Consider the following 55,590-nt stretch of genomic DNA (forward strand, 5'->3'; position numbering starts at 1 on the left):
ACCGCTTCACGCAGGCGCTCGGCGGTCACCTCCTCCATCGGAAGGTGCCTGGCCACACCCAGGGACTGGAGCATGTCCGCGTTGCCGAACTGGTCGACGGCCTGCGGGACCGCGACCATCGGGGTGGCGGTGGCCAGCCCCTCCTGACTGCCGCCCGCCCCGGCATGGGTGATGAAGGCGTCCGCCTGCCTCAGGACCGCCAGCTGGGGGACCCAGGAGCGCACGTCGACGCCGGCCGGGATCTCGCCGAGCTCCGAGGGGTCGACGAACGCGCCGATCTGGAGCACGACATGCCAGCCCGGCAGGTCCCCGAAGGCGGCGATGCACGCCTTGTAGAAGTCGGGCTGCTTGGTGAAGGCCGAGCCCAAGGAGACCAGGAGCACCTTCTCCGCGTCCGCCGGACGCTGCCACTCCCCCTGGTCGGCCCGGTCGCCCTGGCAGGCACCGACGAAGGTGAAGACGGACTCGTCGACCCGCTCGGCATGCGGCTGGAGCGCCCCGGGGATGAGCGCAAGGGCCCTGCGGGGGCGGGCGATGAGCCGGTCGGGGTGCGTGTCGACATCGTGCTCGGCGAGCCATTTCTCGAAGCGGGCGTAGTACGCCTTGCCCCGCTCCGAGGCCTTGAGCTCGGCGAACATGGGCTCGGCGACCTCCTCCTCGTACCCCTCCCACGGGACGAGATTCGGCCAGAGTCCCACGGCGGGCACATTCCACCGGTGTGCGAGGACCGGAGCCGGGTAGGCGGTGATGTCGTGGAGGACAAGATCCGGACGGTCGTCGTCGAAGGCCGCCGCGAGCTGGGGCAGCGCCTGGATCGCGTCACGGAGGAAGGGTTCGACGTTGTCGATGAGTTCGGTGCCCCACGCGTCCGGGTCGTCGTCGGTCGGAAGCGTGGAGGTGTAGACGACGGGCGTGGCGCCGGTCGCGGCGACCTTCTCGGCGAAGGAGGCGGGGATGGCGTAACTGACGCGGTGCCCGCGGGCGACGAGCTCGCGGATCACTTCGAGGCTCGGGTTCACATGGCCGTGGGCGGCGATGGAGAACATGGCGATATGGGCGGGGCGCGGAGTGGCGGTCATGGCTTCACAGTAAACGAGACGAGACGTCTCGTCCAGTCATATAGGTGGGCGTCGCCTCGCGGCGTGCGGCTCAGCGACGCTGATAGCGGGCGAGAACCAGGTTCCCGTCCTCCACCAGACGCTTGCGCAGCTCCTCGGTGTCGATCGCGCCGCTGTAGTACTCCTGGTACGCCGGGGTGGCCACCTTGTCCTTCCATTCCGGGTAGCCGCGCACGGATTGCGCAGGCGCGGGCTGCAAATATTCGGCCACGGCGGCTCCGGTCGCCCAGCCGTCCTTCGCGGTGCGCAGGGAGGGGTCCGCGAGCGCGGCCGTGCCGGTCGGCAGCATCCAGTCGCCGCGCGCCAGGCGGACCATGCTGTCCGGCTGGAGGAAGAAGTCGAGGAACCGCGCCGCCTCCTTCTTGTACGGACTGTCCTCGGCGATCGACAGCGTCTGCGGACTGACGCCCTGCGCGAGCCCGTCCTTCCCGGCGGGCGCCGGAAGCACGATCCACTCGAAGCCCTCGGGTGCCTGCTGGGTGATCTGCTGGCGGTACGAGAAGCCGAGCGGGACCATCGCGTACTTGCCGCCGAAGAAGCCCGGCAGGGCGTCGGAGCCGCCGGTGCCGAGGGTGGAGCGCGAGGCGCTGACGTCGGTGTTCACCTGGTCGTGGATGGTGCCGGGGACGACGCCGTCCTCCTCGGTGAAGCCGATGGTCACCCTGCCGTCGGATTCCCGGTGGAAGAGCTGCCCGCCCGCCGAGAGCCCCAGGTTGAGGCTGACGGAGACCGGCTCCTTGAGGGGCCAGGCGACCGCGTACCTCCCCTTGCCCATCGTGGCTGTCAGTTCCCTGGTGATCCGCCGGAACTCCTCCCAGCTCCAGGGCTTCTCCGGCGTCGGGATCCGGACACCGGAGGACTCCAGGATCCGCTTGTTCGCCATGATCATGCGGGGCTCCTGGAGGAAGGGAACGCCGTAGATCCCGTCGCCGAAGGTCGTGGTCTGCCAGCTCCGCGCGGGAATGTCGGCCTTGAGCCGCTCGGGCAGGAGGGTGCGGAGATCGGCGAGATAGCCGCCGTAGGCGAAGTCGGCCAGGTCGTCGGAGGCGTCGTGGATGATGTCGGGCGCCTCCCCGCCCTCGAAGGAGGTGAGGAGCTGGTCGTGGACGGAGTCCCAGCTGCCCTGGACGTAGTCGACCTGGACGCCGGGATGGGCCGCGTTCCACTCCTTCACCAGTTCCTTGTTGGCGTCGACGGACTCCTTCTGCCAGGCCAGCGACTGGAAGCGGAGCCGGATCGGGCCGTCGTCGGGGTCGCCCCCGGCGGAGCATCCGGTGAGCAGCAGCGCCAGCGCGGCCGCGGCCGCCGTGAACACCCGTACGCGCATCAGGACTTCACCGCCCCGGTCAGCATCCCGCCGGTGATGCGCTTCTGGATGATCGCGAAGATGACGAGCGAGGGGATCGTCGCGAGGAACGCGGCCGCGGCGAGCGGTCCGAGATCGGCGACGCCCTCCGCGCCGAGGAAGTGGGTGAGGACGACCGGCAAGGTCTGCTTCTCCGGGGTCTTGAGCAGGACGAGCGCGAAGAAGAACTCGTTCCATGCGGTGATGAAGGCGAAGAGCGCGGTGGCGACGATGCCGGGGGCGAGCAGCGGGGCCGTGACCGAGACGAGCGTACGGAGCTTCCCGGCGCCGTCGACGGCCGCGGCCTCCTCCAGTTCGGCAGGGACGGCCCGTACGTACCCGACGAGCATCCACAGCGCGAACGGCAGCGACCAGACCACGTACACCATGACCAGGCCGAAGAGGCTGTTGATCAGGTGCAGGTTCTTCAGGACCAGGAAGAGCGGGATGATCACCAGTACGAAGGGGAAGGCCTGGCTGATCACGACCCAGCCGGTGGCGGCGGTGGAGAGCCGGCCGCGGTGGCGGGCCATCACATAGGCCATGGGCGTGGCGATGACGACGGCGATCAGTGCCGCGAAGAGCGCGGCGATCAGGCTGTTGCCCGCGGCCTGCAGCAGCGGCTGCTCCTCGAACGCCTGCCGGAAGTTGGCGAGGGTCGGGTCCTTCGGGATCCAGGTCGGGTGCAGCGAGCCCAGTTCCGTCGCCGGCTTGAAGGCGGTGGAGATCAGCCAGAGGAACGGGAAGGCGAGGAAGACCAGATACGCGAGCAGAGCCAGATACTGGCCGAACCTCGCGGGCCTGCTGGTGCGGAGCGTGCTCACCGGTCCTGGTCCCCCTTCAGCCGTCCGACGAGATAGAGGGCGAGGAGCACGGAGATGACGGCGACCATCACACAGCCCATCGCGGCGGCGTATCCGAACTGCCCGTAGCGGAACGCCTCTTCGTAGGCGAAGAGTATGGGGAGCCGGGTGCGGCCGCCGGGTCCGCCGTTGGTCAGCACGTAGACCAGGGCGAAGGAGTTGAAGTTCCAGATGAAGTTGAGGGCCGTGATCGCGAGGGCGACCGGCTTGAGCGCGGGCCAGGTGACGGTACGGAAGCGGCGCCAGGCGCCCGCGCCGTCGAGGGCGGCGGCCTCGTGGAGTTCATGCGGGGTGTTCTGCAGTCCGGCGAGCAGGGCGACCGTGGTCTGGGGCATCCCGGCCCAGATGCCGACGAGGATCACGGCCGGCAGGGCGGTGGCGAGCCCGGTGAGCCAGTCCTGGCCCTCTCCGAGGCCGAGATCGCGGATGGTCTCGTTGAGGATGCCCGCGTCGGGGTTGTAGACGAGCCGCCACATGATGCCGACGACGACCTCGGGCATGGCCCAGGGGATGATCGCGAGCGCCCTGGCCAGCCAGCGGAAGCGCAGGTTCTGGTTGAGCAGGAGCGCGAGACCGAGGGCGAGCAGGAACTGCGGGAGGGTGACGCCGACGGCCCACAGCAGGCCGATCCGGAACGAGTCCCAGAAGAGCGTGTCGTGCAGCAGGTCCTGGAAGTTGAGCGTGCCGACCCACTGGGTGGCCTGGGTGCGGCCGGACTGGGCGTCGGTGAACGCGAGGGCGATGCCGTAGAGCAGCGGGCCGACGCTGAGGATCAGGATGGGGATCAGCGCGGGCAGCACCAGGAACCAGGCGCTGTGGTCCCGCCCGTGACCTGGTCTCCGGCCGGTGGTCCCGGGACCGCCGGACCGCTTCGTCGCGGTCGCCAGCACACTCACAGATTCGACCCCTTATGCGCCTTTTGCCACGCCGCCTCGGCCTCCGTCATGGTCTTGACGGTCCGTCGGTTCGTCAAGGCCACCTGCAGGGATGCAAGACTTTGGCTGATTCGCACAGGCAGGTGGGAGAGAGCGATGGACGAGGCGCGGGCACGGGAGATCCTGGCCGCCGCGGGGCTGCCGTCAGGCGGCGAGGCGGGCGTCGGCGCGGGCCTCGCGGGCCGCGGCGAGGCGGGCGTCGGTGCGGCGGGCCGCGGCGAGGCGGGCGTCGGTGCGGCGGGCGTCGGTGCTGTGCGCGATCCGGGGGCGGCGCTGCTGGCGCTCGGGGAGAACGCGGTCTTCGCCGTGGGCGATCTCGTGGTGAAGATCGGCCGGGAGGCGGAGCTGCTCCCCCGGGCCGAGCGGGAGCTGGCGCTCGCGGCATGGCTGGCGGAGGCGGGCATTCCGGCCGTACGGGCGGCGGAGCCCGAGCCGCGGCTGGTGGAGGGGCATCCGGTCACCCTCTGGCACCGGCTTCCGGAAGCCGTCCGGCCGGCCGAGCCGCGCGATCTGGCGCCGCTGCTACGACGGATCCACGCCCTGCCCGAGCCAGCCGGCCTCACGCTTCCGCGCCGGGAACTGCTCGGCGGGGTCGAACGGTGGCTGCGGCTGGCCGGCGACGCGATCGACCCGGCCGACGCGGCCTTCCTGCGCGAGCGGCGGGACTCCTTCGCCCCGGCGGCGGCCGCCCTCACCCCGCACCTCGCCCCCGGTCCGATCCACGGGGACGCGCTGCCCCGTAACGTCCACGTCGGCCCCGAAGGGCCGGTCCTGGTCGACCTGGAGACCTTCTCCTCCGATCTGCGCGAGCACGACCTGGTGGTGCTCGCGCTCTCCCGGGACCGGTACGGACTCGACCCGGCCGCGTACGACGCGTTCACCGAGGCGTACGGCTGGGACGTGCGGGAGTGGGACGGGTGCGCGGTGCTGCGCAGTGCCCGGGAGACGGCGAGCTGCGCCTGGGTGGCCCAGCACGCTCCGACGAACCCCAAGGCACTGGCCGAATTCGAGCGCCGCGTGGCCTCGCTGCGGGAAGGTGACCCTGAGGTGCGGTGGTACCCCTTCTGACGGCTTGGCGGGGCGCGCCGCTCGAATTCCCTCTCACGATCGGGGTGTTGTGATGCGTGTGGAACTGTCCGAGGTGACGCTCGACGTCGAGGTGAGCGGCCAGGGTCCGGCCGTCCTGCTGGTGCACGGCTTTCCCGACAGCCACCATCTCTGGCGCCATCAGGTGCCGGCCCTGACCGCGGCCGGGTACACGTGCGTCGCTCCGACGCTGCGCGGCTTCGGCGCCTCGGGCCGGCCGGAGGGCGGCGTGGAGGCGTACCACCCGGGCAGGCACGTCGGCGATCTGCTCGAACTCCTCGCCCGGCTGGAGATCGACCGGGTCCATCTCGTCGGGCACGACTGGGGCTCGGGCATCGTGCAGGGTCTCGCCCAGGGTGCGCCCGAGCGGGTCGCGAGTCTGAGCATCCTGTCGGTCGGCCACCTGGCGTCCGTCCTCGCCGCGGGCTCCGAACAGAAGCAGCGGTCCTGGTACATGCTCCTGTTCCAGTTCCCGGGGCTGGCCGAGGAGTGGCTCGCGCGGGACGACTTCGCCAACCTCCGGGAGATGCTGGGCGAGCACCCCGACGCGGAGACGATCATCGAAGCGCTGCGGGCGCCCGGCGCGCTGACGGCCGCGCTGAACATCTACCGGGCGGGCATCCCCGCCGAGGTCCAGTTCGGCCCGGCCCTGCCTCTTCCGCCGCTGCCCGGCCCCGTGCTGGGCGTGTGGTCCCCCGGCGACCGCTTCATGACCGAGCAGTCCATGACCGGCACCGGGAAGCACGTGGACGGCACCTGGCGCTACGAGCGCGTCGAGGACGCGGGTCACTGGCTCCAGCTGGACCAGCCCGAGCGGATCAACTCGCTGCTCCTGGACTTCCTGGCGGAGAACCCGATCGGCTGACCGCAACCGCTCGGACGCCGAACAAAGCGTCGGCGTCGGGGGGGCGCCCTCGGGGAGTCGTCGGCCGGGCGGTCGTCAGCCGACGACCGTGGCCGGCTCGCGCAGCGGCCAGGTCGGGTCGACGACCGCCTCCGGGCTGCCCTTGCGGCGCAGGAAGTCCTGGAAGTCCTCCGCCCAGACGCGGTACCAGCCGATCTGACGCTCATGGAGCTCCGCCGGGGTCAGCTCGGCCACCGACCTGTGCCGCTCGGCTATCGCGACCGCCACCCGCACGGCGGCCAGCGCGTCGGCCGCCGCCTGGTGGGCCGCTTCGAGGACGACGCCGTACTCCGCGCAGACCGCCTCCAGGGTCCGCTTCCCGCGGCGGTAGCGGTCGACGGCCCGGTCGATGGTGTACGGGTCGACGACCGGACCTATCGGCGCGCCGCCCAGCCGCTCGCTCAGCGAGGGGAGCCCGTGGCGCCGCAGCTCGGCGGAGAGCAGTGTCAGGTCGAAGGACGCGTTGTACGCCACGACCGGGACCCCCCGCGACCAGTACCCCGTCAACGTCTCGGCGATCTCGTCGGCGACCTCGCGCACCGGCCGCCCCTCGGCGGCCGCCCGCTCGCTGCTGATGCCGTGGATCGCGGACGCCTGTGCCGGGATACGGATCCCCGGGTCGGCGAGCCAGTCCCGCTGCCTCGCGACGCGCCCGCCGTGGACGCCGACGATCGACGCCGTCACGATCCGCGCCTCCAGCGGTTCGGTGCCGGTCGTCTCCAGGTCGAATCCGACCAGCTCTTCCCCGTGCCAAGCCATCGGGCCTCCTTACGTGATCTCCCCCGTGGTGCTGAACACCCTCGCACGAGCCACTGACAACGGCCCTCGGGCAAGGGGCGCCGGGTCTCAGGAGACCGGCCGGGAGTCGAGCCAGACCGACTCGAACTCATCCCGATACGTAGCGAAAAGTCCGTAATCGCCATCGCGTGGCTGCGGTCCCGAGCGCACCACGTTCCGGCCACCCCCGCGCAGCACGAGGACCGGCGCCTCCATCCCCCGCGCCTTGCGCAGATAGGACTGGACGACCCCGACGCCGTCCGGCCCGTCCCCGTCCACCAGGTAGGCGGTGAAGCGAGGCGTCTCGTCGAAGACATGGATCTGGAAGGCGCCCGGATCGCGCAGCTTGGAGCGCACCCGCCGCATATGGAGGATGTTCATCTCCACGGAGCGGCTCAGCTCGCCCTTCTTCAGGCCCAGTTCGCGCTCACGCCGCTTCACGGCGCTGCTCGCCGGGTTCAGGAACAGCAGCCGTATCCGGCAGCCCGACTCGGCCAGCCGCACGAGCCGCCGGCCGGAGAAGTTCTGCACCAGCAGATTCAGGCCTATGCCGGTGGCGTCGAGGCGCCGCGCCCCGCCGAAGAGGTCCTCGGCCGGCAGCTGCCGCTGCAGCCGCACCCGGTCGGGATGGACGGAGACCACGTCCGCGTACCGGTCCCCGACCAGGTCCTCGACGGCGTCGACCGGAAGCCGGTCGGCGGACGGCACAGCCGCCCCGCTGCCGAGGATCTCCAGGAGCCGGGCCGAGGCCCGCTCGGACTGGGCGAGCACGGTGAGCGAGAGGGCCCGGTTGCGGGAGACGACGTTGCGCGTCACCTCCAGCTCGTCCAGGGCGAGCTCGACCTCCCGCCGGTCGTCGAAGTACGGCTCGAAGCACGGCCAGTGCTGCACCATCAGCTCCCGCAACTGCGGGAGCGTGAGGAAGCTCAGCACGTTGTCGTCTGCCGGGTCGAGGAGGTAGCCCTTGCGCCGCGAGACCTCGCGGACGGCGACGGCGCGCTGCACCCACTCCTGTCCCGCCGGGCCGGCCGCGGCCACCACCCAGTCCTCGCCGTGCACCGGTTCGTACACCGGCCGCAGCACTGCGGCCACCACCGCCCGCAGCCGCTGCTCGACGAGATTCAGCCAGATGTAGGCCCTGCCCGCCCGCTGGGCACGGGTGCGCACCTCGCTCCAGGCATCGGCGCCCCAGTCGAGCTCCGCCCCGATCTCCATCGGCCTGGCGACGGAGACCGCTCCTGGCGGGACTTCCACGGGGTCGGGGGAGCCCCCCTCGTGACCCGCGTCACCTGGGGGCAGCTCCAGACCTCCCGAGCTCACCCGCGCACCGCCTTCTACTTCTGGACGCCGTTCCGACCGTCTGTCGACGATCAAGGAAGGGTACTCCGCGAGCGGGAGGCGGTGCAGCAGGATCGGCAGGCTGCTTGCTCAACTCCCCTGATTCGGAGCGCCGTTCTGGTCGGCGAGATCGGCCGGAGTGAGCGGATTCATAGCGGTAACGTCCCTGGGTGCGAGCTGGAAGCCCTGCCAGTGGACCGGCATCGGCTGCTGGTCCTCGTCCCGGGCGATGTGGTGGAACCCGATGTTGACCCAGACGGCGGGGTCGGTCAGCGTCTCGCCGTTGACCCACCTGTCCACGCTGTCGGGTGCGTTCGGCCCGCAGTCGAGGATGTTGTTGCTGGCGAACTGCTCACAGGCACGGGTCTGGGTGAAGTAGATGTCGTGCTTGGTGAAGCCGCGCCCGGCGTGGATGTTGGAGGGGCCGGGCACGATCTCGTACGAGCGGGCGTGGCCGTCCTTGTTCTTGCCGGTGGCGCTGACCACCCGCCACCAGCGCATGTTCTTCGCGTCGCCCGCGAGCTCCTTGGTCACCGGGGTGCGCGTGGTCTTCACGGTCGGTCCGCCGCCGCCGGCCGCCGGGGCCGTGACCTTGGAGTCGTACTGCTCGATCCGGTCCTTGACGCTGCCGTCGAGACCGAAGTCGAGCCGCCAGAAGACGTTGTGGGCATGGCTGGTGGCGTAGGAGCGGGCGCCGGGGCCGATGGGCCAGCCACGGCCGTCCGTGGCGTTGTAGTCGCCCGGCGCCAGACTGCCGGTGGCGCCGACGTTGGCGGCGATCGTGCCGTCGGAGGAGAACCGCCACTCGGTGATGTACTCGTACCAGGCCACCTTGTTGACGGTGTAGACGAGCAGGTCCTTGCCCTGGGCCTGCCAGACCTTCGTGCCCTCGTCGTTGGCCATCCGGTAGGCGTGGCCGCGTGCCCGGGTGGTGGTGCACAGGCCGTTGACCTTGCCGACCTCCGGGACCTTCACGGCGGTGATCGTGCCGCCGGGGCACTCGGCCGGCTTCAGGTTCTGCAGCCCCCAGCCGAAGCCGGCGCCGGTGAGGTCGTCGTACTCGGCGTTGCCGTCGTCGTAGGGGACGTGGATCTGCGCGAGCTTGGCGCTGTTGAGGACGCGGATCGGGGCGGCCGCGCTCTTGGGCTGGTAGGTGACCTTGTCCAGGACGAGCCCGGAGTCGGTGTCGTAGCGCCAGCACATGCGCCAGGTGGTGCCGCCGTCGAGGGTCTGCTCGACCCGGTAGGCGGCGGAGCAGTCGGGGCGGGGCGGGGCGGGTGCCGCCGTGGCGGAGCTCACCGGGCCCGCGGCCGCCGTGGCGGTGCCGAGGAGCGCGGCGGAGGCGAGGACGGCGCCGTGCTTGCGGGCGCGCGAGAGGAACGGGTGGGGCATCGGTCGAGAACTCCCTCGTTGGGGGTCACCCCGGCCGAAGGCCGGGGGAGCGTCGGTGGTCAGCCGACGCGCGTGACGGTCCTGGCGCTGAGATCGACGATGAGGTTCCGGGTGTCGATCCACGAGCCGTTGAGGATCTTGGTGACGAGCCGGACGCAGCGGTGCTCGCCGCACGCGGCGAGCGGGGCGGGCACCTTCGCCTCGCGGTAGGTGCGGTAGACGTCGCCGTTGAACCAGAGCTGGTCGGTCGAGGTCAGCTCCTTGCCGGTGGCGTCCTTGTAGTCCTCGCGGACCCCCTTGCCGTGCGGGCCGGCGAGGATCAGCTCCAGGGCCTCGCGCAGCTCCTCGGGGTGCGCCGAGGGCTGCACCCCGCGCTGCACGCCGGCGTGCTCGACCTTTCCCGTCTCCAGGTTGACGGTCCGGGTGATCAGCTCGTTCCGTCCGTAGTCGTAGAAGCGGACCTCGGCGCGGCGCGGCGAGCCGGGTTCGTCGATCTCCTCGGGCAGCGGATCGGCCAGCTCGGTGGCCAGGTGCTGTGGCCCCCTGCCCCCTTCGACGTCGCGCTGCGCGGAGGCGGCCGGCGGGGTCAGCGCCAGGGCCTCGGCCCGCTTCAGCTCGTCGTCGGTGAGCGGGTCGGTGCCGACTCCCTTCGCCCCCTCGGGCGGTGCGGTGGCCAGGGTCGCGGGCTCCGGCGCCGTACCGGCGGCGTCCGCCGACCCCGGCGGTGCGGACGCGGCGGCACGCCCCCCGGCCAGGTCGTTCCCGCGCGTGCCCTCGGCCCCCGCGTTCCCCGGCAGGGTGATCCCGACCATGACGGCGGTTCCCGTCACCGCCATGGCCGCGCCCGCCACCACTTTCCCCAGATGGCGGCGCACTATTTCGTACACACTTCCCCCTCTGTATCCCCCTTGTGACTGGTCACCCGGTAGGACGGGCCGAAGTCCTAGGAGGTTGCCCCCTTTTCGGGCAGGATCTGGCCGGAGTGCACCCCAACACCCGGATCAGAATGGAAGAGTCTTATCTATGCAGGTCTGGCCGGGACAGGCGTATCCCCTGGGCGCCACCTACGACGGCGCTGGAACCAATTTCGCGGTCTTCTCCGAGGCCGCCCACAGAATCGAGCTGTGTCTGCTCCACGACGACGGCTCGGAGACGGCGGTGGAGCTGCGCGAGACGGACGCCTTCGTCCGGCACGCCTATCTGCCGGGAGTGATGCCGGGTCAGCGGTACGGGTTCCGGGTCCACGGCCCGTACGCGCCGGAGCTCGGGCAGCGCTGCAACTCGGCGAAGCTGCTCCTGGACCCCTATGCCCGTGCGGTCTCGGGCTCGATCGACTGGGGCGAGGCGGTGTACGGCTACCACTTCGGGCGGCCGGACTCGCGCAACGACCTGGACTCGGCGCCGCACACGATGACCTCGGTCGTGGTCAATCCGTACTTCGACTGGGGCGACGACCGGCGCCCCCGCACCGACTACCACCGCACGGTGATCTACGAGGCCCATGTGAAGGGCCTGACGATGCTCCACCCGGAGCTGCCGGAGGAGCTGCGCGGCACGTACGCGGGGCTCGCGCACCCGGCGGTCATCGGCCATCTCAAGGAACTGGGTGTCACGGCGCTGGAGTTGATGCCGGTGCACCAGTTCGTCAACGACCACCGGCTGGTGGACGCGGGCCTCTCGAACTACTGGGGCTACAACACCATCGGCTTCTTCGCCCCGCACAACGCCTATGCCTCCTGGGGCGACCGGGGCCAGCAGGTGCTGGAGTTCAAGTCGGCGGTACGGGCCCTGCACCAGGCGGGGATCGAGGTCATCCTCGACGTGGTCTACAACCACACGGCCGAGGGCAACCACCTCGGCCCGACGCTCTCCTTCCGGGGCCTGGACAACCCCTCGTACTACCGGCTGGCGAACGACCGCCGGTACTACACGGACACCACCGGCACCGGGAACTCGCTGCTCATGCGGTCCCCGCACGTGCTCCAGCTGATCATGGACAGCCTGCGGTACTGGGTGACCGAGATGCATGTCGACGGCTTCCGCTTCGACCTGGCGGCGACGCTCGCCCGGCAGTTCCACGAGGTGGACCGGCTGTCCTCGTTCTTCGACCTGGTTCAGCAGGACCCGGTGGTCAGCCAGGTGAAGCTGATCGCCGAGCCGTGGGACGTGGGCGAAGGCGGCTACCAGGTGGGCAATTTCCCGCCGTTGTGGACCGAGTGGAACGGCAAGTACCGGGACTGCGTACGGGACCTGTGGCGCGGGGAGCCCCGGACGCTCGCGGAGTTCGCGTCCCGGCTGACCGGCTCGTCCGACCTCTACCAGGACGACGGGCGACGGCCGCTCGCCTCCGTCAACTTCGTCACCTGCCACGACGGCTTCACACTGCGCGATCTCGTCTCGTACAACCAGAAGCACAACGAGGCCAACGGGGAGGGCAATCGGGACGGCGAGGGCTACAACCGGTCGTGGAACTGCGGCGCCGAGGGCGAGACCGACGACATCGGCACCACCGAGCTGCGCAACCGGCAGATGCGGAACTTCCTCGCGACGCTGATGCTGTCGCAGGGCGTACCGATGCTCAGCCACGGCGACGAGTTCGGGCGGACGCAGGGCGGGAACAACAACGCGTACTGCCAGGACAACGAGGTGTCCTGGGTGCGCTGGCCGGAGCCGGGAGCCGCAGAGGAGGGCACCCTGCTGGAGTTCACCCGTGCTATGGCCCGGCTGCGACGGGACCATCCGGTCTTCCGACGCCGCCGCTTCTTCCACGGGCGACCGGTGGAGGGCACGCACGACGAGCTCACGGACATCGCCTGGTTCACCCCGGAGGGCGAGGAGATGACCGCGCGGGACTGGCAGGCCACGCATGCCCAGGCGCTGTCGGTCTTCCTGAACGGCAACGCGATCTCGGAGCCGGGGCCGCAGGGTGAACGGATCGCGGACGACTCGTTCCTGCTGATGTTCAACGCGTCGTCGCAGGAGCTGGAGTTCGAGGTCCCTGTCAACCACGGCCAGACATGGCGGGTGGTGGTGGACACGTCCCACCCGGAGGGCATCCCACCCCAGGAGGGCCCGAAGGTGGCGGCGGGCGAGCGCGTGGCGTTGGCGCCGCTGAGCCTGACTGTCCTGAAACGCCCGGCGTAGGGGGCCGCTCCGGGGGTGGTGACCAGCCACTTCCGGAGCGCGGCCCTCACGAGGACGGCGGCGCCACCTTCCCACGAAGGGGGCGCCGCCGTCAGGGGCTGGAGATCAGGTCCCGGGACGTCCGCGTCGGGGCCCCGCCGCGGACCGTCCAGGAGAGCACCGCGCACAGCACCGCGGCCCCCACCGCCACGGCGAACGCCGCCTCGACCCCGTGCGTGTCCGCGAGCCGCCCCGACAGGGCGAGCGCCAGCGCCTGCCCGCCCACGACACCGCTGGTCAGGAACGCCATGGACTCGGCCAGTCGGGACGCCGGGACGGTCCGCTCGGTGAGACCGAAGACGGTGATCAGATGCGGCGCGTACGCGGCACCGAGGACGATCACGACCCCGTACAGCGCGACCAGCGAGTCGACGAAGAGGAGCGGGACGGACAGGACCACGAGCGCGGCCGTCGAGACCCGCCATCGCGTCGCCGGCCCGATCCGAGCGGGGACGGCCGCCATGGAGAGCCCGACCGCGGCGCTCATCACCCCCATCGCCGCATAGACGAGCCCCGCCTGGGCCGGCGCCCCTAGCCTCTCGGTCAGCGCGGTGATCCCGGCCTGCGAGGCCCCGAACATGGCGCCCTGAAGCACCATCGCGATCCGCAGCGCGTACGCGGACCCCGGCAGCCGACCCCGTTCGGCGGCAGCCGTCCGGGTGGTGGCGGCCTTCGTGCCGCCCTCGGCCACGAGGGCCGACGGGTGCAGCGCGAAGGCCGCGCCGCAGGTGACGAGGAGCGCCGCCGCGAGGAGCAGGGCCGCGGCCGGGTGGGCCAGCGCCGCGGCGACACCGACGAGGGCCGGGCCGAGGACGAACGAGACCTCGTCGAGGGTTCCTTCGAAGGACAGCACGGTCCCCACCGTCCGGTCGTCCGCGCCGGAGCGCCGGGCCAGGGCCACCGAGCGCGTCCGGGCGAGCGGCCCGATCTGCGGGACACTCGCCCCGGCGAGCGCGCCGAGGGCCATCAGCCAGCCGGTCGCCGCGTGAGCGAGCGCGGCGAGGACGAGCGCGACGACGGCCACCGCGTTGGCGAGGGACGCGGCAAGGACCACCCCGCGCTGCCCGCGCCGGTCCGCGAGCCGGCCGATGACCGGTCCTGCCACGGTCTGCCCCGCCGCGAGCGCCCCTCCGGCGAGCCCCGCCGTGGTCAGTGATCCGCTCGTCTCGGAGACCAGGAGAAGGCTGCCGAGCTGGCACATGGCGGTGGGCAGCCGCCCCAGGAAGGAGACGACCGGCAGCCCCGGTCCGAGCAGTGACAGGGTGTCGCGATACATACGGAGCATCGGCCGAACGTAACGCGATGCACACGAACGGACGCATGAGGCGATGACACAGAAGCCTCCTCGCCGGGTACGTACGTTCGCATGATGCCCTCGCCCACCGCCCCGACGGTCCCCACCGCCACCTATCGGCTCCAACTCCAGCCGGAGTTCCCCTTCTCGGCAGCCGAGCGGGCTGTCCCGTACCTCGCCGGCCTCGGGGTGTCCCACCTCCATCTCTCCCCCGTCCTGGAGTCCGTGCCCGGCTCCACGCACGGCTACGACGTGACCGACCACCGCACGATCCGCCGGGAGCTGGGCGGCGAGGAGGGACTGCGGGCTCTCGCGGCGGCCGCCCGGGCACACGGCCTCGGTCTGGTCGTGGATCTGGTGCCCAATCACATGGCCGCGTCCCCCGCCCACAACCACGCACTCCAGGCGGTGCTGCGCGAGGGCCCGGACTCGCCGTACGCCCGCTGGTTCGACATCGACTGGGAGGCGGGCGACGGCCGGGTCCTGCTGCCCGTCCTGCCGGCCCGACTGCCGGACATCCGGGAACAGCTGCGGGTGGCCGACGGCGCGCTACACCTGGACGGTCAGGCGTTCCCGCTCCGTGCGGGCACCGAGGAGCTGCCGCTGCCCGAGCTGCTCGACGCCCAGTGGTATCGCCTGGCCTGGTGGCGGCTGGCCCGCACCGAGCTCAACTACCGCCGCTTCTTCACCATCTCGGAGCTGATCGGGGTTCGGGTGGAGGACCCCGAGGTGTTCGGCGACACCCACGGCAAGATCGTGGAGCTGGTGCGGGACGGGGTGATCGAGGGGCTGCGGATCGACCATCCCGACGGGCTCGCCGACCCGGAGGGCTATCTGGAGCGGCTGCACGAGGCCACGGGCGGCCGGTGCTGGACGGTGGTGGAGAAGATCCTCACCGGTACGGAGCCGCTGCCGCCGGGCTGGCCCGTGGCCGGGACCACCGGCTATGACGCCCTGCGGTATGTGGACGGGGTCTTCGTGGACGGCGCGGGCGCCGACGAACTCCTCGATGTGTACCGTGAGTTCGCCGGGCGGGCCGGGGACCGGGGAGGCATCTGGGAGGCGACGGCCCGCCGTGCCGCGTACAAGGTCGTGACGCACGAGCTGTCCGCGGAGACGACTGCCCTGACCCGGATCGCGGGGCGGATCTGCGCCGCCGACCCGCAGCTGCGCGACCACGCGCCGTGGGCGCTGCGGACCGCGATCCGTGAACTGCTGGTCCGCGTACCGGTCTACCGCACGTATCGGACCGGCGGAGAGGCGGTCCTCACCCCGGACGCGGCGCGCGGGGCGAAGGCGGCCTTCGCGGTGCCCGAGGAGGCCACGGCCGTCGACACCGTACGGGACCTGGCGCTCGGGCGGCTCGGCGACGGCCCCGAACACGCGGCGTTCCGGGCGAGGTTCGCGCAGACGTCCTCCGCCCTGCGGGCCAAGTCCGTGGAGGACACCGCCTTCTACCGCTACACCCCGCTGCTGTCGGCGAACGAGGTGGGCGGGGATCCCGGTCGTCCGGCCGTCGCGCCGGAGGAGTTCCACGCGTACTGCATGCGGCTGGCCCGGGACTGGCCCTCCACCGGGACGGTGCTCACCACGCACGACACGAAGCGCAGCGCAGACGTCCGGGCGGGGATCGCGATCCTTTCCCAATGCCCTTCGGTCTGGGCCGCGTTGCTGGAGGAGGTGGCGGGCGTGCCGGCACCCGATCCGCACCTGGCGTGGACGGCGTGGCAGACGGCGTTCGGCTTCGGCGCCCCGGATCCGGACCGGCTCGGTCCCGCGGTGCTGAAGTCCGTACGGGAGGCGGGGCTGCACACCAGCTGGACGGAGCCCGACGCGGTGTACGAGCGGGCCGTGACCGACTTCGTGGCGGCGGGGCCCGGCCGGATTCCGCTGCGGGCGGCGTCGGAGGCGGCGTTCGCCCTGGAGCCGCACATCCGGGCGCAGATGCTGGGCGCGACGCTGGTGCAGCTGACGATGCCGGGTGTGCCGGAGCTGTATCAGGGGACGGAGCGGGAGTATCGGGCGCTGGTCGACCCGGACAACCGGCGGCCGTTCGCGATCGGGCCAGACGACGACAAGACGGCGCTGGTCAGGGCGGCGCTGCGGCTGCGGCGCGGGCATCCGGAACTCTTCGGCGCGGCCGGGAGCTACATGCCGCTGCCCGCGTCGGGCGCCGCGGCCGCGCACTGCCTGGCGTTCGCCCGGGGCGAGGGGGCCACACCGGAGGCGATCACGGCGGTCACCCGACTCCCGCTGCGCCTCGCGGAGGCGGGCGGCTGGCAGGAAACGGAACTGCCTCTGCCGCCGGGCCCGTGGTTCGACCTCCTGGACGGGGCACGGGAGTTCCGGGGCGGCACGGTGAAACTGACCGACCTCTTCGCCGACCGCCCGGTGGCCCTCCTCACCCCGGAGCGCCGCCGCCCGTGAAGCCGGGTTTCCGCGGGGGGCGCCGTAGTGGGCATCCGTTCCGCCGGGGCGGGTGCGCACCCCCGTTATGCCCAGGAACCCGTGCCTGCGGTGCCCACGGGTGCGGCGCCGTCGTCGGGGTTGCGTGTGCGCTAGCCGCCCGGGCGTACCAGGAGGTTCCGTGGGGATCGGGTGATCACGCCCGTGCGTTCGGGGCGGAAGCCCTCCGCCAGGCGGAGGTGCGGCATGGCGTGGAACAGGGCCCGTAGGGCGTACTCGGCCTCCAGGCTTGCGAGGAGGACCGCGGGGCAGGCGCCCCGGCCGTAGGTGAGCTGGTCGGCGTCGTCGCGCAGCGGGTCGTAGCGGTCGGGGTCGCGGAAGCGTTCCGGGTCGCGGCTCGCGGCTCCGATCAGGAGGGCGACGGGCTCCCCCGCCGGGATCGTGCCGCCGCTGACCCGTACCTCGGCGCCCGTGCGCCGGACGGCGATCTGCACCGGCGGGTCGCGCCGCAGCGACTCGGCCCAGGCGCGGGCGATCTGCCCGGCCGGGGCGTCCAGGAGGGCCAGCGCGTGTTCCCGGTCGACGAGCACGTTGGCGAGGAAGTTGGCGAGGGCCTTCTCCCGTACCGCGATCTGGCCCGTGCACTGACCGGCGAGCGCGGAGGCGGCGCGGCCGCGGACCAGGCGCATCATGTCCCGGTAGGGCACCCCGACGGCGGCGGCGACCGTGCCGGCGGGCAGCCAGTGGCAGAAGTCCGCGACCAGGTCGGCCTGGCGACGGTCGGCGATGCGCCGGGCGAGGACGAAGGCGGTACGGGAGGCGACACTCCGGAGCTCGCTCTCGTCGACGTCGACGTGCGTCTCCGCGCACGGCGGGTCGCCGGGCCGGTGGCCGTGCGTGAAGCGGGCGTCGGTGAGGGCCGTGGCGACGTCGGCGTACCGGCTGAGCACCCACGCCCGCAGCAGCGGGTCGTAGGTGAGCGGGAACTCCTCCCGCAGCACCCGGTGTACGCGGTGCGGGTCCCGGCCGGCGCCGGGATCGAGAGGGCTGGGCGCGACCGTCCGGGTCCGCGACCGCTCGGCGACGAAGGGCGCGTCCGCCCGGACGCGCGCGGCGCCGGGGCCGTTCGCCCATACGCGCGGGGGCTGCGCGGGTTCCATCCGTGGCACGGTCGCCCAGCCGTCCGGCCGTATGCCCGAGTTCGACTCGTCGTTCATCGCGCCCCCTGTCGGACACCTGTCGGAACACCGTGAGTGCGTCTCCCCACCCCACCATCGCGACGGGGCCACCGCAGCCCGCACACCGCCGAACGGGTGAATGTCGACGGCGCCTCACCGGACACGCGAGGGGTCCCGGGCCAGGACGGCCCGGGACCCCTCGCGTTCCGTGGCGGCGGGGACGCCGCGTGACGTCCGGCCGGGCCGCCCCGTCTCAGACCTCCACCGGCGTCACCGGCATCGCAGGCGCCGGCACGCGCGTCGTCCGGACCTCCGCCTTCGCCGGACGCCGCGGCCACCAGACACGCTCGCCCAGGAGGGCCATCGCCGACGGGAGGATGATCGCGCGCAGCACGATCGCGTCGAAGAGGACGGCGACGGTCAGACCCACGGCGATCTGCTTCATCTCGATGCGGTCGATGAAGAGGAAGCTGACGAAGACCGACACCATGATCACCGCCGCGCTCGTCACCACACTCGCCGAACCGGCGATCCCGTCGACCACCGCCTGACGCGTCGGGACCCCACGCTCCACCGCCTCCCGGATCCGGCTGACCACGAAGATCTGGTAGTCCGTGGAGAGACCCACGAGGATCGCGAGCACCAGAAGCGGCGTACGGGAACCGACGAAGCCCAGCGACTCGAAGCCGAGCGGTCCCTGCGCCCAGGTCCCCTGGAAGACCAGCGTGAGGACACCCCAGGCCACCAGTACCGCCGCCAGGTTGAGCAGCGTGCCGAGCGCCGCCATCACGACCGACCGGAACGCGGCGTACATGATCGCCAGCGTGGCGAGCGCGACGAAGAGCACCACCCAGGGCAGCCGCTCCCGCTGGTGCGCCGCGTAGTCCGCGCCGGCCGCGATCTCGCCGGACACGGCCCACTGCAGCCCCGGCACTCCCTCGACGGCCGCCGGCAGCCGCCCCCGGACCCGCTCCAGGGAGCGGGCGGCCTCGGGCGAGTTCGCGGCGTACGGGACGGGCAGGGCCAGCAGCGCCGTGCGCCCGTCCTCGGCCGTCCGCACCACCGGCGCCCGGTCCTGGGCGAACAGCGCGTCGCCGCGGGTGGCCTCGGCCAGCTTCCGAAGCGGCGCGGCCGGGTCCTCGCCCCGTACGAGCACGAGATGTGCGGGCCCCTCGGAGGGGAAGGCGGTCACGAGCCTGTCGTACGCGGCGACCGCCGGGATGCTGTCCGGGAAGGTCTCCTTGCCCTCGGTGCCGAGCCTCATCCCCAGCGCGGGCGCGGCGAGCGCGACGGTGGCGACGAGGCCGGTGATCAGGGCGACGAGCGGGCGGCGGACGACGGGTCGCAACAGCCTGGCCCACAGGCGCCCTTCGCCGCCGGCGCGGCGCCGGCGGGCGAGCCTGCCGCCGTCCATCCGGTGGCCGAGCTTGGCCAGCAGGGCGGGCAGCACGGTCAGCGAGCCGCCCACCGCCACGAGCGTGACGAGGATCGCCCCGGTGGCGATCGAGGAGAAGATCACGTCGCCGACGAGGTACAGCGCGGCGAGGGACAGGGCGACGGCGAGACCGGAGTCGACGACCGCCCGACCGGAGGTCTCGGCGGCCAGTTCGACGGCCCGGGCGTGGGAGATCGTCCCGCCGGAGCGGTCGCGCTCCTCCCGGGCCCGCTTGAGGTAGAAGAGCGAGTAGTCGACGCCGACGGCCATGCCCATCATGAAGATCACGCTGAGCGCCGCGCCGCCCGCGTCCGGGAAGACCCAGGAGGCGAGCCCGTACAGGCCGACCGAGCCCGCGAAGGCGAAGACGGCGAGGAGGACGGGGATGCCGGCGGCGAGGACCGCGCCGAAGACGACGAAGAGGATGAGGAAGGTGACCGGGAGACTGATCATCTCGGTCCGCTGGAGGTCCCGGCCCTGCTTGTCGTTGACCGCGACGGAGATGGAGGCGCTGCCCGTCTGCTCGATCCGCAGGTCGGGGTGGGCCCGCTGGACGGCCGCGGTCTGCGCGAGGAGCGCGTCGACGTCCTTCTTCGCCGTCTCCCGGTCCCCGCGCAGGGTGACGGCGATCCGCAGGGCGCCGCCGTCATGGGCGGCGACGGGCTCACCGACCGACTCGACGGCGGGCAGCCCGTCCATCCGGCGGCGGATCTCGCCGGCGGCGGCGGTGGGTTCGTCCCCGGCGGTCCGGGCCGTGCGCTCGATCAGCACCTGCTCGACGGGCGGCGGCGTCAGTCCGCTGCCGGAGGCCATGGCCTCGGCCCGTCCGGCCTCACCGATCCAGAAGTCGGCGAACGAGCCCTTGTTCATGCCCGCGGCGGCCCCCGCGCCGATGCACAGCGCGAGGAGGAGCACCCAGCCGGAGATGGCCTTCCACGGGTGCGTGGCACACCACTGCGCCGTTCGGACCGTGACCGGGACTCTGCCTCGGGGCTGCTGACCTGTTGTCCTCATGGTGATCAGCCTCCCGTCGGAGACGGCACCGGGTCACTGGTGGACTCCGGTGTCCCGATGGGGGTTACCCCCACCCGTACGGGAAATCCCCTACCGGGGAAGGCGGTTGGGCCGACACGAGGCACGGCCGCCGAGCCGGCACGCGTCCCTCTGCCCCGCCCCGCCGTTCAGCGGACCGAGAGCCGGAACGACATCTGTCCGAACGCCACCATGTCGCCCGCCCGCACGGCCACCGCTCCCGTGACCCGCCGGCCGTTGACGCTCGTGCCGTTGGTCGAGCCGAGGTCGCGCAGCACCCACATGCCGCCTTGGAGGGAGAGTTCGGCGTGCAGCCTGGAGACCGTCTCGTGGCTCAGTCGCAGCCCGTTCGCCGGGTCGCGGCCGATCCGCAGCGGGTACGGACCCGGTTCGGGCAGCAGCAGCTTCGGCAGCCGCTCGGCATGCCAGGCGCGGCCGAGCTTGGCCGTGAACGCGGACATCTTCTCGACCGCGCCCACCACCCGCCGCGTCCAGCCGGACTCGGTCTGCAGATCGGCGGTGAGCAGAGCCAGTTCGTCCGGCCGGCGCGCGACGAGCGCGCGCTCCATCCGGAACAGGAAGGTGTCGTGCGAGAGCCTGCCCTGCGCGGCACCCTCACGGAGCAGCACCAGCGCACGGTCCCGCTCGGCGTCGGTAAGCCGTGCGGAGTGCGTGGAGAACTCGAAAGGCGTCGTCACACCGTGATTGTCGGTCCGAGGGGCCGGACGTGTCCAGAACGGGGCTCGTCACATGACCCGCCATGACCGACGACGTGGTACCGCGACCGCTCTCCCGGCCGCAGGAGCGGGGGCTTCGCCGAGGACACCCGCGTCCTGGCGGGCCAGGACGTGCCCCGCATCCGTGCGGCGGCCGACCCGGGCGACGTCCCGACGGCGAACGCCTTCGCCCGCACGGGTTACGCGACGTCCGAGCGAGCGATCGACTTCGTGCGGGACACACCGGGCGTGGCCCGGTCCTGACTGCCAGGATGGACGCCGTAGTCGTTGTCGTTGCGTGGTGTCCGTCGACGAGGGGATTCGACCGGTGCTCTTCGAGGTGTGGGCCCCGCAGGCCCGTGACCGGGTGACGCTGGAGCTGAACGGCACCGGGCAGCCCCTGGAGCGGGACGCCGAGCGGGACGGCTGGTGGACCGGGGTCGCGGCGGCCGAGGACGGCGACCGCTACGGCTTCTCCCTGGACGGCGGGCCCGTACTGCCCGACCCCCGATCCCGCCGCCAGCCGGACGGGCCGGACGGACTCAGCGCGGTCGTCGACCACTCCGGGTACGTCTGGTTCAACGAGTCCCCGCGGCTGCGGCTGCGCGCCGGGGTCCTGTACGAGCTGCACATCGGGACCTTCACCCCCGACGGGACGCTGGACGCGGCCGCCGAGCGGCTGGGGGAGCTGGCGGGGCTCGGCATCACCCATGTGGAGCTGATGCCCCTCTGTCCTTTCCCGGGGATCCGCGGCTGGGGGTACGACGGCGTCGCGCCGTGGGCGGTCCACGAGCCGTACGGCGGGCCGACGGCGCTGAAGCGGTTCGTCGACACGGCGCACGGCCTCGGGATGGGGGTGGTCCTGGACGTCGTCCACAACCATCTCGGCCCGTCCGGCAACCATCTGCCGTCCTTCGGCCCGTACTTCACCGACACGCACCACACGCCGTGGGGTTCGGCCGTGAACCTGGACGCGGCGGGCTCGGACGAGGTCCGCGCGTATCTGCGGGACAGCGCGCTCGCCTGGCTCCAGGACTACCGGATCGACGGACTCCGGCTGGACGCCGTGCACGCCCTGGTGGACGACCGGGCGCTGACGTTCCTGGAGGAGCTGTCGGAGGCGGTGGACGAGCTGGCGCGGGAGCAGGGCCGCCAGCACTTCCTGATCGCCGAGTCGGACCTCGCCGACCCGCGGACGACGACCCCGCGCGTCTCGGGCGGTCTGGGCATCCACGCCCAGTGGAACGACGACTTCCACCACGCCCTGCACACCGCGCTGACCGGTGAGTCCCAGGGCTACTACGCCGACTTCGCGCGCGCCCCGCTGGCCGCGCTCGCCAAGACCCTGACCCACGTCTTCTTCCACGACGGTACGTACTCGAGCTTCCGGGGCCGTCGCCACGGACGGCCGGTCGACCGGGTCCGTACCCCCGCGCACCGCTTCCTGGGCTACGCCCAGACGCACGACCAGATCGGGAACCGGGCGCTGGGCGACCGGCTCTCCGCGACCCTCTCCCCCGGCCTGCTCGCCTGCGCGGCGACGCTCGTCCTGACCGGGCCCTCGGTCCCGATGCTCTTCATGGGCGAGGAGTGGGGCGCGAAGACGCCCTGGCAGTACTTCACCGACCACACGGACCCGGAGCTGGCGGAGGCGGTACGGCGGGGCAGGCGACGGGAGTTCGCGGAACACGGCTGGGCGGAGGAGGACATCCCCGATCCCCAGGAGCCCGCGACCCGGGACCGCTCCGTCCTGGACCGCACGGAACGCGAGCGCGCCCCGCACAACCGGCTGCTCGCCTGGCACCGCGAACTGATCGCGCTGCGCCGGACCCTGCCGGACCTCACCGACCCGGACCTGGCGGCGGTCCGGGTCGCGTTCGACGAGGAGGCCCGCTGGCTGGCGTTCCGCCGCGGGGTGCTGCGGATCGCGGTCAACCTCGGCAAGGAACCGCTGGAGATCCCCCTCGGCACGAACGGCCGCGACCGGGTCCTCGCCGCCTGGGATCCGGTCGACGCCCCCGGCTTGGACGGCCTGCTGCGCCTGCCGGCGGAATGCGCGGTGGTACTGACGGACGGGTGAGCGGGGGGTCGGGGCACGCTCGCGGTCCTGTTCACCGGCTCCCTGCTGCTGATCGAGGACATCGACCGGCCCTTCGACGGCCAGATCCGGATCACGGGCGACGCGATGCAGGGCACTGCGCAGGACATCTCCGAGGACTTCGCCGCGGACCACCCGGGGGCCGCGCTCCCCTGCGACGAGGGCGGCATGCGCACCACCTGATCACTCCACGATCGCCATCTCGTGGGGCGTGTTGTTGAAGCGGCGGCCGCCGGTGCCGTCCTCCGTCGGCGTCACGATGTCCTCGATACGGACGCCGAAACGGCCCGGGAGATAGACACCGGGCTCGATGGAGAAGCACATGCCGGGCACGATCGGGCGCTCCTCCCCCTCGATCATGTACGGGGGTTCGTGGGTGGTGACCCCGATGCCGTGGCCGGTGCGGTGGATGAAGTACTCGCCGTAGCCCGCGTCCGTGATCACCTTGCGGGCCGCCCGGTCGACGTCCTGGCAGGCCGCACCGGGCCGGACGGCCTCGAAGCCGGCCTGCTGGGCCTCCCGCACCAGGTCGTGGACGCGCTGCTCCTCGGCGGTCGGCTCGCCGACGTGGACGGTACGGGTGGTGTCCGAGCCGTACCCGTGCTTGAGCCCGCCGAAGTCGAGGACGACCATGTCGCCGCGCTGGATGGTCCGGTCCCCCGCTTCGTGGTGCGGGTTCGCGCCGTTGGGGCCGGAGCCGACGACGGTGAAGTCGACCTGGGAGTGGCCGAAGCGCATGAGCAGCGCGGCGAGGTCGGCCGCGACCTCGGTCTCCCGACGGCCGGCGAAGGCGACCTTGAGGATCTCGCCGTACGCCTGGTCGGCGGCGGCGCCCGCGGCCGCGATCCGCTCCAGCTCGTGGGCGTCCTTGACCGCCCGCAGCATCGGCAGCGCCTCGGTCAGGGACACGTACGAGGTGCCGGGAAGCTCCTTCTGCAGCCCGAGGAGGTGCATCGCCCAGGCGTTGTCGCTGACGCCGAAGCGTCCCTCGCCGTCGAGGAGGGGTGCGGTGACCGCGTACGGGTCCTTGCCGTCGGTCCAGTCCCGCAGCCTGAGCGCGGTGGCGCCCGGGGCCTTCTCGGCGTCCGGGGCCTCCAGGGTCGGCACGACGAGGACCGGGTCCCGGCCGGCGGCGATGACGAGGACGGTGAGCCGCTCGGTGATCGCGGTCGGCTGATAGCCGGTCAGGTAGACCAGGTCCGGGCCGGGCGCGACGAGGACACCGGCGAGTCCGGCGTCGGCCGCCGACGCGGCGGCGCGCTCCATCCGGGCGCGGTAGTCGTCGGCGGTGAAGGGGGCGGGCGTACGGGACTCGGGCGTACTCGACATGGGGTCATCCTGCCCGCCGAGCCCTCGGACCGCGACCGCTCAGCGCCCGTCCGGACCCGGCCCCTGGGCGATGAGGTGCTCGAGCAGCTCGTGGAAGTCCTCGCCGACGACGATCCGCAACTCCCCGCCGTCCGCGTCCCGGTCGCTGAGCTGGGTGAGGGTGCCGCCGCGCCACCAGAAGACGTAGGGGCTGATGGCGCCCGGGGTGTCCTCGTAGCCGGAGGCGGCGAACGAGGCCATCGCGCCGAGCGCGGGCACGATCGTGGTGTCGCGGATCGGGTGGAAGGCGAGCTGGTGGCGGAACGGCATCGCCACCAGGGCGCCGTGCTCGCCGAGCGGCTGCCCGGTGACGCGCCGTACGACCGCGTCCAGGTCCAGGACGCGGCTCGCGGTGTAGAAGGAGTCGCCGAGGATCACCTCGAAGCACATGCCGTCGGCGTCCCGTACCGTCTCGTGGCCTTCGACGGGCAGCCCGCGCAGATTGGCGAGCGCCCGGTCGCGCAACCGGTCGACGTCGCCGAGTGGTTCGATTGCCTCGTCGGTGAGCATCATGACGCTCTCCGGCAGGTCGAGGGCGAGGATCTCGTACAGTCCGGGCGCGACGCTCCGTGCGTAGCCGAAGGTCCCCGGGTCGATGCCCTCGCCGCTGACCACCCGCGGGTAGAGCTGGGAGCGGATCTGCTCGGGCGGGAGGGTGTCGAGCGCGGACGGGCCGTCCATGGTGCGCAGCACCAGGCCGACGTGGCGGCGGATGAGCGCGGGCCAGGCGCGCGGTCCGCGGCGGTCGTTGTGGCAGACCGCGGCGAGGTTGCCGAGACCGAACTTGCGGCCGTCGGCGTCGCTCACCAGGTCGGCGTAGACCGTGACTTCGAGGCCGAGCTCGGCGAACGCCTCGCGGACCCGGCTGCGGAACAGGGCGGCCTCGCGCTCGGAGAAGTACGAGAACTCGGGGTCCCTGGGCGCGTCGTCACCGTCGCGCCTGGGTCCTCGCCGGAACAACCCCACGTCCGCCCGCCTTCCGTCGCCTGGGGAACAGCCTAGGGGGTGTCGAGTGGATCAGGTGCGGAGTCGCCAAGTCGACTCCGCGACCAGGCAGGCCGCCAACTCGACGGCCGAGGCGGCTGGTTCGGCTCCGGTGTGGAGGAGTTCGGTGCGGTGCACGAGGCGGGGCGCGCTCAGCGGTACGGCGACGGCGCCCGCGATCGCGTCGGCGAGGGAGAGGGGCAGCAGCGTCAGGCCGTGGCCGGCGGCGGCCAGCGCGCCGAGGGTGCGGGTGTCGGTGCCTTCGTAGAGCAACGCGGTACGGAAGCCGTGGCCGGCCGGGCCGCCGTGCGCTGCGCGCAGTCCGTCGAGCGGGATCCCGGCCTCGGGGGCGTCCAGCCAGCGCGCGTCGACGAGGTCCGCGAGGCGCAGTCCGGGGCGCCCGGCGAGCGGATGGCCTGCGGGCAGGACCACGGCGAGCGGTTCTTCGGCGACGCGCACGGCGGTGAGCGGTGCGACGTCGGGGAGCCGCAACGGGTCGCTGGGCGCGGCGAGTCCGTCGACGAGACCGAGATCGGCGGCGCCGGTCGCGACGGCGGCCGGCACCTCGTCGCGGGGCAGGGTGCGCAGGGTGACCCCGGAGGCGGGGAGTGCGCCGAGCGTACGGGGGTGCAGGGCGAGCGGGGAGACCGCGAGGGTCAGCGTCCCGCGGGGCGCGGCGGCGAACCGGGCGAGGTCGGCGCGGGCGGCGTCGAGCCGGAGGAGGAGAGACCCGGCGTGTTCGAGGAGTCGCTCACCCGCGGGGGTGGGGACGACGGGGCGGCGGCCGAGCAGCGGCAGTCCGAGGTCGTTCTCCAGGGCGGCGATGTGCTGGGAGACGGCGGACTGGGTGTAGCCCAGTTCGCGGGCGGCCTCGGAGAAGGAGGCGAGCCGGGCGACGGTGACGTACGTACGCAGGAGGTGCGGATCCATGGCCATAAGTGTTCACGATGGAAAGTGCAGGAATCATCGTTGGACGTGAACCAGGCCGTCCGACCAGCATGGTCCGCATGACGAAGACATCCCGTATCGCCCTGGTCGGCGACCGTTCCCCGCATGTGAAGTCCCATGTCCGCATCCCTCTGTTGCTGGACGCGCTGGCCGAGCGCGACGGCCTCGTGCTCGACGCCTACTGGATCCCGACCGGGGACGCGGAGGCGCCCGGCGCGGTGAAGGGCTTCGACGCGGTGTGGGTCCTGCCCGGGAGTCCGTACGCGAGTGAGGCGGGCGCGCTGGCGGCGATCCGCACGGCGCGGGAGGACGGGATTCCGTTTCTCGGCACCTGCGGTGGCTTCCAGCACGCGCTGCTCGAGTTCGCCCGCGACGTGTGCGGCCTGAGCGCCGCCGCGCATGCCGAGAACGACCCGGCAGCGGCCGGCGACGACCTGCTGATCGCGCCACTCGCGTGCTCCCTGGTGGGCCACGAGGGGGCGGTGCGGGTGACACCGGGCTCGCTGGCGGAGTCCGTGCTCGGCGCCGAGCGGACGACGGAGCGGTACCACTGCAACTACGGCCCGGACGGCCGCCGTCTGGACACGCTGCGGGCTCACGGCCTGCGCTTCACGGGCGAGGACGAGGAGGGCCAGGTCCGGATCGCGGAGCTGCCCGGGCACCCGTTCTTCCTGGCGACGCTGTTCCAGCCGGAGCTCGCGGGCGACGGCTCGCGCCCGCACCCGATCGTCCGGGCGCTGGCGCGGGCGGCGACGGAGCGGGCGGCCAAGGGGCGGGCGCTGTAGAACGGCGCCGCTACGGGCGGTCCGCCCCCGGATCGCGATCACGGGTACGGCCGCGCCCCGTCTACGCGGCGTCGCGGCCGAGTTCGTGGCGGTCGACGGCTTCGCGTACGGCGTCGACGAAGCCGTTCCAGAAGTGGGCCTCGTCGGCGGTGCCCTTGCCGGCGGTCGCCCTGCGGTCGGCGGCGCTGCCGAAGGTGCCGAACATCGCCCTGCGCAACTCGGTGGAGATCTCCAGCTGGGCTCCGGCCCCGCTGCTCGTGCGGTTGACGATGTTCGCGGGATCGTCACCGTTCAGCGGGGAGTCGACGCCCGCGACGACCACCGTCACGTCCAGCCGGGAGGTGCCGGTGCCGGTGGTGAGGCCGTGCGCGGCGAAGGCGGATGCCAGATTGCGCATCAAACGCTGCTCGCGGCCGCCGATGAGGATCTGCTTGGCCGGGCCCGTCTCGGGGGCGAAGCCGTGCAGGGAGACGGCGTACAGGTTGTGGCCGCAGACGGCCAGGGCGGCCGGGTCGTCGCAGTGGGTCGAGGTGACATGGAGTTCGCCGGAGGAGGCGAGCCCCTCGAACATCCAGTAGTCGCGTTGCGGGACGCCGGCCACGGCCGCGGGCGCGGCCCCTGCGCCGGTGGGCGTGTACCCGGCGATGGCGAGGCACAGTTCGCTGGTGCCCGCCTCGATGCCGCCGCCGTGCGGCGCGATGATCGCCGTGCTGCGGACGGGTTCGCTCGTCCCGCTCGCGTTGTCGAGGAGTTCCGCCGGGGCGCCGCGGCGGAAGCGGCGCATCCAGTGGACGCCCTCCTGGTACGTACCGCTGCTGTACAGCGCCGTGTTCGAGGGGAACTCGGCGGCGGCGGTGGTGGCCGCGGCGGCGGTACTGCCGTTCCCCGCGAGGTCGTTGATCAGGGGGAGGCCGGCGGCCGCGGCCGCCATGGAGGTCAGGATCGTGCGGCGACTGGTCGTGTTCATGCGGTGATCATGTCCGATGGGCGGCGGACGTCTCCTGAAGGGTCAGTTCATGCGTACGACGAGGTGGGCGCGGTGCCGGCCGCGGGCGACGAGCCGGGCGTTGGACTCGTCGGAGTCCTGGACCCAGCGCTCGGCGTGGGCGCGGTCCTTGCCGAAGCGGACGTGGCGCTCGACGAGCCGGGGAACGCGGCGGCGGTCGTCGAGCTCCAGGTACCAGGCCTCGTCGAGGAGCGGCAGGACGGTGGCCCAGTGGCCCTCGTCGTGGAGCAGGTAGTTGCCCTCGGTGACCACGAGCGGGACGTCGGGGGCGACCGGTATCGCGCCGGCGACGGGCTCCTCGATGGCCCGGTCGAAGGCGGGGGCGTAGACGGTGGTGCCGGGCTCGGGGGCGCGCAGGCGGGTGAGGAGCGCGGTGTACCCGGCGGCGTCGAAGGTGTCGGGCGCGCCCTTGCGCCGCGCGCGCCCGAGCCGTTCCAGCTCCTGCTGCGCGAGGTGGAAGCCGTCCATGGGCACGAGGGCGGCGAGCCCGTCGAGCCGGGCGACGAGCCGGGCCGCCAGCGTGGACTTCCCGGCCCCCGGAGCTCCGGCGAGACCCAGGATCCGCCGCCGGCCGGGAACGGCGAGCAGCCGTGCGCGGGCGGTGAGCTCGGTGAGCGACTGGGCGTCCATGGGGTGCATTCTCGCACCGTGTGGCGCCCGTGAAGTCATACGTATAACCTGAGCGTATGTCCTCCATCGCTCTCGTCACCCTCGTCGTCCGTGACTACGACGAGGCCATCGCCTTCTACACCGACGCCCTCGGCTTCGACCTCGTCGAGGACACGGACCGTGGCGACGGCTCCCGCTGGGTCGTCGTCCGCCCCGCGGGCGGCCCCGCCGGCACGGGCCTGCTGCTCGCCCGCGCGAACGGCGCCGCCCAGGAGTCCGCCGTAGGCGCCCAGACGGGCGGCCGTGTCGGCTTCTTCCTCCACACGGACGACTTCGCCCGCGACCACGCCCGGATGACAGCGGCGGGCGTCCACTTCCTGGAGACCCCCCGCCACGAGCCGTACGGCTCGGTCGCGGTCTTCGAGGACCTCTACGGCAACCGCTGGGACCTCCTGCAACCGACGACCTGACCCGGGGGGGGCGGCCGCTCGGTCCGCGCGACCGGCATCACGGCTTCGAGTGCCCCCCCCACCCGCCCCACTGGTTCAACTCGACTGCGGGGCACGGCCGTATGGCACCCTGAAGAGGCGCACATCTGTGCGTGAGCAACTCCACGGCCGCCCAGGGGGAGACGGACGCGATGTCATTCGACGAAGAATGGGGGCAGCTACGAGCTGCTGCCTCAGCCAGGCTCGAAACCGCACCGATGCAGCTCAATCAGGCGCCGGGGGGCGGAGACCATCGGAGCGGCGGGCCAGGGACGGGCGGCGCGGGCTTCTCCGCGAACGCCGCGTCCATCAACGGCAGTTCGCATCTGCTGATGGAAGTCGCCGGGCTCCTCTACGAGGGCCGCATGGACGGCGAGAACGCGACCCAGTGCCGCGCACCGCGCGCGCATGCCGATGTCTCGTCGAACGTGGACACCTTCGCCCGGTTCGCCAAGGACCAGTACAACGACATGGTGGCTCTGCTCGCCTCCCTGTCCACCAGGCTCAGGTCCTCCGGCAACGACTACGTCACCGTCGATCAGAAGGTCCAGGGCAGCATGAACGCTCTGCTCGACTGCGGACGCTACGTCCCCGCGAAGGACAGGTGAGCGAGGATGGCCTACCGCGCGGACGTCGACTTCCTCGAACAGGCCAACCCCCAACTCATCGACCGTAACGCCGCCGAGTTCCGACGGCTGCACACCCTCATCGAGTCGACCGACGACGCGTTCCGGAAGGCCTCGAAGGTCGAATGGGTGAGCGAGGCACGTGACCTCTACGTCAAGCGCCTCACAGAGAGCAAGAACCTGGCCGATGCTCTGTCCGAAGCCTTCCGTACCTCATCGAGCGCGCTCGCCTCGTATGCCGACGCCGTGACTACCGCCCAGTCTCATTTCAAGAGCGGAAAGCACACGGAGGGGAAGCTCTCCGAGGTCATGGCGCGCGAGGCCGAGGCGATCACCCCGACCGCCAAGGCCGCCGAGCCCCTGCGCCAGTGGGAGGACCTGCGGGGCACAACCGGCGTACTGGACTTCTTCGCCGAACTGACCGTGGACGTGGACGCGATCCGAGAGGAGGCCGAGGGCTACTACAACCAGACCAAGGGCCACTACGGTGACGCCCTCCGAGTGGAATCCGAGGCGCGTGCGCAGTGCGTCGCCGGCATCAAGGCGGCCTACGCCTCGATTCCCGAGTTCCAAGGCCCCATCCCTGACCCGGAACAGTTCCTCAAGGGTCTCGGGCCGCTCCAGAAGGAGGCCCGGGAGGCACACGCCAACCCCAACGTGCAGCTTCCCGGATCGGGACCGAAGGTCGACACGATCCCCACCGTCGGTTCCCACGTCGTCATCTCCGAAGCGCTCATGCGGATCTCGAACAGGGTCGACGGCCTGCCCGAGGGGCAGGGCAACAACTACTGGTTGCCGTCGAACGACGATGAAGGCCGACGCTCGTACATCTCCGGCAACAAAGAGCTCATCAGGGCCGCCGCCGCGGATTCCGGCCTGCCGCCCGAGATGGTCGCCGGCATCGCCTGGCAGGAGGTCGAGGGCGATCCAGGGGTTCTGGACGACCTGGCCTACGAGGGCCGCAAGATCATTCCGGGCAGCGAGGACCCCGACCGCACATCGATGGGGCCCATGGCGATCCAGGTCCGGCGTGCGGCCGAGGTGCTCGGGTACGACCCGAACCACCTCACGGACATTCAGCGCGATGCCGTGATCGACGCGACCAAGGACCCGGCGAAGAACATCTTCATCGCGTCCGAGTACCTGGCCCAGCTCAAGGCCGAGAGCGGCTTCGCCGACGTTCCGCCCGAGAAGATGACCCGCGAGCAGATGCAGGAGCTCGCCGCACGCTACAACGGTGGGCCCTACTACGAGAGTGACGACGCCAAGGCATACGGTCGGGGCTTCGACGGCAAGCTGGACCAGGCGAAGGAGGCACTGCGGTGACGGACGTGCGCGAGGGGCGGCGGGCGGGCGCCTCCGAGTGGGTCGGCGCCGCCGTCTGTGCCGTCGTCCTGGCCGTGGGGCATCTCGTGACCGGATACCTCCTTCTGGTCGCCTACACCACCGAGCCGGACGGCTCCTGGGACCGGCAGGCCGTCACCAACTCGGGCTTCGCCGCGGGGTTCGGCCTGGCCCTCGCCGTGGTCACCGTGCTGCTGACGCTCTGGTTCGTGCGAGCCCAGTGGCTGCGGGCGTGGTGGTACGCGATCCCGACGGTGCTGGCCGTCGCGGCGGTCCTGCGTCTGACGCTCCTGGCGCCCGTGCTCTGACGGCGACCGCGTGCGCCGCCCCGAGACCCTTCGGGGCGGCGCACTCACGGCCCGCGGCGATCAGCGCCTGGACCACCATGCTCGGCCGGCCTGCGCCGTGCGGATGTCCGTCACATTGGCGAGGCCGTCACCCGTCGACGACCCGCTGTGAGGCTCCAGGTGCTTCAGCTGGGCCCGCCAAGGACCGTCCGCCATCTCCAGCTGCACGACGACCGGTCCCTCGGGCAGCGGTACGGTCTCCCGCCGCTTCCCGATCTCGTTGACCACGTTGTCGTCCGTGGGCAGGCACGTGGGGTCGTCGTGCCCCGCCAGTTCGAAGAGGTTGACGATGAGGTTGTCGTCGCCTCGGTAGTGGATCGCGAGGTCGGCCGTGCCCGCGGTGTGCAGCAGGACGTCGGGGCCACGGCACTCCAGCTGCTGCTCCGTCAGGCGCGTCGCCGCGGCGAGTGGCAGCACCTGGAGCTGCCAGGGGCCCTCCGCCTTCAACTGCAGCCGCAGACGGCCGTTCCCGGGGACCTGGGTGAGCACTCGGCCCCGGAAGTCCTCCTCGGTGCTGTTGACGAGAGTGTCCCCCTCCTTGTTGAACCGGGTCAGCGGCCACAGTCCGGTGTAACCGTCTCCCCGGATGGCGAGGTCGACCACGACCGGCCCCGGCGGGAGTCCCTCCACGGTGATCACGTCGTTGTCCCGGCCGGTCTGTGTGTACGGCTCGAAGACGGCGCCGAACGACCACTCCTCCATGCCGGCGGCCACCGGCGCCGGAGCGGCCGGGACCACCGGCGCCGGGGCCTGGAACGGGACCCCCGGGACCGGGGCCGGAGCAGGGCCGGGAGCCGGCGGCTGGTACACGGGCGGAGCCGCAACCGGTGCCGGCGGCTGGAACGGGACCCCTGGAGCCGGCGGCTGGAACGGGACCCCTGGAGCCGGCGGCTGGTACACGGGCGGAGCCGCAGCCGGTGCCGGAGCAGGCGGCTGGAACGGGACCCCCGGAGCCGGCGGCTGGTACACGGGCGGAGCCGCAACCGGCGCCGCAGCAGGCGGCTGGTACGGGATCGGAGCCGGAGCCCCAGCCGGCGGCTGGTACGGGGCCGCCTGCGGCGGCGCCTGGCCTTCCTGTGCCACGTCCACGCCGTGGTCCGTCACCAGGCCGACGAGGCCGTTCACATACCCCTGGCCCACCGCGCGGAACTTCCAGCCCCCCGCCCGCCGGTACAGCTCCGCGAGCACCATCGCCGTCTCGGCGCCCGCGTCGTTCACGTCGTACCGCGCGACCGACGTGCCGTCGGGCGCGAACGCCTCCACCGACGTCCCGATCACGTCCCGCAGCGCGCCGTTCTCCACCGACCCGACGAGGAGAACGCGGACGATCTCCTCCTCGACGAGCGGGAGGCCGATGTCCAGCCACATCGTGCCGTTCTCGGCCCCGGTCAGCCGTACGGCGTTCGACGGATGCGCCGGCGCGCCGTGGAACACGATGTCCGCGTCCCCCCGGACGCGTCCCCCGTCCGTCAGAAGCAGCACCGCGACGTCCAGCCCGTTCCGCACGGCGACCCGCAGCGGCACCGCCGGAACGAAGGCGTTACCACCCTTGATCATGCCCCCCATGGAACACCCACCCCTCTGTTCATTTCCCCTCCAGGGTCTGTCACTTATGGATCTTCCGGTCATCACGGCCCATCGGACAAGGGCGGAAGCGGGACGTGCGAACATGCGCCGACGCCCCATGCACCGAAAGCACGAGCGAGAGCACCCATGACCTTCACGCGACATCTGCGGTCCGCCGCGCCCCCCACCGCCGTATCGGCCGGCTTTCTCGCCATGCTCATCGGCGTCACCAGCTCCGTGGCCGTCGTCTTCACCGCGGCCAAGGCCGCCGGGGCCACCTCCGCGCAGCTCACCTCATGGGTCTTCGCCCTGGGGATAGGCATGGGCATCACCTGCATCGCCCTCTCCCTGCGCTACCGCGCGCCGATCGTCACGGCCTGGTCGACGCCGGGGGCCGCCCTGCTCGCCACCGGGCTGCAGGGGGTGACGATGGCCCAGGCCGTCGGGGCGTTCCTGCTGTCCGGCGTACTGATCGTCATCAGCGGGGTGACCGGCTGGTTCGAGCGGATCATGAACCGGATTCCGGTCCCGCTCGCCTCGGCGCTGCTCGCGGGGGTGCTCCTCCAGTTCGGCACCGAGCTGTTCACGCAGATGGAGCGGGACGGTCTGATCGCCGTTCCCATGTTCCTGGCGTATCTCGTGGGCCGGCGCTGGTTCCCCCGGTACGCGGTCGTCGCCGCGCTCGTCGCCGGGATCGCGGCGACGGCGTGGCAGGGTTCCTGGAAGCTGGACGGCTTCGCGCTCACGCTGGCCGAACCGTCCTTCGTACGACCCGAGTTCAGCTGGCAGGTCCTCGTCGGCGTCGGTCTGCCGCTCTTCGCGGTGACGATGGCCTCGCAGAACCTGCCGGGGGTGGCCGTCCTGCGCAACGCCGGCTATACGACGCCGGTCTCGCCCCTCCTGACCTGGACGGGCACGGTCAACACCGTCCTCGCCCCCTTCGGTTGCTTCGGTCTGAACCTGGCCGCGATCACGGCGGCGATCTGCAGCGGCGAGGCCGCCCACCCCGACCCGCGCAAGCGCTATGTCGCGGGCGTCTGGGCGGGCGTCTTCTATCTGCTGGTCGGGCTCTTCGGCGGTACGGTCGGCTGGCTGCTCACCGCGATGCCACCGGCCCTGGTCCTGGGCATCGCGGGCATCGGCCTCCTCGGCACCATCGGCAGCTCGCTCACCTCGGCCCTCCTGGACGAACGCCTCCGCGAGCCGGCCGTGGTCACGCTGCTCGCCACCGCGTCCGGCCTCACGCTCTTCGGTATCGGCTCGACGTTCTGGGGCCTGCTGGCGGGCGTCGTGACACTCGCGGTGGGCGACCTCGCCCGCCGGTCGCGGAGGACAGCGGACAAGGAGCCGCACCCCGCGACTTCCGAGGACGCGAAGAACCGCTGAGCCTCAGAGCGACCGCGCCAGCTCCGCCGCCCGCGCGAGGTGCTCGTCCTTGAGGGTGGCCCACTGCTCCCGGTGGGTCGCCGACCCACCCAGGACGACGAACTCGCTCGTCTTCGCCCGCGCTCCGATCCGGTCGGCGAGCATGACGGTCCTCATCGCCTCGTGGCATCCGGACGCGTCGAGCTCGGCGACGGTGTACCCGGCCGTGCACAGCACCAGTGCCTTCCCCGCCACCGCGACTCCGGCCGGCTTGTACGCGAACCCGACGGTCCACACCCGGTCGAACCAGCCCTTGAGCCGCGCGGGACAGTCGGCCCACCACACCGGATAGACGAAGACCCAGACGTCGGCGGCCGCCAGCCTGGCGTGCTCGGCGGCGACGTCGTCGGGAACGGCCGCGTCGGCGCGGCCCCCGGACTCACGCTCGTACTCGTCGCGCGTGAGCTCCGATCGGAACCCCATCGCGTCGAGGTCCGAGACGGTGTACGTATGTCCGCCCTCGACGAGCCCCCCGGTGAACGCGTCCAGCACCTCACGCGTGAAGCTCCGCTCACTCGGGTGCGCGTAGACGACATGGACGTGGGTCACGGTCCCTCTCCCTCCGCCCGTTCACCGAGCGCTCACCGCGAGTCGATGCGAACGTGCCCCCGGCCGACCGTGGTCGACCAGGGGCACTCGCGAGCCTCGGACGAGGCTACGCGTCCGACTCCACCGGCGTCAGTCGCAGTGAGATCGAGTTGATGCAGTAGCGCTGGTCCGTCGGCGTCGGGTAGCCCTCGCCCTCGAAGACATGGCCCAGGTGCGAGCCGCAGCGGGCGCACCGCACCTCGGTGCGGACCATGCCGTGCGAGCGGTCCGCGATCAGTTCGACGGCGTCGCTGTCCTTCGGGTCGTAGAAGGACGGCCAGCCGCAGTGCGACTCGAACTTCTCGGTCGAGGTGAAGAGCTCGGCGCCGCAGGCCCGGCAGGAGTAGACGCCCTTGGTCGTCGTGTCGGTGTACTCACCCCGGAACGCGGGCTCGGTGCCCGCCTGGCGCAGTACCTGGTACTCCGCCGGGGTCAGCTCCGCACGCCACTGCTCGTCCGGCTTCTCGACGTCGTACGACATGAGCTCTCTCCCTCTACTTCGACAGGTGGGCGAGGATCCGCGGTCCGAGGTCCGTGACGTCGCCCGCGCCCATCGTGAGAACGAGATCACCGGGCTTGGCCATTCCCGCGATCACCTCCGGGACGGTCTCCTTGTCGTGCACCGCCGTCACGTCGGCGTCGGCCGCGCGGGCCGCCGTGATGATCAGCTCGCTGGTGATGCCGGGGATCGGGTCCTCGCGGGCCGGATAGATGTCGAGGACCACGGAGGCGTCGGCGAGTGCGAGGGCGTCGCCCATCTCCTTGCCCAGCTCCTGGGTGCGGGAGAAGAGGTGGGGCTGGAAGACGACCAGGAGGCGGGAGGCTCCGGCGGCGCCGCGCATGGCCTCCAGGTCGGCGGTCATCTCGGTGGGGTGGTGCGCGTACGAGTCGATGACCTGGACGCCCGCGGCCTCGCCCTTGAGCTGGAGGCGCCGGCCGACTCCGGTGTACGCGGTGAGGGCCTGGGCCAGCTCGGCGGGGTCGATGCCGACGCGGGCGCCGGCGGCGAGGGCCGCGGCGGCGTTGTGGGCGTAGTGGCGGCCGGGGACGGAGACGGTGAAGGTGTGCTCGACGCCGTCGAGGACGACCACGACCTCGCTGGTCATGCCGTTCGGCACGATCGAGCGGATCCACACGTCGGAGCTCTCGGCCTCGCCGACCGTGACGATGTCCAGGCCCTCACGGTGCGCGACCCGGGCGGCCAGCTCGCGGGCGCCGGAGTGCTCGCCGACGACCAGGGTGCCGCCGGGGCGGATCTTGGCGGCGAACGCCTCGAAGGACTCGTAGATCTCGTCCATCGACGCGTAGTTCGCGTGGTGGTCCAGCTCCACGTTGAGGACGATGGCGACCTCGGGGTCGTACTTCTGGAAGCTGCGGTCGCTCTCGTCGGCCTCGGCGACGAAGACCTCCCCCGCGCCGTGACGGGCGTTGGTGCCGGGACCCGCGAGGTCGCCGCCGATGGCGTACGAGGGGTCCAGGCCGAGCTCGGTGAGGGCGACGGCCAGCATGGAGGTGGTCGTGGTCTTGCCATGAGTACCGGCGACGGCGATCGCGCGCAGGCCGTCCATCAGGGAGGCGAGGGCGTCGGAGCGGTGGACGACCGGGATGTCGAGCTCGGCGGCGCGGGCCAGCTCGGGGTTGTCGGCGCGGATGGCGCTGGAGACGACGACGGCGGTGGCGTCGTCGGCGAGGTGGGCGGCCGCGTGGCCGATGTGGACGGTGACGCCGAGGGCGCGCAGCGCTTCGGCGGTCGCGGACTCCTTCGCGTCGCTGCCGGCCACCTTCGCCCCGCGCTGGGCGAGGATCTTCGCGATGCCCGACATTCCGGCACCGCCGATGCCGATGAAGTGCGGCCGTTCCATGGCGGCAGGGATGGCGGGTGCCATGCGGATCTCTCCCCGGGGTGCGACGTACAGGAGGGCCCCAGCCTAGTGGCTCGCCCGGACGGCCTCGGGCACCGCGCCCGGGGCCGTCCGGACCGCCCCCGTCACTCGCTGTGCGCGAACAGCTTCAGGACCGGGACGCCGACCTTGTGGCGGGCCCGCGAGGCCCAGTCGCGGTGGAAGAACTCCTCCACGTAGTGCGGGGCCGTCAGGACGATCACCTCGTCGGCGTCCGACTCGTCGACGACGGTCTTCATCTTGTCGAGGGGGTGGTCCTCGACCACCTGTCCGACCGCCTCGCAGCCGGCGTTCCGCAGGGCCTGGAGGGAGTACTCCAGGGCCTGCTCGGCGGGGACTCGGGCCTCCTTGCCCTCCGGCTGCTCGCCCTCCTTGGTCGCTTCCTTCAGCTCGCCCATGGCGACGTCGTCGATGGCGCGCAGCAGTACATCGGCCTGGTCACCACGGGGCTGCATCAGCACGATGAAGGACACCGCCTCTTCGCCGTGCAGGGTGGTGACGAATTCCACGTCGACGGACGTGAGGGGCTTCTCGATCATCAGAACGCTTGTGAACACCTCAGGAGCCCTTCTGCGGAAACCATCCTTCCCCGTGCCCGCACGGGGTCTACGGGGGTAAGTGTGCCCAGCGGAAGCTAACCGGAACGACAAATTCCGCCGATTGTCAGATCCGACGGTAGCGGGTGAAAAGGAACCCGGCCTCCTCCAGCACCGACGCCACGGCGAACCGTTTCGGGACGTCCACCGACGGGCCTCCGGCGATCCGCTGTGCGGTGCCCGCCGTCATGGTCGGCGACACCGTCAGGCACAGCTCGTCGAGCACGCCCGCCGCCACGAACTGGCCGAGCAGCCGGGGCCCGCCCTCGGTCAGCTGGCGCCGCAGCCCCCGCTCCACGAGCGCCGCCTTCGCGCGGTCCGGCTCCACTCCGGGCCCGTCGCCCGCGATCACCACCTCCGCGCCGGCCTTCGCGGCCGCGTCCACGCGGTCGGGGGGCGCCGCGGCCCCGGTGAGGACCAGGGTCGGCACCAGCGGCTCGGTGAACAGCGGAGCCGAGAAGTCCAGGTCGAGGGAGGCGCTGACCACCGCGATCACCGGCGCCGGCCCCTGCCCGGCGGCCGCCCTGCGGGCCGCGAACGCGTCCCGGGCGCGGGCCGGCCTGTACCCCTCCTGGCGTACGGTCTGCGCCCCCACCACGATCACGTCGGCCAGGCCCCGCAGAGTGCCGAAGATCCGCATGTCGGAGTCGGAGGAGAGGGGCTGGGAACGGCCGTCGTGCTGTCCGGCCCCGTCGAGGGAGGAGACCATGTTGGCCCGCAGCCAGACACCGTCCGGGACCGGCTCCGGGTACGCGTAGAAGTCGGCCAGCTCGTCGAGGGACCACTCCCGGTCCCCGGCGAGGGCGTCGTCGGCTGTCATGTCCGTCACAGGGAGCAGGCGTCGCATCCTCGCAGTCTGACACGGCGCTTAGAGTGGGGAACTGTGTCGACCCGTGCCTCCCACACCTCCCGTGCCATAACCGAAGCCGCTTCCGTCGAAGCCGCTCCGGTCTCCCTCTGCGCCCGGGAGCCCCATGTCCCCGCCGCCCGGCTCGTCGCCGAGATGGTCCCGCCGCCGCGCTTCGACTCGGTCCGTTTCGACACCTACATCCCGGACCCGAACCAGCCCAGCCAGACGGACGCGGTCAAGGCCCTGAGCTCCTTCGCCGAGGGGCTCGGCGGCGCACACGCCACCGGCGCCGGCAAGCGCCCGGCGCTCAGCCGCTGGTTCGCCAAGAAGCCCGCCGCCCCCACGGGCCCGCGCGGGATCTACCTCGACGGCGGCTACGGCGTCGGCAAGACCCACCTCCTCGCCTCCCTCTGGCACGCCACCCCCGCCGAGCCGGGGCTCAAGGCCTTCGGCACGTTCGTGGAGCTGACGAACCTGGTGGGCGCGCTGGGCTTCCAGCAGACCGTGCAGACGCTCAGCGGACACCGGCTGCTCTGCATCGACGAATTCGAGCTGGACGACCCGGGCGACACCGTCCTCGTCTCCTCCCTGCTCAGCCGGCTCGTGGAGGCGGGCGTGGCGCTGGCCGCCACCTCCAACACCCTGCCGGGCAAGCTGGGCGAGGGCCGGTTCGCCGCCGCCGACTTCCTGCGCGAGATCCAGGGCCTGTCCGCCCACTTCCGGCCGCTGCGGATCGACGGCGAGGACTACCGTCACCGCGGGCTGCCCGAGGCGCCCGCCCCGTACTCCGAGGAGCAGGTGACGAAAGCGGCGTACGCGACGCCGGGCTCCTCGCTCGACGACTTCCCGCACCTGCTCGACCATCTGGCGAAGGTCCACCCCAGCCGGTACGGCGCGCTGACCGACGGACTGTCCGCGGTCTGCCTCACCGACGTCCAGGCGGTCCCGGACCAGTCGACCGCGCTGCGGCTCGTGGTCCTCGCCGACCGGCTGTACGACCGTGAGGTCCCGGTGCTCGCCTCCGGGCTCCCCTTCGACCGGCTGTTCAGTGAAGAGATGTTGAAGGGCGGGTACCGGAAGAAGTACTTCCGGGCGATCTCCCGGCTCACCGCCCTGGCACGGGACGCAAAGGGTCTGGTGGAGCAGTAGGTTGGGGGCCATACCCGATCGAAAGGGATTCACCATGGCCACCGTCCGTCACGCCCACACCGTCTGGGAGGGCGACCTCCTCAAGGGCAAGGGCGTCGTCACCCTCGACTCCTCCGGCCTCGGCGAGTACCAGGTCTCCTGGCCGGCGCGCGCCGAGGAGCCGAACGGCAAGACCAGCCCGGAAGAGCTGATCGCCGCCGCGCACTCCTCCTGCTTCTCGATGGCGCTGTCCCACGGCCTTGCCGGCGCGGGCAACCCGCCCACCCGACTGGAGACCAAGGCCGATGTCACCTTCCAGCCCGGCGAGGGCATCACGGGCATCCACCTGACCGTGCGCGGCGAGGTCCCGGGCCTGGACGCCGAGCAGTTCAAGGCGGCCGCCGAGGACGCCAAGAAGAACTGCCCGGTCAGCCAGGCGCTCACGGGCACGACGATCACGCTGACCGCCGAACTCGCCTGACCGCTCACGCCACATGAGGCCGTTGTGGCCCGCATGGTTCACCTGTCACCACAGTGCGTGATACACACATGCGGGTCACACGTCACAGCACACACCTGTCCGCCAACAGGAAAAGTGGGTTGCCTCATGTCCGCAACACGACGTCAGATCCTGTCCCGCACCGGCGCGTCCGTCGCCGGCATCGCCTTCGCGGGCGCCTTCTCCGAACTCTTCGCCGGTACGGCGACCGGTCGTGGTCACGCCGGCTACGGCCCGCTGATCCCCGACCCGGCCGGGCTCCTCGACCTCCCCAAGGGCTTCCGCTACAAGGTCCTCTCCCGCCAGGGCGACCCGCTCCGCTCCGGTGAGGGTCCCGTCCCCAGCAACTTCGACGGCATGGCCGCCTTCGCCGGCCGCCGGGGCCGGGTCCATCTGGTCCGCAACCACGAGAACCGGGTCACCGGCAGGATCGGCGTCCCGACCGTGAAGGGCCTGACGTACGACCCCGCCGCCAAGGGCGGCTGTACGGCGATCGAGCTGGACGGCCGCGGCGACGTCCTGGGCGAGCGCGTCGCCATCGCCGGCACCGCGGTCAACTGCGCCGGCGGTCCCACCCCTTGGGGTACGTGGCTGACCTGCGAGGAGACCGAGGACAGGGCCGGGACCAACGGCTACACCAAGGACCACGGCTTCATCTTCGAGGTCGACGGCGCCGACCCGCACCGCACCGGAGCCGTCCCCCTCACCGCCATGGGCCGCTTCCAGCACGAGGCGATCGCCGTCGACCCGCACAGCGGGATCGTGTACGAGACGGAGGACGCCTTCGAGCGGCCCTTCGGACTCTTCTACCGCTTCCTGCCGGAGAAGCCGCTGGGCGGCCACGGCTCGCTGCGCGCGGGCGGGGCCCTGGAGGCGATGCGTGTGCCGGGTCTGCCCGACCTCTCCGTGGTCCAGGAGACCGGAGCGAGCTTCGGCGGCGTCGAATGGGTCCCCGTACCGGATCCGCAGGCCGCCGAAACGCCCATCCGGCTCCAGGACTTCGGGCCGAAGGGCATCACGCATGCGCAGAAGCTGGAGGGCTGCTACTGGGGCGGGCGGGCCGTGTACTTCGTCTCGTCCTTCGCCCGCGCCAAGGACGGCTCGGCGGCCACCCACTTCGGCCAGGTGTGGAAGTACGAGCCCCACCGGCGCCGTCTCACGCTCGTCGTCGTCTTCGGCCCGAGCACCGACATCCAGCTGCCGGGCGAGTCGCCGGACAACATCTGTCTCGCCCCGAGCGGCGGTCTGATGGTCAGCGAGGACGGCGAAGGCGGCCAGCACGTCTACGGCGTGAGCCGGAAGGGCGAGGTGTACGCGGTCGCTCGGGGCGCCCAGAACATCGGGACCCCGGAGGCCCCGGAGTGGGGCGAGTTCGCGGGCGTCACGTTCTCGCCGGACGGGCGGACGATGTACGTCAACTGCTACACCCCCGGGACGACGTTCGCGGTGACGGGCCCGTGGTGCTGAGGTAGGTCCTCGGCCGCACCGTTCGCGGGTCCGTCGATTCCGTCGCAGGATCGGGAGAAGGCGAGCGACGGACCCGAAGGGGCGCAGATGGCGAAGAAGGAAGAGAAGAAGGACGGCAAGAAGGGCGGGAAGGCGGCCGAGGGATCCGGGAAGAAGCGGCCGCGGACCCCGCCGGTGCGGTCCGCGGTCCTGCGGGAGCTGCTGCGCCTGCCCGTCGGGAAGCCGGTGGACCTCTCTTCGTACTCCGCCTCGAAGATCCCGGCCGGCCCGGCCGGGAAGGCGGCCGGGATCGAGGCCACGACCCGTCTGGCCCCGCGCCTCGCCGAGCTCCAGGAGCGCCTCTACGCGGCGAGCACGGCCGGCGACCGCCGTCGGCTGCTGCTCGTCCTCCAGGGCATGGACACCAGCGGCAAGGGCGGCACGGTCAAACATGTGATCGGCTACTTCAACCCGTCCGGCTGCCGGATCCGGGCCTTCAAGGCGCCCACGACGGAGGAGCGGGGCCATCCCTTCCTCTGGCGGATCAATCGGGCCCTGCCGGTGCCGGGCGAGATCGGCATCTTCGACCGCTCGCACTACGAGGACGTGCTCATCGCGCGCGTCCGCGACCTGGTGCCCCGCCGCGACCTCGGCCGCCGCTACGGCCAGATCAACCGCTGGGAGGAGTCCCTGGCGGACGACGGCGTCACGATCGTCAAGGTCTTCCTGCACATCTCGTACGAGGAGCAGCGCGCGCGGCTCCTGGAGCGGCTCGACAACCCGGACAAGCACTGGAAGTTCAACGCCGGCGACATCGAGGAGCGGGCGCTGTGGCCCGCGTACCAGGAGGCGTACGCACTGGCGCTGGAGCGCTGCTCGACACCGGAGGCGCCGTGGTACCTCGTCCCGGCCGACCGCAAGTGGTACAGGAACTGGGCGATCAGCACGCTGCTCCTGGAGCACCTGGAGGCGCTGGATCCGCGGTACCCGCCGGGCGACTTCGACGTGGCCGAGTGCCGCAGGCAGCTGCTCGCTTCCTGATCGGTTAGTTTCCGTGAGTGACCATTTCTGTACGAAGAATGTCGGCGCTCGCTCTGCTGGGCGCCGTTCTCGTCGGCTGTGGCGGGGGCACGGCCGACACGACGACGGCTCCTGACGCCCCGTCCACCGCGCCGCGCACGCCGGTGGCAAAGGCGCCGAGCGCGAGCGCCGCGGCCGGCCCGGCGACCGTGCGCAAGGCGCCGCCCACCATGGCGCCCGGCCCCGAGGGGCTCACGCCGGTCTTCGAGCGGGCCCCCAAAGGCGAGGACAAGGTCGTCGCGCTCACCTTCGACGCCGACATGACGGCCGACCAGGGACCGCGCGCGGCCGACGGGGAGCGCTTCGACAACCCCGGGCTGATCGCGACGCTGCGGCGGCTCAAGGTCGACTCGACGGTCTTCATGACCGGCCGCTGGGCCGAGGAGTACCCGGACCAGGCCCGCTCCATCGGCACCGACCCCCGCTTCGAGATCGCCAACCATTCGTACAGCCACTACGCCTTCGCCTCGCCCTGCTACGGCCTGCCGACGGTGGCGGAGCGGGACATGGCCAAGGACGTACGGCGCGCGTTCGAGGCGTTCCGCAAGGCCGGGGCGCGCAACGTGGTGCCGTACTTCCGCTTCCCCGGCGGCTGCTACGACGACGACGCGCTGCGCGCGCTCGCCCCCGCGAAGGTCACGGCGGTGCAGTGGGACGTGGTCAGCGGCGACGCCTTCGCCGAGGACGGCGACGCGGTGGCCCGGCAGGTCCTCGACGGGGTGAAGCCCGGCTCACTCGTGGTCATGCACTGCACCCGCAGCGCCGCGCCCGTCACGGAGCAGGCGATCCGCCGGATCGTCCCGGAGCTGCGGGCCAGGGGCTACCGCTTCGTGAAGGTCTCCGAGCTGATGGCGGAGCGGGCCGCCTAGACCGCGACGTCGCCCGCGTGGTGGCGCGCTCCGACGCGGGTGTGACGTCGCGTCACCGGTCTAGCCGGAGCAGGCCGCTCGCTGGGCCTCCTGCCATTCGCAGACCGGGCAGAGGGTGATCCCCCGGGTCGACTCGGGGTACTCGGTCGGCTTCCGGCACAGCACGCACTCGGCGTACGGCCCCTCGGCGGCCGGAGCCGCCGCCGCCTTCACCTCGGCGGGCGCGCAGTACGACGTGTCCTCGTCCATGCCGTCGAGGGTACTCACTCCCGCCGCGCCGTGGCCTTGGTGCTCACGGCCGCCGCCGCGGCGGCGAGTGCCAGGGCGCCCGCGAGGGCGGGCCACGGCATGGTGACGCTCGCCGTCCGGGAGCCGGTGATCATGGCCTGCACCGCGGCCTGCGCCGGTGAGCCGGTGGTCACCAGCGCAAGAAGCGATCCGAGGACGAGCGCGACGAGCGACCAGCCCCGGGAGTGCACGAGCGGCCGGGTGGTGAGGGCGCCCACGGCGGCGCCCGTCAGGACGCAGACCACGGTGGCGAGGAGCCCCGAGCTCCCCGCCTCGAACGGGCCGACCCGGCGGAGGTCGCTCACCGCCGTCACCCCGAGCACGGCGACGACGCCCAGGAGCGTCGCACAGGCCACGGCGGCCAGGACCGCCGCCAGGTGCGCGCGTTCCCGTCCTGCCGCGGCGGCCACCACGTTCCGCACGGCCGGCGGCTCCTGGTTCAGGCAGATCCGCACGACCCACGCCGTGACGGGGAGCACCGGGGCGGCCGTGTACCCGAGGGCGCCGAGCACGGGCTCCCCGGTCCGCACACCGACGCCGAGGAACACCGCGTACAGCAGCAGGGGAGCGAGCCAGCGCTGGGAGCGCAGCAGCAGGTCGGCCTGATAGCGCAGAAGTGCGGTCATGCCCGTCCTGCCCGGATGTTTTCGGTGCTCAGCCGGTGGATGTGCCAGGAGGCGTCGAGCAGGGCCCGGAGCAGCCCGTCGGAGTGCGCCGCGTCGACCGCGTACACCGTCGTCGCGCCGTCGGATCCGGGCTCGTAGGAGGGGGAACCCGGCAGTCCCTCGGCGAGCGGGCGACCGCCGGACGCCACGATCCGCACGCGGGTCCGCGTCCCGCCGTCGCGTCGGGTCCTCCCGGGCCGCACCCGTCCCTCCTCCACCGTGAACTCGGCGTCGGCCTCGCCCGCGAGCCGCCGTGGGTCGTGGTCGACGAAGACGACCGTCCCTCCCGCCGCGACCCGCTCGCGGACGGCGCGGTCCAGCTCGTGGCGCGCGCCCGTGTCGAGGCCGGTCCACGCCTCGTCGAGGACCAGGAGGTCCGGACCGGCGAGCAAAGCCTGGGCTACGGCGACCTTCTGACTGCTGCCCTTGGAGAGTTCGTGCAGCGGGGTGTCCGCGAAGCGGCCCGCGCCGAACCGCTCCAGCCACTCCCCCGCCCTCGCGGCCGCGTCCGCCCTGCCGAGCCCCTGAATGCGCCCGAGGTGTACCAGGGCGCCGCTGGCGGTGAACGGCAGGGCGGCCGGGAAGCGTTCGGGGACGTACGCCGTGCGCCGCGGCCGTCCCGAGATCCGGCCCTCGGTCGGTGCGTCGATGCCCGCGATGAGCCGGAGCAGCGTCGACTTTCCGGTGCCGTTGGTGCCGGTGATCCGGACGAGCGCGGCGGCGGGCAGGGCGAGGCCGACCTCGCGCAGCACCCACGGTCCGCGCAGGCCGTAACGGCGCCCCACCCGTTCCAGGTTCAGTTCGACGTCTTCTGCGGGGTCAGCTCGCTCGGCCGGACGATGACGAAGCCCTCGCCGTCCAGCCTCAGCTGGACCGCCTCGCCCGAACCGCCGCGGATCATCGACCCGACGGACTGCGAGCGGTGCAGCGAGGTGCGCAGCTGCTCGCTCCAGCCGACGACGGCGTCGGTGTCGACGCACACCGGGGCCTGCGTGGTCACCGGGATGACGATCGGTGTGCCCTCGCACATCAGGGCGAGCTTTCCGTAGCCGGTGAAGACGCTGTTGAAGAGGCCGCCGCCGGTCATCCCGGCGCCCTTCACCGTCCTGATCTCGTAGCTGAGGGTGGAGTCGAAGCAGAGGACGTTGCGGCCGTTCACGCTGAGCGCGTCGTTCTGCTCGACCTCGACGATGAAACAGTTCTGCGCCTCGTGCGCGAACCAGGCCTCGCCCTGGCCACGGACGGACATCAGCGCCAGGCCCTCGCCGGTGACGGCGCGCTTGAGCATGCCGCCGATGCCCTGGCCCTTGCGCTCGAACTGGAGGTCGCCGCGGAAGGCGATCATCGAGCCCTGACGCGCCTGCATCTCTCCGTTGACGGCGTACTTGACGCACTTGGCGTTCTGCAGGCTCATGCCGGGGAACGTCGCGGTCTCGGCAAGGTGTTCGCTGGCAAAAAGATCACTCTTCATGAGGGGCATCCTGTCCCGGAACCTCCTGTTCCTACAAGAAGTGCCTCCTGCCAGCGGTGGCAGACTTGCCGGGTGAGCAGCAACGAAACCGACGTCCGCGATGAGAAGCCCCAGTTCGTCCTCCCGCTGGTGGTGCGGATCGAGAAGGCCGAGCCCCCGGCCCGTACCGACGCCCTGGAGACGGCCGCTCGCGCCGTCCTGACGATCCTCGCCGACGAGCGCGCGCACGGCGACGGCGAGTGGGCGCAGGCCATGACCGACTGGCAGGACGCCCGGATCCGCAAGGTGGTGCGCCGGGCGCGCGGCTCCGAGTGGAGGCGCGCGGAGGCGCTCCCGGGGATCACGGTGACGGGTGAGGCCGCGGAGGTACGGGTGTTCCCGCCGGTCCCGCTGGACGGCTGGCCGAAGGAACTGGCCAAACTCCAGGTGTCGGGCACCGACCTGGAGGACCCGGCCGCGCCCGGAGCGCCGCGGCCCGGAGCGGCGGTGCTGTGGCTCAACCCGGATCTGGACATGTCCGCGGGCAAGGCCATGGCCCAGGCGGGGCACGGGGCGCAGCTGGCGTGGTGGGAGATGGCGGAGGCGGACCGCAAGGCGTGGCGCGAGGCCGGCTTCCCGCTGGCCGTGCGGACGGCCGATCCGGCGCGCTGGGCGGAGCTGACGACGAGCGGTCTGCCGGTGGTGCGGGACGCCGGATTCACGGAGATCGCGCCCGGTTCGTGCACGGTCGTGTCCGAGTTCCCCGTGCTCCTTTCGAACGGCGACTGAACGCGCCCGTCCCGTAGTACGTATCTCCCGATACCGCTAAGTGGGTTGAACGGAAGCCTCCTTACCAATTCAATCTGCGGTGACCGAAATTTCGAACGTACGGGAGACACCTTGTCGCTACGCGTCAACGGGACGGCCCTCATCATCGCGGCGCTCGTCGCCACGGTCGGCGCGCTCGCCTTCCCCGTCTGGTCCTATGCCGACCGCTCCGGAACCGGCCAGGCGAATCTGAACGCGTCGAGCGTGGCCACCCAGTGGGGGCCGCTGTCCGCCACGGACCGGGACTTCCTGGTCAAGGTGAGGCTGGCCGGCCTCTGGGAGCTCCCGGCCGGCCAGCAGGCCATCGAACGCGCCCCGAGCCGGGCGATGGTGGAGTGCGGCGACCACCTCGTCGTGGGCCACACGGACCTGGACCGACGGGCCCGGGACGTGGCCGCCAAGCTCGGCGTCGAGCTGCCGAACCAGCCGACCGAGCAGCAGCAGGGATGGCTGCGGGAGCTGACGGCGGCGCGTGGGGAGGAGTACGAGCGCAAGTTCGCGAACCTCCTGCGCAACGCGCACGGAAAGGTGTTCGCGCTGGTCGCCGAGGTCCGGCACACCACGCGCAACGCGCTGATCCGGCAGCTGGCGAGCGACGCGAACCAGACGGTGCTCGACCACATCACCATGCTGGAGGCGACCGGGATGGTCGACCACGACGCGCTGGCGAACGAGGCGGCGGGGCGGAAGACCTCGCCGCCGACCGGTCCGCCGGTCGTGCAGTCGCCGGCCGTGCCCTCGCCGGCGGTCCCGTCGGGGACGGACCAGTCGTTCACCTCGCGCCCGGCGCCGGAGGCGGGGATCGTGACGCCGCATTCGGAGCCGTAGGGCCGCCGGAACCTCAAATCAACCTCTGAACGTCCCTCCGACTGGATTCGAACGTCTCCGGCCGGGCCATCAGCTGGGGGACCGAAGGAGGGGGACATGAAGGAACACGGCACGGAGACCGGCACGGCATTCGGCACGACGCCCGGCGCGGGGCTCGACTCGGCACTCCGCACGGCGCTCGGGATCGGGATCGGCTGGCGGCCGGAGATCGCGGACGCCGTCGAGGCGCTGCCCGGCATCGACTGGGTGGAGGTCGTCGCGGAGAACGTGTGCGCCGGCCACCTCCCCGACTCGCTGAAGCGGCTGCGGGCACGCGGGGTCACGGTCGTGCCGCACGGGGTCTCCCTGGGCCTCGGCGGTGCGGACCGGCCGGACGCGGGGCGGCTGGCGGAGCTGGCGGCCAAGGCGGAGGCTCTGGGGGCGCCGCTGGTGACGGAGCACATCGCGTTCGTACGGGCCGGAGGCGCGCTGACGGCGACGCCGCCCCTGGAGGCGGGGCACCTGCTGCCGGTGCCGCGGACCTGGGACGCGCTGGACGTGCTCTGCGAGAACGTCCGGATCGCGCAGGACGCGCTGCCGGTGCCGCTGGCGCTGGAGAACATCGCCGCGCTGATCTCCTGGCCGGGCGAGGAGCTGACGGAGGGCCGGTTCCTGGCGGAGCTGGTGGAGCGTACGGGGGTACGGCTCCTGATCGACGTCGCGAACCTCCACACGAACCACGTCAACCGCGGCGAGTGCCCGTCGAAGGCCCTCGCCGAACTCCCGGTCGAGGCGATCGCGTACGTCCATGTCGCGGGCGGCCTCGAACGCGACGGCGTCTGGCACGACACCCACGCCCACCCTGTCCCCGAGCCGGTCCTCGACATCCTCTCGGACCTGGCGTCGAGGATCTCCCCACCGGGAGTCCTGCTGGAACGGGACGACCACTTCCCGCCCACGGAGGAACTCTCGTCGGAACTGACGAAGATCCGTGAGCGACTGACCATGACGGCGGGCAGGTCGCACACGACACCCGCCGACGCGGGAACGGCTTCCGCCGACGCCCGGACGGCGGCGTCCGCCGGGGCCGGGGCGGAGGGCTTGGGCGTTGGGGCCGGGGTCGTCGGTGTCGAGCGGCCGCTGCTCATAGGCGCGGGGGCCCGCGTCTCCGGCGGGGCGATGCCTCGGCCCGGGCGGACGGCGGGCGGGCGCGAGCGCGGCCATGCCGGCGCCGAGTCCCTCGGCGTGCCGGCGCAGTCGGCGGCCGCGGGGGCGCATCCCGAGCGGGCTCGTGGGCGGGTTGCCGTGGCGCAGGCCGCGCTGTTGTCCGCGCTGGTCGCGGGGACTCCCGCGCCCGAGGGGTTCGACACACGACGGCTCGTCGTGCAGAGTCGCGCCCTCGTCGGGAAGCGGGCCGACGTGATCGCCAAGATCGCGCCCGAGCTGCCCGAGATCCTCGGTGACGGCTACCGCCGCGCGTTCTTCGCGTACGCCAGGACCCGCCCCATGTCCGGCGGCTACCGCCGCGACGCCCTCGCCTTCGTCGAGAACCTGCTCGTCGCCGGCCGCCCCGAGGACCCGGACGCCCGTCGCCGGCTCACCCGGTGGTGGCAGGACCGCACCGACACGCGTCCGCCCGGCCGGGCGACCCGGCTGATCCGCGCCGCCCGCGCCACGCTCGTACGAAAGTGAGGGCCGCATGAACCTCCTCGCCCTGATCATCTGGGCCGCCGTCCTCGTCGCCCTCGGCATGACGATCGCCCGCCTCCGCGCCGCCCGCGCCGACCACGGCGGCTCCGTCCACGACCTCGCCGAGGCCGCCTTCCTTCTCGGCGGCCCGCCCCGCGTCGTGGACACGACCCTGGCGGCCCTGCACTCCGAGGGGCTGATCGGCGTCGGCGGTCCCGGCCTCGTCGTCGTGCTCCGCCCCGACCTGCGGGCCCGGGACCATGTCGGCCGCGCCGTCATGGAGCAGCTCGCGGCCGCCCCCAGCGGCGCCCTGCACGAGCTGCGCCTCGCGGTGATGCGCAGCCCCGCCGTCCAGGAGATCGGCGACGCCCTGGCCGCGCGCGGTCTGATGGTGGCCCCGGAGGCCCGGCGCGCCGGCAAGCGGGCGTGCCTGGCCCTCGGCCTCGGCTCGTTCGCGCTCCTCGTCGTCTCGATCGCCCTGTCCGTGGGCGTCGCACGCGATCCGTTCGAGGTGCCGTTCGTCTTCAAGGTCGTGCCCGTCCTCTTCGCGGGCATGGTCGTCGCCCTCGTCTGCGGCGCGTACAACGCCGGTCGGACGACCCTGGCCGGTCGCCGCGCCGCCGCCGAGTACCGGGCCGCCCATGTCTACTTCCCCGACGCCGCGCACCAGGTCGGGCTGCGCGGACTGCGCGGCGTACCCGACACGGAGCTGCGGACCCAGCTGATCGCGGCGGCGCGGATGCCCCGGCCGGCCCCGACGCACAGCGCCGGATCCAGCACCGCCGGCACGGACGCGTTGACGCTCGCGGCCCTGCACTGGTGCGCGGGCACCCCCGGCAGTCCGGGCGGCTGCGGCGGAGCTCCCGGTGGAACGGGAGGCGGGGTCGACAGCGGTGTCGGCAGCGGGGGTTGTTCAGCGAGCGCCTGCTCGAGCGGGGGCGGTGGCGGCGGTTCCGGCTGCGGAAGCTCCGGCGGTGGCGGTTCGAGCTGCGGCAGCTCCAGCGGCGGGGGATCCAGCTGCGGCAGCTCCAGCAGCAGCGGTTCCAGCTGCGGAAGCTCCAGCGGCTGACCGGGTTGTCGCTCCCGACACCCCCGGAAGGTCCTTTACAAGACGCACAACGCGTGCCGACGATCCCGACGTGAAAGCCCTCGTGCTGTCCGGAGTCGTCGGCTCGCTCGTGCTGACCTCCCTCGCCACCCCGCCCGGCCGGGCCCTCGACGCCCCGCCCTCCGAGGCGCGCGGCACCCTGCTCGCGGCCCGCCGCGCCGCGGTCGAGGGCATCCGTTTCACCACCTGCCCGGTGGAGGAGAAGCTGCCGCCGCACGTCACGTGCGGCACCGTCCGGGTCCCCCTCGACTACGCGGACCCGGACGGGGCCTCGATCCCGCTCACGGTGAGCCGGGTCGAGGCCTCGGGCCCGGCCGCCGACCGCCAGGGCGCGCTCGTCTACAACCCGGGCGGCCCCGGCGCCTCCTCCACGTACTTCCCGCTGACCGCGGAACTCCCCGCCTGGAAGCGGATCTCCGCCGCCTACGACCTGGTCGGCTACGCCCCGCGCGGAGTCGGCCGGTCGGCTCCGGTGTCCTGCCAGGACCCCGCCGACCGCGCCACGGGCCCCACGCCGGCGCCGACGCACCCTTCGGAGGTCTTCAAGCGGGAGCGGATCGCCCGCGCGAAGACGTACGCCCAGGGCTGTGCCACCCGCACCGGCCCGTCCCTGCGCCACTACCACTCGCTCAACAACGCCCGTGACCTGGAGGTGCTGCGCGCGGCGCTCGGCGAGCCGAAGCTGACGTACATGGGCGCCTCGTACGGCACGTACTTCGGCGCGTTGTACGCGACGCTCTTCCCGCACCGGGTACGCCGGATGGTCTTCGACGCGCCCGTCAACCCGGCGCCGCGCCAGATCTGGTACGTCAACAACCTCGACCAGTCACCGGCGTTCGAGCGCCGCTGGGCCGACTTCCGTACCTGGGTCGCCGAGCACGACAAGGTGTACGGCCTCGGCACCACGGCGCAGGCGGTCCGGGCGAGCTACGAGAAGGTCCGCGTCGAACTCGCGGCGAGCCCGGCGGGAGGGAAGGTCGGCCAGGGGCAGCTGCATGCGGCCATGCTCGACGTGGGCTACCACGACGGTTTCTGGGCGCTGCGGGCGACGGCGCTGTCGCGGTATCTGAAGGGTGATCCGAAGCCCTTGATCGAGCAGGCCGCCCCGGCGCGGGAGCCGTCCCCCGACGACGGGAACGGAAGGGCCGTCTACACGGCGGTGGAGTGCAACGACGCTCCCTGGCCGGAGGACTTCGCCGTCTGGGACCGGGACAACACCCGGCTCGCGAAGCTCGCCCCGTTCGAGACCTGGGACAACGCGTGGCTGAACCTGCCGTGCGCGTACTGGAAGGCGCCGCGGAGCAAGCCGCTGGACGTGCGGACCGGTCCGGGTGTGCTGCCGCCGGTGCTGATCCTGGCCGCCGAGCGGGACGCGGCCACCCCGTACGCGGGGGCGCTCGAACTGCAGCGCAGGCTGTGGGGGTCCGCCCTGGTGACCGAGCGGGACGCCGGAACGCACGGCATCGGGGGTGGCCCGAACGCCTGCGTCAACGGGTATCTGGAGACGTATCTCCTGACCGGGGCGGTGCCCGGAAGGACGCCGGTGCGGCGCGCATCGTGCGCGCCGCACCCGGAGCCGGACCCGGTGTCGCTGGAGCGGCGTGCGGAACTCCGTCCGCCGTCTGATCTTCCGGGTCGAGGGGTGACGGCCCGACCGGTCGCCGGGCTGTCACCGAGTTCGTAGGGGCCGTCAGGCCAGGCCCGCCACCAGGTCCGCCACGGAGCGACGGCGGCCGGTGTAGAACGGGACCTCCTCGCGGACGTGCATCCGCGCCTCGGAGGCGCGCAGGTGGCGCATGAGGTCGACGATGCGATGCAGCTCGTCGGCCTCGAAGGCGAGGATCCACTCGTAGTCGCCGAGCGAGAACGAGGCGACCGTGTTGGCGCGGACGTCGGGGAAACCGCGGGCCATCTTGCCGTGGTCCGCGAGCATCCGGCGGCGGTCCTCGTCCGGCAGCAGGTACCAGTCGTAGGAGCGCACGAAGGGGTAGACGCTCACGTAGTCGCGGGGCGTCTCGTCGGCCAGGAAGGCCGGGATGTGCGACTTGTTGAACTCGGCGGGGCGGTGCAGCGCCATGTTCGACCAGACCGGCTCGAGGGCGCGGCCCAGCTTGGTGCGGCGGAAGAGGTTGTACGCGTCCTGGAGCTCGTCGCTCGTCTCGGCGTGCCACCAGATCATGACGTCCGCGTCGGCGCGCAGACCGGAGAGGTCGTACGTGCCGCGGACGGTGATGTCCTTGGCGGCGAGCTGGTCGAACAGCTCCTGGACCTCGTCGGCGTAGCCGGCGCGGTCCTCGGGCAGGTTGTCGCGCAGCTTGAACACAGACCACAGGGTGTAGCGGATGACCTCGTTGAGGTCCTTCGCCTTCTTACCGGCGTTCGGGATCTTTTCGGGCGCACTCATACGCCTATTCTCGCCCGTCACGGACAGTGCCCTGCACCAGGGTGGGTGGTTTCCGACGTGGCGATGATCTCGTCGGCGATCTCGTCGGCGGCGCGGTGGCCGGAGGCGATGCAGGCGGGGATGCCGACGCCCTCGTACACGGCCCCGGCGAGGCGCAGTCCGGGCAGGCCGGAGACGGCCTCGCGGATGCGGGCGACGCGGGCGAGGTGGCCGACCGGGTACTGCGGGAGGCCGCCGGTCCAGCGGGTGACGGTGGTGGCGACGGGGCGGGCGGTCAGGCCGGTGGCGGCGCCGAGGTCCTTGAGCGACGCCTCGACGAGGTCGGTGTCGTCGCGGAGGACCTGCTCCTCCTCGCCGTAGCGGCCGACGGAGGTGCGGAGGACGAAGAGGTCGGGGGCGGAGTCGGCGACCCACTGCCACTTCTGGCTGGAGAAGGTGGACGCCTTGATGGTGTGCCCGTCGACGGGTGGCACGAGGAACCCGGACCCGGGCAGGCCCTGGACGTCGGAGCGGCGGAAGGCGAGGGTGACGAGGGCCATGGAGGCGTACTCGACGGCTCCCAGCTCGTCGGCGGCCCGGGGCGCCTCGTGGCCGAGCAGCTCGGCGGTGGCCCAGGCGGGGGTGGCGAGGACGACCGCGTCGGCGACGACGGTCCGCCCCCCGACGACGACGCGCCACCGCGTGGCGGGCCCGGGTCCGCCGACGGCGGCCGGGGATTCCGGCGCCGCCGGAATCCGGCGGAGTTCGGTCACCGGGGCCAGCGTGAGGATCTCGCCGCCCGCGGCGCTGATCGCCGCGGCGACCGCGTCGGGCAGGGTGCCGATGCCGCCCTCGATGCCCATGAACGCGGAGCCGCCGAGGCCGGTGGCCGCGCCCGCCGCGTCCGACGGGGTCGCGGCGCCCGCCCGCTGGACGGCGTGGACCGCGTCGGTGAGCGTGGCGTGGGTGCGGGCGGCGGCGAAGAGCGCGGGGACGGCGGCCCGCATCGAGATCCGGTAGGCGTCGCCCGCGTACACCCCGCCGAGCAGCGGCTCCACCAGGCGGTCGACGACCTCGTGGCCCATCCGGTCGGCGACGTACGCGCCGATGGCGATGTCCTCGCCGATCTCGGCCGGGGGCAGTTCGCGGTCCCGCTCGACCCGGCGCAGCCCCTCATCGGAGAGGAGGTCGGTGAGGGCGGCGGCGTCTCCGGGGACACCCATGACGTGCCCCTTGGGCATCGGGCGCAGTGTCCCGCGGGTCCACACGGACGCGGTGGTCGTGGCGGGCGGCGTGAGCCGGTCGGCGAGGCCGACGGCGCGGGCGAGCGCCACCGCCTCGGGGCGGCGGGCGAGCAGCGACTCGGCCCCGAGGTCGACGGGGGCGCCGGCGATCTCCCCGGCGAGCAGCTTGCCGCCGACCCGGTCGCCGCCTTCGAGCAGCGTCACCCGTGCTCCGGCGGACAGCAGCCGGTGGGCGGCGGCGAGGCCGGCGATGCCGCCTCCGACTACGACTACGTGCGCGTTCATGGCTCCACTCTCTCAAAACCCGTTCCGAGGCCGGAACGTGACCGCTTCGCTACCGCCCGGGGGCAACCCGCACCCCCTCCTCCTACGTCGAACCGGCAACACTCACCACCACCCCAGGGGGGATCCCATGCGCGGAGTGCGAGGGGCACGAAGAGCACGAGGTGTGCGCGGTGCGGCCGTGGCGTTGGTCGCGGTCTCGCTGGCGCTGACCGGCTGCGCCGGGGGCGCTTCCGACAGGTCCGCGGACAGCAAGGAGCAGAGCGCGGCGCAGCCCGCCGAGGGCGCCCAGGGCGCGGCCGACCGGGGCTACCAGGCGGACGAGGGGGCGGCCACGGACACGCAGAAGCCCGCCGCCCCCGCGCCCCGGCAGCAGCACGTCATCCGTACCGCCGAGCTGGCTGTGGAGGTCGAGGACGCGTCCGAGGCGCTGGCCACCGCCCGCCGGGTCACCGAGGGCGCGGGCGGCCAGGTCGCGAACGAGTCGACCGAGCGGATCGACGACACGCACCTGACCTCGCGGATCGTGCTGCGGGTGCCGCAGGGCTCGTACGAGTCGGTGCTCAAGGAGCTCGCGGGCACGGGGCGGCTGCTGTCCCGGAAGGCGGACGCGAAGGACGTCACCGAGCAGGTGGTGGACGTCGAGAGCCGGATCGCCACCCAGCGGGCGAGCGTCGACCGGGTGCGCGCGCTGATGAACCGGGCGGAGAAGCTGAGCGATGTGGTCACCCTGGAGGGTGAGCTGAGCCGTCGTCAGGCGGATCTGGAGTCGCTGCTGGCTCAGCAGGCATCGCTGAAGGACCGTACGACGCTGGCGACGATCACCCTCGCACTGTCCGAGAAGGAGGGGCCGGGGGCCCAGGAGTCGGAGGACCGTCCGGGCTTCCTGGAGGCCCTGTCCGGGGGCTGGAACGCACTCGTGACGGCGCTCGCCTGGGTCGTGATCGTGCTGGCGGCGGTCGCGCCGTGGCTGGCCATCGCCCTCGCCCTGTACCTGGTGTGGCGGACGCTCGTCCGGCCGCGGCGGGCGCGTCGTGCGACCGCCGGGCCGACGGGCCCCGCGGAGACGACGGGCTCCGCGGAGACCGCGGCGGCGGCGAAGGGAACCGACACATCCACGGACTGAACCACCGGGCCGACGTAGCGTGTTCGTATGAGCGAACGACTGGTGGTCATCGGCGGCGATGCGGCGGGCATGTCCGCCGCATCGCAGGCACGCAGGCTCAAGACGCCCGGGGAGCTGGAGATCGTCGCCTTCGAGCGCGGTCACTTCACCTCGTACTCGGCCTGCGG

The 55,590-nt window shown here is 72.4% G+C and carries 53 protein-coding genes (2 of these 53 running past the window's edge); 24 read left to right on the forward strand and 29 right to left on the reverse strand.

Annotated features, from left to right (window positions below; translation table 11 throughout):
- From mgt to ACFQ7Q_RS08370, 4 genes are all read right to left on the reverse strand, one after another.
- Window positions 1-1,079 carry the 5' portion of a macrolide-inactivating glycosyltransferase gene (gene mgt / locus ACFQ7Q_RS08355; RefSeq protein WP_383551295.1) on the reverse strand. It extends 118 nt beyond the left edge of the window, so only the first 1,079 of its 1,197 coding nucleotides appear in the window; the start codon lies at window positions 1,077-1,079; its stop codon lies off the left edge, out of view.
- Window positions 1,080-1,149: 70 nt separating this feature from the next.
- Window positions 1,150-2,445: an ABC transporter substrate-binding protein gene (locus ACFQ7Q_RS08360; protein ID WP_383551298.1), complete on the reverse strand. Its 1,296-nt coding sequence runs from the start codon at window positions 2,443-2,445 to the stop codon at window positions 1,150-1,152.
- On the reverse strand, window positions 2,445-3,287 hold the full coding sequence (locus ACFQ7Q_RS08365) for a carbohydrate ABC transporter permease (protein ID WP_383551300.1): 843 nt from the start codon (window positions 3,285-3,287) through the stop codon (window positions 2,445-2,447). The genes ACFQ7Q_RS08360 and ACFQ7Q_RS08365 overlap by 1 nt, the downstream gene beginning before the upstream one ends.
- The gene (locus ACFQ7Q_RS08370; protein ID WP_383551440.1) at window positions 3,284-4,213 is read right to left on the reverse strand and encodes a carbohydrate ABC transporter permease; all 930 of its coding nucleotides are present in this window, start codon (window positions 4,211-4,213) and stop codon (window positions 3,284-3,286) included. The genes ACFQ7Q_RS08365 and ACFQ7Q_RS08370 overlap by 4 nt, the downstream gene beginning before the upstream one ends.
- Before the next feature lie 144 nt (window positions 4,214-4,357).
- On the opposite strand from ACFQ7Q_RS08370, the gene ACFQ7Q_RS08375 reads away from it, so the two are divergent.
- Both ACFQ7Q_RS08375 and ACFQ7Q_RS08380 read left to right on the forward strand, forming a co-directional pair.
- Window positions 4,358-5,329: a phosphotransferase gene (locus ACFQ7Q_RS08375; protein WP_383551302.1), complete on the forward strand. Its 972-nt coding sequence runs from the start codon at window positions 4,358-4,360 to the stop codon at window positions 5,327-5,329.
- Window positions 5,330-5,381: 52 nt separating this feature from the next.
- On the forward strand, window positions 5,382-6,212 hold the full coding sequence (locus ACFQ7Q_RS08380) for an alpha/beta fold hydrolase (protein ID WP_383551304.1): 831 nt from the start codon (window positions 5,382-5,384) through the stop codon (window positions 6,210-6,212).
- A 75-nt stretch (window positions 6,213-6,287) separates the two neighbouring features.
- On the opposite strand, the gene ACFQ7Q_RS08385 is transcribed toward ACFQ7Q_RS08380, so the two are convergent.
- The 4 genes from ACFQ7Q_RS08385 to ACFQ7Q_RS08400 form a co-directional block, all read right to left on the reverse strand.
- Complete coding sequence (locus tag ACFQ7Q_RS08385) at window positions 6,288-7,010, reverse strand: 3'-5' exonuclease (RefSeq protein WP_383551306.1); 723 nt, start codon at window positions 7,008-7,010, stop codon at window positions 6,288-6,290.
- A gap of 87 nt (window positions 7,011-7,097) precedes the next feature.
- Complete coding sequence (locus ACFQ7Q_RS08390) at window positions 7,098-8,348, reverse strand: SAV2148 family HEPN domain-containing protein (RefSeq protein ID WP_383551308.1); 1,251 nt, start codon at window positions 8,346-8,348, stop codon at window positions 7,098-7,100.
- A 108-nt stretch (window positions 8,349-8,456) separates the two neighbouring features.
- On the reverse strand, window positions 8,457-9,758 hold the full coding sequence (locus tag ACFQ7Q_RS08395) for a copper amine oxidase (protein ID WP_383551310.1): 1,302 nt from the start codon (window positions 9,756-9,758) through the stop codon (window positions 8,457-8,459).
- Window positions 9,759-9,817: 59 nt separating this feature from the next.
- On the reverse strand, window positions 9,818-10,645 hold the full coding sequence (locus ACFQ7Q_RS08400; RefSeq protein ID WP_383551311.1) for a Tat pathway signal sequence domain protein: 828 nt from the start codon (window positions 10,643-10,645) through the stop codon (window positions 9,818-9,820).
- 136 nt (window positions 10,646-10,781) lie between these two features.
- Between ACFQ7Q_RS08400 and glgX the strand changes: the two genes are divergently transcribed.
- Window positions 10,782-12,902, forward strand: coding sequence for a glycogen debranching protein GlgX (gene glgX, locus ACFQ7Q_RS08405; RefSeq protein ID WP_383551313.1), 2,121 nt, complete (start codon window positions 10,782-10,784; stop codon window positions 12,900-12,902).
- 91 nt (window positions 12,903-12,993) lie between these two features.
- On the opposite strand, the gene ACFQ7Q_RS08410 is transcribed toward glgX, so the two are convergent.
- Window positions 12,994-14,217: an MFS transporter gene (locus ACFQ7Q_RS08410; protein WP_383551442.1), complete on the reverse strand. Its 1,224-nt coding sequence runs from the start codon at window positions 14,215-14,217 to the stop codon at window positions 12,994-12,996.
- 93 nt (window positions 14,218-14,310) lie between these two features.
- Between ACFQ7Q_RS08410 and treY the strand changes: the two genes are divergently transcribed.
- The gene (gene treY, locus ACFQ7Q_RS08415; RefSeq protein ID WP_383551315.1) at window positions 14,311-16,662 is read left to right on the forward strand and encodes a malto-oligosyltrehalose synthase; all 2,352 of its coding nucleotides are present in this window, start codon (window positions 14,311-14,313) and stop codon (window positions 16,660-16,662) included.
- Between the two features lie 131 nt (window positions 16,663-16,793).
- Here the strand turns inward: treY and ACFQ7Q_RS08420 are convergent, their stop codons facing one another.
- The 3 genes from ACFQ7Q_RS08420 to ACFQ7Q_RS08430 all read right to left on the reverse strand — a co-directional run bounded on the left by ACFQ7Q_RS08420 (window position 16,794) and on the right by ACFQ7Q_RS08430 (window position 20,984).
- Window positions 16,794-17,858 carry a cytochrome P450 gene (locus ACFQ7Q_RS08420; RefSeq protein ID WP_383551317.1) on the reverse strand — a complete coding sequence of 355 codons (1,065 nt, stop codon included), beginning with the start codon at window positions 17,856-17,858 and terminating at the stop codon, window positions 16,794-16,796.
- Window positions 17,859-18,072: 214 nt separating this feature from the next.
- Window positions 18,073-20,268 carry an MMPL family transporter gene (locus ACFQ7Q_RS08425; RefSeq protein ID WP_383551319.1) on the reverse strand — a complete coding sequence of 732 codons (2,196 nt, stop codon included), beginning with the start codon at window positions 20,266-20,268 and terminating at the stop codon, window positions 18,073-18,075.
- Between the two features lie 167 nt (window positions 20,269-20,435).
- On the reverse strand, window positions 20,436-20,984 hold the full coding sequence (locus ACFQ7Q_RS08430; protein ID WP_383551321.1) for an FHA domain-containing protein: 549 nt from the start codon (window positions 20,982-20,984) through the stop codon (window positions 20,436-20,438).
- Window positions 20,985-21,134: 150 nt separating this feature from the next.
- Between ACFQ7Q_RS08430 and ACFQ7Q_RS08435 the strand changes: the two genes are divergently transcribed.
- Window positions 21,135-21,266 carry a hypothetical protein gene (locus ACFQ7Q_RS08435; protein ID WP_383551323.1) on the forward strand — a complete coding sequence of 44 codons (132 nt, stop codon included), beginning with the start codon at window positions 21,135-21,137 and terminating at the stop codon, window positions 21,264-21,266.
- 64 nt (window positions 21,267-21,330) lie between these two features.
- Entirely contained in the window at window positions 21,331-23,082 is a 1,752-nt protein-coding gene (gene treZ, locus ACFQ7Q_RS08440; protein WP_383551444.1) for a malto-oligosyltrehalose trehalohydrolase, read from the forward strand.
- Window positions 23,083-23,283: 201 nt separating this feature from the next.
- Here treZ and ACFQ7Q_RS08445 read toward each other — a convergent pair whose 3' ends face one another.
- From ACFQ7Q_RS08445 to ACFQ7Q_RS08455, 3 genes are read right to left on the reverse strand one after another with little or no spacing between them, the layout of a single operon-like run.
- Window positions 23,284-24,429, reverse strand: a complete 1,146-nt coding sequence (locus tag ACFQ7Q_RS08445) for an aminopeptidase P family protein (RefSeq protein WP_383551325.1) — start codon at window positions 24,427-24,429, stop codon at window positions 23,284-23,286.
- A 39-nt stretch (window positions 24,430-24,468) separates the two neighbouring features.
- Complete coding sequence (locus ACFQ7Q_RS08450; protein WP_383551327.1) at window positions 24,469-25,434, reverse strand: hypothetical protein; 966 nt, start codon at window positions 25,432-25,434, stop codon at window positions 24,469-24,471.
- Between the two features lie 51 nt (window positions 25,435-25,485).
- The gene (locus tag ACFQ7Q_RS08455) at window positions 25,486-26,382 is read right to left on the reverse strand and encodes a LysR family transcriptional regulator (protein ID WP_383551329.1); all 897 of its coding nucleotides are present in this window, start codon (window positions 26,380-26,382) and stop codon (window positions 25,486-25,488) included.
- A gap of 77 nt (window positions 26,383-26,459) precedes the next feature.
- Here ACFQ7Q_RS08455 and ACFQ7Q_RS08460 point away from each other — a divergent pair, with 77 nt between their 5' ends.
- Window positions 26,460-27,185, forward strand: a complete 726-nt coding sequence (locus ACFQ7Q_RS08460) for a hypothetical protein (protein ID WP_383551331.1) — start codon at window positions 26,460-26,462, stop codon at window positions 27,183-27,185.
- A 61-nt stretch (window positions 27,186-27,246) separates the two neighbouring features.
- On the opposite strand, the gene ACFQ7Q_RS08465 is transcribed toward ACFQ7Q_RS08460, so the two are convergent.
- On the reverse strand, window positions 27,247-28,152 hold the full coding sequence (locus ACFQ7Q_RS08465) for a poly-gamma-glutamate hydrolase family protein (RefSeq protein ID WP_383551332.1): 906 nt from the start codon (window positions 28,150-28,152) through the stop codon (window positions 27,247-27,249).
- Between the two features lie 42 nt (window positions 28,153-28,194).
- Window positions 28,195-28,830: a nucleoside/nucleotide kinase family protein gene (locus tag ACFQ7Q_RS08470; protein ID WP_383551334.1), complete on the reverse strand. Its 636-nt coding sequence runs from the start codon at window positions 28,828-28,830 to the stop codon at window positions 28,195-28,197.
- Between the two features lie 47 nt (window positions 28,831-28,877).
- Between ACFQ7Q_RS08470 and ACFQ7Q_RS08475 the strand changes: the two genes are divergently transcribed.
- The 4 genes from ACFQ7Q_RS08475 to ACFQ7Q_RS08490 all read left to right on the forward strand — a co-directional run bounded on the left by ACFQ7Q_RS08475 (window position 28,878) and on the right by ACFQ7Q_RS08490 (window position 31,566).
- The gene (locus ACFQ7Q_RS08475) at window positions 28,878-29,270 is read left to right on the forward strand and encodes a VOC family protein (RefSeq protein WP_383551336.1); all 393 of its coding nucleotides are present in this window, start codon (window positions 28,878-28,880) and stop codon (window positions 29,268-29,270) included.
- A gap of 236 nt (window positions 29,271-29,506) precedes the next feature.
- Window positions 29,507-29,896 carry a hypothetical protein gene (locus tag ACFQ7Q_RS08480; RefSeq protein WP_383551338.1) on the forward strand — a complete coding sequence of 130 codons (390 nt, stop codon included), beginning with the start codon at window positions 29,507-29,509 and terminating at the stop codon, window positions 29,894-29,896.
- A 6-nt stretch (window positions 29,897-29,902) separates the two neighbouring features.
- Window positions 29,903-31,240 (forward strand): hypothetical protein, encoded by a 1,338-nt coding sequence (locus ACFQ7Q_RS08485; RefSeq protein WP_383551339.1) that lies wholly within the window; start codon window positions 29,903-29,905, stop codon window positions 31,238-31,240.
- Window positions 31,237-31,566 carry a hypothetical protein gene (locus ACFQ7Q_RS08490; RefSeq protein WP_383551341.1) on the forward strand — a complete coding sequence of 110 codons (330 nt, stop codon included), beginning with the start codon at window positions 31,237-31,239 and terminating at the stop codon, window positions 31,564-31,566. The genes ACFQ7Q_RS08485 and ACFQ7Q_RS08490 overlap by 4 nt, the downstream gene beginning before the upstream one ends.
- Before the next feature lie 60 nt (window positions 31,567-31,626).
- Here ACFQ7Q_RS08490 and ACFQ7Q_RS08495 read toward each other — a convergent pair whose 3' ends face one another.
- Complete coding sequence (locus ACFQ7Q_RS08495) at window positions 31,627-33,162, reverse strand: TerD family protein (protein ID WP_383551343.1); 1,536 nt, start codon at window positions 33,160-33,162, stop codon at window positions 31,627-31,629.
- A gap of 156 nt (window positions 33,163-33,318) precedes the next feature.
- On the opposite strand from ACFQ7Q_RS08495, the gene ACFQ7Q_RS08500 reads away from it, so the two are divergent.
- Window positions 33,319-34,557: a benzoate/H(+) symporter BenE family transporter gene (locus ACFQ7Q_RS08500; protein ID WP_383551345.1), complete on the forward strand. Its 1,239-nt coding sequence runs from the start codon at window positions 33,319-33,321 to the stop codon at window positions 34,555-34,557.
- A gap of 3 nt (window positions 34,558-34,560) precedes the next feature.
- On the opposite strand, the gene ACFQ7Q_RS08505 is transcribed toward ACFQ7Q_RS08500, so the two are convergent.
- From ACFQ7Q_RS08505 to ACFQ7Q_RS08525, 5 genes are all read right to left on the reverse strand, one after another.
- On the reverse strand, window positions 34,561-35,145 hold the full coding sequence (locus tag ACFQ7Q_RS08505; protein WP_383551347.1) for an NAD(P)H-dependent oxidoreductase: 585 nt from the start codon (window positions 35,143-35,145) through the stop codon (window positions 34,561-34,563).
- Window positions 35,146-35,251: 106 nt separating this feature from the next.
- A complete protein-coding gene (gene msrB, locus ACFQ7Q_RS08510; RefSeq protein ID WP_383551350.1) occupies window positions 35,252-35,665 on the reverse strand; it encodes a peptide-methionine (R)-S-oxide reductase MsrB in 414 nt (137 codons plus the stop codon).
- Window positions 35,666-35,678: 13 nt separating this feature from the next.
- Window positions 35,679-37,070, reverse strand: coding sequence for a UDP-N-acetylmuramate--L-alanine ligase (murC, locus tag ACFQ7Q_RS08515; protein ID WP_383551352.1), 1,392 nt, complete (start codon window positions 37,068-37,070; stop codon window positions 35,679-35,681).
- Between the two features lie 101 nt (window positions 37,071-37,171).
- The gene (locus ACFQ7Q_RS08520; protein ID WP_383551354.1) at window positions 37,172-37,642 is read right to left on the reverse strand and encodes an indole-3-glycerol phosphate synthase; all 471 of its coding nucleotides are present in this window, start codon (window positions 37,640-37,642) and stop codon (window positions 37,172-37,174) included.
- A gap of 106 nt (window positions 37,643-37,748) precedes the next feature.
- Window positions 37,749-38,528, reverse strand: coding sequence for a pyrimidine reductase family protein (locus ACFQ7Q_RS08525; protein ID WP_383551356.1), 780 nt, complete (start codon window positions 38,526-38,528; stop codon window positions 37,749-37,751).
- A gap of 36 nt (window positions 38,529-38,564) precedes the next feature.
- Between ACFQ7Q_RS08525 and zapE the strand changes: the two genes are divergently transcribed.
- The 5 genes from zapE (at window position 38,565) to ACFQ7Q_RS08550 (ending at window position 43,553) form a co-directional block, all read left to right on the forward strand.
- A complete protein-coding gene (zapE, locus tag ACFQ7Q_RS08530; RefSeq protein ID WP_383551358.1) occupies window positions 38,565-39,680 on the forward strand; it encodes a cell division protein ZapE in 1,116 nt (371 codons plus the stop codon).
- Between the two features lie 34 nt (window positions 39,681-39,714).
- Window positions 39,715-40,140 carry an OsmC family protein gene (locus ACFQ7Q_RS08535; protein ID WP_383551360.1) on the forward strand — a complete coding sequence of 142 codons (426 nt, stop codon included), beginning with the start codon at window positions 39,715-39,717 and terminating at the stop codon, window positions 40,138-40,140.
- Window positions 40,141-40,266: 126 nt separating this feature from the next.
- Window positions 40,267-41,625 (forward strand): alkaline phosphatase PhoX, encoded by a 1,359-nt coding sequence (locus tag ACFQ7Q_RS08540; protein ID WP_383551363.1) that lies wholly within the window; start codon window positions 40,267-40,269, stop codon window positions 41,623-41,625.
- 87 nt (window positions 41,626-41,712) lie between these two features.
- A complete protein-coding gene (locus ACFQ7Q_RS08545) occupies window positions 41,713-42,645 on the forward strand; it encodes a PPK2 family polyphosphate kinase (protein ID WP_383551365.1) in 933 nt (310 codons plus the stop codon).
- Window positions 42,646-42,683: 38 nt separating this feature from the next.
- Window positions 42,684-43,553, forward strand: coding sequence for a polysaccharide deacetylase family protein (locus ACFQ7Q_RS08550; protein WP_383551446.1), 870 nt, complete (start codon window positions 42,684-42,686; stop codon window positions 43,551-43,553).
- Between the two features lie 60 nt (window positions 43,554-43,613).
- Here the strand turns inward: ACFQ7Q_RS08550 and ACFQ7Q_RS08555 are convergent, their stop codons facing one another.
- Genes ACFQ7Q_RS08555 through ACFQ7Q_RS08570 form a run of 4 tightly spaced genes read right to left on the reverse strand, consistent with a single transcriptional unit; the run spans window position 43,614 to window position 45,977 of the window.
- The gene (locus tag ACFQ7Q_RS08555) at window positions 43,614-43,802 is read right to left on the reverse strand and encodes a hypothetical protein (RefSeq protein WP_383551367.1); all 189 of its coding nucleotides are present in this window, start codon (window positions 43,800-43,802) and stop codon (window positions 43,614-43,616) included.
- A gap of 14 nt (window positions 43,803-43,816) precedes the next feature.
- Window positions 43,817-44,467 carry an ABC transporter gene (locus tag ACFQ7Q_RS08560; RefSeq protein WP_383551370.1) on the reverse strand — a complete coding sequence of 217 codons (651 nt, stop codon included), beginning with the start codon at window positions 44,465-44,467 and terminating at the stop codon, window positions 43,817-43,819.
- Window positions 44,464-45,306: an ATP-binding cassette domain-containing protein gene (locus ACFQ7Q_RS08565; RefSeq protein WP_383551448.1), complete on the reverse strand. Its 843-nt coding sequence runs from the start codon at window positions 45,304-45,306 to the stop codon at window positions 44,464-44,466. The genes ACFQ7Q_RS08560 and ACFQ7Q_RS08565 overlap by 4 nt, the downstream gene beginning before the upstream one ends.
- A complete protein-coding gene (locus ACFQ7Q_RS08570; RefSeq protein ID WP_383551372.1) occupies window positions 45,303-45,977 on the reverse strand; it encodes an AIM24 family protein in 675 nt (224 codons plus the stop codon). Before ACFQ7Q_RS08570 ends, ACFQ7Q_RS08565 begins: the two co-directional genes overlap by 4 nt.
- Window positions 45,978-46,049: 72 nt before the next feature.
- Between ACFQ7Q_RS08570 and ACFQ7Q_RS08575 the strand changes: the two genes are divergently transcribed.
- From ACFQ7Q_RS08575 to ACFQ7Q_RS08595, 5 genes are all read left to right on the forward strand, one after another.
- A complete protein-coding gene (locus ACFQ7Q_RS08575) occupies window positions 46,050-46,745 on the forward strand; it encodes a peptidyl-tRNA hydrolase (RefSeq protein WP_383551374.1) in 696 nt (231 codons plus the stop codon).
- Between the two features lie 111 nt (window positions 46,746-46,856).
- Complete coding sequence (locus ACFQ7Q_RS08580; protein ID WP_383551375.1) at window positions 46,857-47,612, forward strand: DUF4142 domain-containing protein; 756 nt, start codon at window positions 46,857-46,859, stop codon at window positions 47,610-47,612.
- Between the two features lie 96 nt (window positions 47,613-47,708).
- Complete coding sequence (locus ACFQ7Q_RS08585; RefSeq protein ID WP_383551377.1) at window positions 47,709-49,283, forward strand: DUF692 domain-containing protein; 1,575 nt, start codon at window positions 47,709-47,711, stop codon at window positions 49,281-49,283.
- 7 nt (window positions 49,284-49,290) lie between these two features.
- Complete coding sequence (locus ACFQ7Q_RS08590; RefSeq protein WP_383551379.1) at window positions 49,291-50,349, forward strand: TIGR04222 domain-containing membrane protein; 1,059 nt, start codon at window positions 49,291-49,293, stop codon at window positions 50,347-50,349.
- 70 nt (window positions 50,350-50,419) lie between these two features.
- Complete coding sequence (locus ACFQ7Q_RS08595) at window positions 50,420-52,072, forward strand: alpha/beta hydrolase (protein WP_383551381.1); 1,653 nt, start codon at window positions 50,420-50,422, stop codon at window positions 52,070-52,072.
- Window positions 52,073-52,078: 6 nt separating this feature from the next.
- On the opposite strand, the gene hemQ is transcribed toward ACFQ7Q_RS08595, so the two are convergent.
- Window positions 52,079-52,792 carry a hydrogen peroxide-dependent heme synthase gene (hemQ, locus tag ACFQ7Q_RS08600; protein ID WP_383173382.1) on the reverse strand — a complete coding sequence of 238 codons (714 nt, stop codon included), beginning with the start codon at window positions 52,790-52,792 and terminating at the stop codon, window positions 52,079-52,081.
- Between the two features lie 17 nt (window positions 52,793-52,809).
- Complete coding sequence (hemG, locus tag ACFQ7Q_RS08605) at window positions 52,810-54,300, reverse strand: protoporphyrinogen oxidase (protein ID WP_383551383.1); 1,491 nt, start codon at window positions 54,298-54,300, stop codon at window positions 52,810-52,812.
- Between the two features lie 127 nt (window positions 54,301-54,427).
- On the opposite strand from hemG, the gene ACFQ7Q_RS08610 reads away from it, so the two are divergent.
- Entirely contained in the window at window positions 54,428-55,423 is a 996-nt protein-coding gene (locus ACFQ7Q_RS08610; RefSeq protein WP_383551385.1) for a DUF4349 domain-containing protein, read from the forward strand.
- A gap of 27 nt (window positions 55,424-55,450) precedes the next feature.
- Window positions 55,451-55,590, forward strand: partial view of an FAD-dependent oxidoreductase gene (locus tag ACFQ7Q_RS08615; RefSeq protein ID WP_383551387.1) — the 5' end (the start) only. The gene runs 1,273 nt beyond the window's last position; the window shows 140 of its 1,413 coding nt (coding positions 1-140); it begins with the start codon at window positions 55,451-55,453; the stop codon falls past the right edge of the window.

It is taken from the genome of Streptomyces sp. NPDC056527, assembly GCF_042794475.1.
Classification (GTDB): Bacteria; Actinomycetota; Actinomycetes; order Streptomycetales; family Streptomycetaceae; genus Streptomyces.

Coding starts and splice junctions, on each gene's coding strand:
- ACFQ7Q_RS08560 (WP_383551370.1), bottom strand. CDS start 44,467: ATGACCGCACTTCTGCGCTATCAGGCCGACCTGCTGCTGCGCTCCCAG.
- ACFQ7Q_RS08550 (WP_383551446.1), top strand. CDS start 42,684: ATGTCGGCGCTCGCTCTGCTGGGCGCCGTTCTCGTCGGCTGTGGCGGG.
- murC (WP_383551352.1), bottom strand. CDS start 37,070: ATGGCACCCGCCATCCCTGCCGCCATGGAACGGCCGCACTTCATCGGC.
- msrB (WP_383551350.1), bottom strand. CDS start 35,665: ATGTCGTACGACGTCGAGAAGCCGGACGAGCAGTGGCGTGCGGAGCTG.
- ACFQ7Q_RS08480 (WP_383551338.1), top strand. CDS start 29,507: ATGCAGCTCAATCAGGCGCCGGGGGGCGGAGACCATCGGAGCGGCGGG.
- ACFQ7Q_RS08535 (WP_383551360.1), top strand. CDS start 39,715: ATGGCCACCGTCCGTCACGCCCACACCGTCTGGGAGGGCGACCTCCTC.
- hemQ (WP_383173382.1), bottom strand. CDS start 52,792: ATGAGTGCGCCCGAAAAGATCCCGAACGCCGGTAAGAAGGCGAAGGAC.
- ACFQ7Q_RS08425 (WP_383551319.1), bottom strand. CDS start 20,268: ATGAGGACAACAGGTCAGCAGCCCCGAGGCAGAGTCCCGGTCACGGTC.
- ACFQ7Q_RS08495 (WP_383551343.1), bottom strand. CDS start 33,162: ATGATCAAGGGTGGTAACGCCTTCGTTCCGGCGGTGCCGCTGCGGGTC.
- ACFQ7Q_RS08395 (WP_383551310.1), bottom strand. CDS start 9,758: ATGCCCCACCCGTTCCTCTCGCGCGCCCGCAAGCACGGCGCCGTCCTC.
- ACFQ7Q_RS08610 (WP_383551385.1), top strand. CDS start 54,428: ATGCGCGGAGTGCGAGGGGCACGAAGAGCACGAGGTGTGCGCGGTGCG.
- ACFQ7Q_RS08570 (WP_383551372.1), bottom strand. CDS start 45,977: ATGAAGAGTGATCTTTTTGCCAGCGAACACCTTGCCGAGACCGCGACG.
- ACFQ7Q_RS08465 (WP_383551332.1), bottom strand. CDS start 28,152: ATGAACACGACCAGTCGCCGCACGATCCTGACCTCCATGGCGGCCGCG.
- ACFQ7Q_RS08420 (WP_383551317.1), bottom strand. CDS start 17,858: ATGAACGACGAGTCGAACTCGGGCATACGGCCGGACGGCTGGGCGACC.
- ACFQ7Q_RS08540 (WP_383551363.1), top strand. CDS start 40,267: ATGTCCGCAACACGACGTCAGATCCTGTCCCGCACCGGCGCGTCCGTC.
- ACFQ7Q_RS08375 (WP_383551302.1), top strand. CDS start 4,358: ATGGACGAGGCGCGGGCACGGGAGATCCTGGCCGCCGCGGGGCTGCCG.
- glgX (WP_383551313.1), top strand. CDS start 10,782: ATGCAGGTCTGGCCGGGACAGGCGTATCCCCTGGGCGCCACCTACGAC.
- ACFQ7Q_RS08525 (WP_383551356.1), bottom strand. CDS start 38,528: ATGCGACGCCTGCTCCCTGTGACGGACATGACAGCCGACGACGCCCTC.
- ACFQ7Q_RS08475 (WP_383551336.1), top strand. CDS start 28,878: ATGTCCTCCATCGCTCTCGTCACCCTCGTCGTCCGTGACTACGACGAG.
- ACFQ7Q_RS08590 (WP_383551379.1), top strand. CDS start 49,291: ATGAACCTCCTCGCCCTGATCATCTGGGCCGCCGTCCTCGTCGCCCTC.
- treY (WP_383551315.1), top strand. CDS start 14,311: ATGCCCTCGCCCACCGCCCCGACGGTCCCCACCGCCACCTATCGGCTC.
- ACFQ7Q_RS08410 (WP_383551442.1), bottom strand. CDS start 14,217: ATGTATCGCGACACCCTGTCACTGCTCGGACCGGGGCTGCCGGTCGTC.
- ACFQ7Q_RS08460 (WP_383551331.1), top strand. CDS start 26,460: ATGACGAAGACATCCCGTATCGCCCTGGTCGGCGACCGTTCCCCGCAT.
- ACFQ7Q_RS08555 (WP_383551367.1), bottom strand. CDS start 43,802: ATGGACGAGGACACGTCGTACTGCGCGCCCGCCGAGGTGAAGGCGGCG.
- ACFQ7Q_RS08470 (WP_383551334.1), bottom strand. CDS start 28,830: ATGCACCCCATGGACGCCCAGTCGCTCACCGAGCTCACCGCCCGCGCA.
- ACFQ7Q_RS08445 (WP_383551325.1), bottom strand. CDS start 24,429: ATGTCGAGTACGCCCGAGTCCCGTACGCCCGCCCCCTTCACCGCCGAC.
- ACFQ7Q_RS08500 (WP_383551345.1), top strand. CDS start 33,319: ATGACCTTCACGCGACATCTGCGGTCCGCCGCGCCCCCCACCGCCGTA.
- ACFQ7Q_RS08585 (WP_383551377.1), top strand. CDS start 47,709: ATGAAGGAACACGGCACGGAGACCGGCACGGCATTCGGCACGACGCCC.
- ACFQ7Q_RS08545 (WP_383551365.1), top strand. CDS start 41,713: ATGGCGAAGAAGGAAGAGAAGAAGGACGGCAAGAAGGGCGGGAAGGCG.
- ACFQ7Q_RS08455 (WP_383551329.1), bottom strand. CDS start 26,382: ATGGATCCGCACCTCCTGCGTACGTACGTCACCGTCGCCCGGCTCGCC.
- ACFQ7Q_RS08360 (WP_383551298.1), bottom strand. CDS start 2,445: ATGCGCGTACGGGTGTTCACGGCGGCCGCGGCCGCGCTGGCGCTGCTG.
- ACFQ7Q_RS08485 (WP_383551339.1), top strand. CDS start 29,903: ATGGCCTACCGCGCGGACGTCGACTTCCTCGAACAGGCCAACCCCCAA.
- ACFQ7Q_RS08380 (WP_383551304.1), top strand. CDS start 5,382: ATGCGTGTGGAACTGTCCGAGGTGACGCTCGACGTCGAGGTGAGCGGC.
- ACFQ7Q_RS08385 (WP_383551306.1), bottom strand. CDS start 7,010: ATGGCTTGGCACGGGGAAGAGCTGGTCGGATTCGACCTGGAGACGACC.
- hemG (WP_383551383.1), bottom strand. CDS start 54,300: ATGAACGCGCACGTAGTCGTAGTCGGAGGCGGCATCGCCGGCCTCGCC.